Below are 57,671 nucleotides of genomic sequence, written 5' to 3' on the forward strand. Positions count from 1 at the left end.
GACGCAGCACCACGGGGATGCCGTCAAGCAGGCCCGGCCACAACTCGTGGTCCGGATCGCCGTATGGCGACATCGCCGATTCATGGTCAAAAACCCGGATGAACGCGCCATCGGCGGTGAACACGACGGCCCACTCGTCGCCGCTGCCGTTGCTCATCAGCGCCGCCTCGTCCGTGCCCCATGTCGAGGTGTAGGCGTAGTACGCGTCCCCACCGTCGATGATGCGTTCCAGCACGGCCAATGCCTTGCAGCGCCGCCGCAGCCGGTCGATGGAAGGCAGCCTGGCGGCGATGTCGTACGCGGTCACTGGGTGACCCTACTTCGGGGCCGCAGCGGTTCGACGACCCAACCTGACTGGGCGCTGGTGGCGCCTACGCGCCCTCCTTCACCGCGCACTTTCACGCCACAGAGCAGGCGCGGCGGCCGGTCGCGCACGGGTCACACAGCGTCGCGGCGCACGGCTGGCACGCGGCGTCCGACCATGCCGAGAAGAGCGTCAGTGAAGATCCATCAATGGCTTGCGTTGCAGGCGTTCGGTCGATACGGTCTGGCCCGATGACATCCCTGACTCCACGACGAGTTCTTGCCGTCGTCCTGCTGCTGATCGCGTTCATCACTCTGGCTGCGTCGCGTGCCTTCCCGATCCTGGACGATGTCTCCGGCGTGGCGAAGTCGGCGATTGCGGTCGCAGGCGCGGCGTGCGTCCTGGTGGGCGTGTGGCTCTGGGTTCGCAAGACGCCGGACCAGCCGTAGGCGTAAGCGAACGGCTGTGGACTTCGCCGAAGGCCAGATTCGCATTCCTCATGCCAGCCACCCATGAAATCTACGCATCTTCCGCGCCGAGCGGGCGTGCCGGACACCAGCGGTCCCGTCACTTTCCGTACTCGTCGTTCAACTTGTCGGTCGCATGTCGCTGCCATGTCGAATGCCGCACCGGATCGTCGTCAGCGCCGGTGCCGGGTGTGGCCAGCGCCGGAGGTGACCACCGGTGTCCGTATCCGGGTGCGGCAGTGGCGCTCGGGTGATTAGTCTGCACGGTCCAGCGTGACGGTGCTGCGCTGGGGGGTGCTCGCCCACAGTGCTTGCAGAGTGGGGTAGTGCTGTAGTTCCCACTCCGCTTCACCGATCGCGTGGTCGCGGTCGGGGCCGGGTGGACTGAAGTCGAACCCGGTGTTCTGGACGCTGAGTTGGTCGAGATCGGCGAGCGCGGGCGCGTCGGGGAATATCAGGTCCAGGCTCACCTGCCAGTATTCTGGCTGGTACCAGTCGGTCTCGGTCCAGGTGTCCCGCACGTCGACGGCGAACTGTCGGGTGAAGCTCAGGCTTGGGAGCTGGTCGTGCCAGCTGTGCCGGCCCCACTGAACAATGAAGCCGTCGACGTCGCTGTCCGGCCCCGGCTCCAGGCCATCGACCGGCTGCGCAAGAAACTCGCGGAACGCCTTCCACGCGGCCTCGACGTTGTCCACCCGGTCCGGAGTCAGACCGTGTCGGTGTAGTAGCCCGGCCAGCTCCTTCGGCGAATCACGCCACCCGATACCCACCGTTCGCCCTCCCCGCTCGGGACCCGGCCGTCCGCTCGATGTCGACATGCACACGCGCATGACCGCCGCAGTGTGAAGCGTCATCCTTCCGCCGATGGCGGGGCCGGGTCCAGCCGGGTACTGGGACGTGGTCGGGCTGACCGGATGTCCGGTCGAGGCGGGCTGCTTGCAACGATCGACACCGGTGCCCAAACCGGCCGTGAGAGTGCGGCGTCAGTGCCATCCCGGGCCGGTGGGGCCGCTCGCCGCGATGGACGTCCGCCGTGGCCGCTTCTTCGCGCGCCGCTCGGACGTATCCGGATCTGCCGCAAACCGTGCGCGCCACCCTCAGCCGGACCCGGTTACGCGTCGTGACCCGTCGTTGACCGTGCACGTCCGGAACTGTCGAGAAGGGTGCGTCTACCGGGGGCTCGCGTATGGTCGCGTGCCCGAGTCGTAGGATCACGCGGCAACTGGGCACCGCCCTGGTCATCGTGGTGGAAAGGCGAGCTGGCGTGGGCACCGATATCGCAGGTGGGGTAGAAATCCGCCCGCACGGTCCGGGTTCACCGTGGCTCCTGGCCGACGTCAGTCTGGATGCCTTACCGCGCCACTATGATGCCTTCGGGCTGCTGTTCGGTGTGCAGAACTACGCCGGGTTCGAACCCGTTGCGCCCGGCCGTGGCCTACCGGAAGACGCCAGCCCGGACCTGCTTGGTCTCCAACTCGTAGACAGCGAACACGGTCACACCTGGGTGGCATGGACGCAGTTGGCTCGCATCGATTGGAGTGTACAAGCGTCTCGCGTTGACGACCGGATCCACGAGTACAAGTTGACAAGCGAAGGCCCGCGGTTCGTCGGCAAGTCTGGCCACCATGGGCGTGCCTGGCGGGCAGTGGCCGGCGAGCATGCCGATCCCAAGGGCAGCAGCTACCCTGAGGGAACTGAATGGCGCGCCGACGATCGGATGTGGCGGGTCGAGAGGCTCCTTCAGGGAGACGTGTTGCGTGTCGACCCGCAGTTGCGCGCGCTGTTCGACGCCATGCGCAATCTCGCCGAACGGCATGGCGACAACAACGTGCGGCTAGTTGTTTGGTTCGACAGCTGAGCAACTGGCGGCCGGGCCCTTGACAATGAACCATTTTCAACCTGAGTCGCGCGGCGCTCACACACCGCGTCCGACCTCGCGCTCCCACGGACCGCAAGGGGAGGTTGAAGAAGATTCACTGTCACCATCCCATGATCACATCCACTGCTCTCCGTGCAGCGGCGGGCGCACGAACCCGCTGTGGAGTACGCGCCGCGACAGGTCGCCTACGAGCTAGGCAGGGTGCCGGTTTCGGCTGGCGTGTGGCGCACGGTCATGCTCGACCAGGTACGTGATCTTGGTCGAGTGGCCGGGTCGACCTAGCCTGGGCCGTCTCCCGAGAATGTCAGGCGACCTGATTAGGGGCTTGTATCTCAAGCCGCTTGAGATCGCATAGTGAGCACCGTGGACATGAACGAGCTGTACGCCATCGGGGATGTCGCCCGGCGGACCGGCCTGAGCGTCAGCGCCGTCCGATACTACGCGGACGCCGGTGTCGTCACGCCGGCCGCCAGCACCCCGGCCGGCCACCGCCTGTACGACGTGTCGGCCATCGCCCGGCTGGAACTGGTCAGGACGCTACGGGAACTCGACGCCAGCCTGGACGAGATCAGGCGGATGCTCGCCGGCGAGGCGACGCTGCGCGAGTTGGCCACCACCCACCTGGCCCTGCTGGACCGACACGAGGCACGGCTGCGCAGCCGTCGCGCGGTGCTGTCGGCCATCCTGCGGCAGGACTCCAAGGCCGAGCAGGTCACGCTGATGCACAAGCTGGCCGGCATGCCGGACGAGGAGCGCGACCGGCTGATCGACGAGTTCTGGACCGAGGTCTCCACCGGCTGGGAGCCGCCGCAGCGGATGGTCGAGTGGTGGCGGGCAGCCCGGCCGGAGCTGCCCGAACATCCCACCGCGGCCCAGTTGGAGGCGTGGATCGAGCTGGCCGAGCTGGTCCGGGACACCGAGGTCCGACAGGCCCTGCGCCGTGAGCTGTACGAGGTGTGCACCACCGGGGCCGGGCCGCTGATGACCTCGTCGCCGATGCTGGACGCTCTGGAGGCGGCCACGCCGATCGGCCAGGCGGTGATGGACGCGGCGCGGGAGCGGGTGCCGCCGGACTCGCCGCGGGGGCGGGAGATCGCCGACCGGTGGATCGGGTGGCTGACCGGCATCTTCGCGACACCGGACAGACCCGGGATGCCGGACACGCCCGAGTTCCGGATCCAGGCGGCCGACCACATGCTGGCGGGCGCGGAGTGGGACCGCACCCCGCCCGAGCCGCAGGGACCGTTCGACCGGTACATGGCGCTGGTCACCGCCGTGAACAATGTGCCGCCGGAGCGGTTCCCGTTCGAGTGGCTGGCCGCGGCACTACGCGCGTCCGCCCTACCAGCTCCCTGATCAACGATACGCGGCTCGGCCGCTGGCCTACGGACACTCCACCGCAGAGTCGGACCCCAGCCACCGAGCCAGGCGTCCGCAACTGCCGCCGACCGTGCGCGCCGCCCCGGCCGGGACCGTCATGCCTGGTGGCCGGCACACCGTGCCGGTCGATGACCGCGACTGCCGAGAAGTGGACACCTCATCAATCCCTTCAGACATCCGGACCTGCCGCGATGAGCGGGTCCCTCGTGGCAGGACATGCTTCTGCTGTTACGCCGGTGTCGGGCGCCCGCAGATGATCTGCGGACCGTGGCCGCCAAGAGGATCGGGCGTCTGTCATCATGGCCGAATGTTCGAACCGGGGTCGCGGTCCAAGCAGGTGAGCACCTTCATGCTGCCCGCGGACGAGGCGGCGTTCGACGATGCGCTGGCGCCTGCGGTCGCCGACCTCGGGCAATGGGAGACCCACGACCAGCGAGCCCGGACCATCAAGCTGCACGACTCGTTGCCGGCTGCGCTGCACCACGACCGCACACAGGCGTTCCTGCGGCTGCTCAACCGTGACGGCGGCACCACAGGGCCTCTCATCCAGTACTTGCACACCTCGGTGGTGACCACGGACGAGGCTGTGCTCGCCGCTACCGGCGGTCGGTACCGGGCGACGGCTGAGCGGCCTGAATCGATGTCGCCGGGCCGGCTGGCATTCAAGTGGTTCCCTGAGGATGAAGCCGACTGTGTGCAGCGGGACTTCGTCGTCCTGGTCGACGCGGCCTGGAAGGCATTGCAGGCGGTCACGTCGCCGCACGTCGAAACCGCCGAGGGCAGGCCCTTAAGGCGGTACCGGATCGGGCCGGCGGCGAAGGCGTGGGCACTCGATCGACCGGACCCCCTTCTGCACGACCACGCGTTACGCCTGAGGATCCGCCTCGTCCGCCGCGTCCCTGACGTCGTGAGCGCCGGCTGATCCGCTTGCGGGCCCCGATCCGGTCCAGCACCGGCCGGATCCCGTTCGATCCAAGATCAGGTGTACGGATTTGACCGCCGACCGGGCGCCAGCGGCGCAATCGCGCTCAGGCCGGTGCGCCGCCATGTCACACACCAGGAACGATGTCGCTCTGTCTCTCCTTGCCGGTATCGACGAACCTCGTCAGGTAGGCCGGCCGCTCCAGCTCGCTCGCCCGAGCCGTTGAGGAGACCTCTGCCCGGTGCCCCGGATCATCGAACAACCGATACGCCTGGGCAAGTCCCACAAAGTCCATGCCGGCTTGTTCGGCCGCGTACCCGAGACCGGACGGCGCGGTGCAGACGAGCCAGAACCAGGACCACCGTGTGACCACCACCGGTGCCAGCCCCGGGGCGGCCACATCCAGGAAGACGGCAAGAAGGACAGTCCCAGCCCGGCGACGACCAGCCCCAGAGGACGGATTAGGATCCGGCCCGCCTGGTTCCAGCGCCGAGGGCGCGGTCGCGGAAGGAGTACCTCGATGGGAACTCGCCGGCATGCCTCTGTGGCGCTGGCGGCGGTCGTTGTCTCACTCGCCCTAGCCCTCAACGGCTGCGGGCTCTCGGGCAGGGCCGACGGGCGACCCATGCCCGTCGAGACCACCTCGAGGCAGCTCACCGCACTGGAGAAGCTGGCGGAGTCGGCGGCGCGGATGAACGCTACGACGATCGGGGTCTCGATGCGTGCGCCCGGAATGACTTCGGAGGCCAGGCTGGATCCAGTCGGACGGAAGGGCACCATGCGGATGGAGCTGGACCAGAGCGACGGCAAGACCCTGGTGGTCGAGCTGATCCGGGCGGAACAGGACCACTACATGCGGTTGTCCGGCTCGCCGGGACTGCCGCGGAAGTGGCTGCGGATCCCGGCTGGGGGCGTCGCGAAGGGTGGTGCGCTGGATTTCATGCCGGAGGACGACCCGAGCGGTGCCGTCACCCTGGTGAAGAGCATCGTCAACGCGAAGCGGGACGGCGGGCACACCTTTCTCGGCACCATCGACCTGACCAGGTCGGGACGTGCCGGCGGGCGGGCGCTCAATGAGTTCTCCGAGCGGTTGACCGCGGTTCCGTTCGAGGTCTTCACCGAACCTCAGGGCCGATGGAGCTGGATCGAGATCGACGTGCCGAGCGTTGTGCCGGAGCTGGCCATGGTCAGGTTCAGCTACCACAGTTGGGGAGAGCCGGTGACCGTCCAAGCGCCGCAGCCCGGGGAGGTCGACGACGCCCCACCAGCGCTTATCGAGGACCTTGTCGAGGCGTGACCTCGCCCGCCGCTGCCGGTCGACGCGCATCGCCGTGGCGGCCTCGGGTGTCAGCAGCCGGGAGGAAAGGCCGGTGTCCGCGTCGACTCCCGTTCGAGCAACAGGCCTATTTCGACAGTCGGGCGTCGGGTAGTGCGGTGAGCCGGCGCCGGCTGGCGACCAGGACAATCTGGGGCTCGTGAACCGGGACCAGGGCTGTGACGTGCAGTTTGTACGACGCAAACCAACCAGCGGCGGCAACGAGCCGGATGTACGGCTGTTTCGTTTTCGAGTCTGGCTGTGATCCACATCGCTACTTTCGCGGAATACTGATCGTTCTGGGAGACCCAAACACACTGACCGCACTCAATTCGACACGTCCGGGTTTTGGTGGCCGCGAAGCACCCTACGGTGCGTGATGCACCCGGCCGCCGCGGCGTACGGTCGGCGGCAGAACTATGCAGTTGATCCTGGATGGAATCCGAGGATCGCCAGGTTTCTCGACCGGCGCCATCTACGCCATCAGCGGCGGCCGCGCTAACGGCACTGGCAGGTAGACGATGGCGAGGCCGGTACCCTCCGCCGCGAAGGCCGCTGCGGTCGCGGCAGTTGTCGCGGCGTCAGCCGGGCAACATGGGCGCCGGCGGCCCCGGTCCCTACAAGCTGTGGGGAGACCACGAGGCGTGACGGCTCCGACTGGGGGCGGGGCGCCCGGGCGGCGGCAAAATGCGGGTGTGGTCGGCGGTTCGCACTGGACGTGGCGATTGGTGTTGCTCGTGCCCGGCGTCGACCGGCGCGCGGAAGCGACCCACCGGGTGTGGCACACAACGTGGGGCCGGCACGGTCCGGTTGGGATGTCGAGGCTCTGCGCCAGGAGGTGATCGCTTCCGGGATCGGATCGTGGCCGTGGTGGCAGCTGTGGGGGGCCAGCTTGGACTCCTCCTGCTCGGATGGCATGGAAGCGGCAATTTCCGGTATAACGAATCGTCCGCTGTTCCGCTGGTTGGCGATCCTCGTGGAGTGGCCCTATGACGACACGGTTGCATGACCGCCTTGACGAAATGGTCGAAGGTGGCCAGGTCGGTGGTCTGCACGGCGTCGTGGCGGTTCGCGGTGGCCAACCCTTGCTGGAGTACTACGGGGCGGGTGAGGATTTCGCCTGGAACGCCTCGCTGGGCGTCCTCGAGTTCGGGCCTGAGACGCTGCACGACATCCGGTCGGTCACCAAGAGCGTGACCGCGTTGTTGTACGGCGTCGCGCTCGGCGAAGGGCTGGTCCCGCCGCCGACGGAGCCGCTCCTGCGGCAGTTCCCGCAGTATCCCGACCTGGCGGCCGATCCCCAGCGTGCCCGGCTCACCGTCGAGCACGCGCTGACAATGTCGTTGGGCTTGGAATGGCGCGAAGACGCTCCCTACGACAGCCCAGCCAATGCCGAGATCGCGATGGAGCTGGCGCCGGACCGGTACCGGTACATCCTGGAGCGGCCGATCCTCGGGCCGCCGGGCGCCCGATGGACCTACTGCGGCGGCGCAACGGCCCTGCTCGGCCGGCTGATCTCCGACGGCACAGGGCGGTCGCTGCCGCAGTACGGGCAGGCCGTGCTGTTTGCGCCGCTGGGTATCGACGGCGTCGAATGGATGACTGGCGCGGACGGAGTGGCCTCAGCCGCGTCCGGGTTGCGACTTTCGCCCCGCGACCTGGCCAGGATCGGCGAGCTCGTGCTGGCAGAGGGAGCCTGGGACGGTCAGCGGATCGTCCCCGCCGACTGGATTCACGCCATGCTCCAGCCACGCCTACAGACCGGTTGGGGCGAACAGTACGGCTACCAGTGGTACATCGGCTCTCTCCAACATCATCGGCTGGCGACCGGCATGGGCAATGGCGGCCAGCGCCTGTTCGTCCTGCCCGACCTGGACCTCACCGTGGCCATCACCGCGGGCAACTACGACGACCCTGACCAGGGGCGGACCCCGCTCACGATGCTGGAGCGGATCATCCTCCCCGCAATGGCCTGACGGCGCCGCGCCGTCGGTCAAGCCAAGTCGGCAGGGCACGCGGCCGGGCCAGATCGTCGGGGAGGGCATCTTCTCCGTTCGCCGGAAACGCACCCGTGTCACGGCACCCGTTCGACATCCGGTCCTCAGCAGGACAGCACGCCCGCTCGACTCAGAGGCAGCTACCAAGCGTGATCGCCCTGCCGGGCGAGCATGCCTGGATTGCGGCATGATCGGACGCCGCGCATCAGCCGTATGCTGCCACGCTCTCTGACCCGTGCGTAGCCCACCGCCGCGGGTGCTCTGCGGCAGTTGCGGATGCCTCGTGTGATCGTCACGCCCTGCGACGGGCTTCCGCCAGGCACTTGATGTGTGCTGCCCGCCGCTTCAACAGGCGTCGTAAGTACGGCGCGATCAGTGTCCGGATCGCCACCGCGCCCAACGGTCCCAAGGGGGCGCTGATGGTCCTGCCGTCGGTCATCTGCGTTCCGAAGCCATTGCCGTCCTCGAAGTGGTGCTCGTGGTGTAGGGCGCGGAAGGGACCCCGTGTCTGTAGCCCCGAGTGAGGTTGCTGGTCATCTGCTCATCGGCACGACAGAACGCGACGGCCGCGTGGCGTCGGTACCATGCGGTGATGGCCGGGTAGGCGGGCAACGCGCGCACTGCGGCGGATCCGGATGGCAGTCATACTCGGATCACGGTAGAAGCCCGCCGATGTTCGCCCGGTGCCGTCTCGCGGGAGGTTCGGCTACTGACGGGTGGGTGTGGAGTGAGCAAGACAGTACCGATCGGGTTTGGTGGGCGGTGGATCTGGGCCTACGACGTCAGCCTCGGAGTCTTGCTCCTGGAAGCCATTCAGGTGGCCGGGGAGACGCCACCCGGGCAGCGGTCACCATGGACGGATCCGGTGTTGGAGGAGCTGCGAACTCACGTGCAGGTCGGCGCCAGCTTCGCCTTCCTACTCGACGCCGGCAACTGGGACAACGAGCAACAGGACTACGTCCGCGCGATCATCGCGGAGGCGGGACGCCGGCTGCGCGGGTACGGAGTCGTCACGTCGGTGCAGGCTGCTCATCGCTACGTGATCGAGGGTGAGCCCCTCTTCCTGCGTGGACATGAGCAGATCAACGGCGAGGTGGTCGCCGACCTCGCCGAGGCGATCGAATGCTTGATCCAGGACCAACTGCCGCCGGTGCCCGTGACCGACCGGCATTGGTTCTTCGGCCTAGAGGGTGGCCCGCGCACACTGTGAGGGCAGGCAGCCGAGCGTGCCTGGCACGGGACACCAACACTCCAACGAATTGCCATCGGCTAGTACTCCAGCCGTACCTACTGTATTCGGAGTCGTCTTCGCTGGTAGTGGCTTACTTTTGCCCGGTACTGGCGGCGACGGCGCCACCATGGCCATCGATAGACGTGATCAAGTGTGCCAGGAGACGGCGGACCTCGCCCAAGGTGAGTGGGATGAGCCCCTGTCGGTCGGGTTCGGATCCCCCTTTTCGGGGTGTGCGGCGGTGACGGCGAGATGGGCGTGGGCGGACATAACCACAACTACGTCGTTTCCGCACCAGGGCCGGCGCGTGGGCGGCGAGGAAATCGGCGCGGGCACTACCCGAATCGGTGGGCACCTTCTGACTGCACGGGTTGAGCCGGCGGGAGACGTGGCACTGACCGTCGCGGCCGTCGCGCTGGTCGGGGTGTGGAGCGCGGTGTATGTATGGTGGCTGCTGCGCCGGACCGGCCTCATCGGCATGCTGTTCATCCCGATCTGGCTGCTGCTGCCGGGGGAGCGGATCAGTTGGCGTTGTCCCGCGGGTCGGCAGAAGGCGCCTCGGAGCCAATCGCGGCTTCCACGGCCGGCGGCTTGCCACGCGGAGGCGACGGCTCGCGGGAAGCGGGCAGCGCCGGAGCGACCGGCGGTCGAACCGCCACCGTCGCCGACGGGAAGGCCATCAGCTGGACAACGACCACTATGCCAGGCAGCATGACCGACAGGAGAGCGGCGGCTATGAATACGCCTGGCGAGACCCCGTCCGCCCAGTAGCTCCGGTCGACAGTGGTCAACAGGCCGAAGATGACGGCACAGCTGAGGACGTAGGCAATCCCGAGGTAGGCCGCGTGGGTCACCGCCCGATGCGCCCCGTAACGAAGTCGGGGAGCAAACGCGTGCCCGACGACGACCAGCGCGACCAGCGCCGACCACGCCCGGACCAGCCAGTCGAGCCAGAGATACATCCCCTCCGGCCGGACATCCCTCAGATAGTCGTGCGCGGTCACCGCCAACTGTCCGACTATCACCAAGGACAGACCGTAGGCGGTCACCCGGATCAACCGGAGGGGGGACTCGAACTCGCTGCGCCCGGCGATCAGCCAGGCTAAGCCGGTGAACAGGGTGAGCGAGCCAACCCCAAGCATCCCAGCCGCCACCGTCGTCTGCGTCCAGGCCCGGGGGCAGGTCTGTTCACCGGCGATGACGCCAAAGAAAAAGCTGTCCAGAGCGAACGTGACCAGGCCGGCGATGAACATGGTCAACGCCTTGGCCGATGGACGTCTCGGCGTCCCTCTATCGATCAGCATGACTATGCCAGCGAAGACGAGGCCAGCGACCACGCCGGCCAGCTGGGAGTGTGCCCCGGCCGAGCCAAGCGGATTCCAATCTACCGACTCACACGCTTCGCCCACCGGCACCTCGCCCAAGTCCTTGACAGTCGGACCACACCGTCGACGCTATCGGTGCGGGTGTCACTGTAGTGAGCGAAGGCAAAATTTCCGGACACATCACCGCCCGTACAGGGGTATGACAGTAGCCCGGTCGAAGGAATTCGGGCCACGCAAACCCCAGGAAAAACGGCGCTATTCGGCCGACACCCTCGGGCGAACGTGGAGTCGCGGCGGCGGTGGGAATCAGGGCCGACGGGCAGGAACGGTCCGGCGGACGCAGCAGCCGTGCGATCCTCACCCCTGGTGCCAGGGAGTTGGGTCCAGCCAGGTCGATGTGGTTGCAGTGCCGGCCCAGTTGGGCCGTCCTGGGAAGGGTTCAGGTCACGGTGGGTCTGGCTGGTCGTGGAGCAGGCCCACGTCCGTGTCCGCGCCTGCGGCGTTGGCCACGGTCAGGGCGAGTCGTTCCTTGTGGAGCAACATGTCGTCCGCGCATTCCTCCGGTAGGCTGCGGCCCCAGCGTTCCATGAAGGAGTTCGCCCTCGGGGTGCGTGGCGGAGTCTTGACTACCGTGATGCCTTCGGCGGTGAACACCGCGTCGACGGCGGCTGTGTTCCCAGCGTCGGGGTCGCGGACGAGGAACCGGAATCCGTTGGCGCTCCGTACGCCGTCGTTCGACTTGTCGGACGCACGCTCGTGCCGATGTGGGCGTGCCCGATCACCCCGGCGGTGCCGACAAAGGTGTCTGCGGGCCGTGGGCCAACCCCGGTCGCCGGCTCGCCCTCTCGTCGTTGTCTCCGTGGCATCATGCTGGGCCATGGATCATCAGGGGCAGTTTCGTCGGGCAGCGCTCGAGTCGGGCATCCCGGACGACGAGACCAGCGGGTTCACCAAGTACCTCCGTTTGTCGATCGGGTTGAGCGGGGGTTCCGGAGGTGTTCCGGTCGGGCAGTTCGGTGGATTGCCCCGGCTGCCGGTGGGCATGGACTGGCCGTTCGCCGGGGTCACTCCGTTGCCGTTCATCTTCTCCGTCGACTGTGCGGCGCTGCCGAGAGTCGACGGCTTCGGCCTGTCGGTAGACGGCTCGCTGCTCTTCTTCCTGGACCACGAGGAGGACTACCTGGCCAGAGCCACCGGGGAGCGGAGGTACGCGCGAGTCGTGTACGTACCGGCTGGCACCGATACCGAGGTGGCGGAAGAACCCACCAACTATGAGTTCGTCGGCAAGCAGTACGACGTCGGCGCCACGCTCCTCGCGCAGCTGCCCAATTGGTTCGGCACGGACGAGGACGAGGACGACCCGTCGCCCTTCCAGCAGCAGTTGGCCCGTGACCTGGAGCGTGACCTGCCGCACCTGGACGAACTCTCTGCTCTGGCCTACGACCTCTGGCCGCCCGACGAAGGGCTCCCCAGCGCCTATATCGGCGGGTATGCCGACGACGAGGTGATCACGAGTATTGCGGAGCAGATCCTCGTGGGGCGCGAGAAGGCCGGCGAAATCGTCATCCCGGTGGCAAAGTGGTATTCCCATGTGGAAAAGGAGAAGCACCGGCTGACGAGCGATTGGGTGTCGCTCGCCCGCTTTTCCTTGGCCGACGAGTTCTACTACGGGAGTTTTGTGATCCGCCACGACGACCTGGTCGCCGGTCGGCTGGACAAGGCGTTTTCCGTGACCGAGTTCAGCGAGTAGAACACCGGCGGCGCCGAGTGCGGCTGCGGATCTGCGTTGCCTGCGATCGTCGACGTCAGGTGCTGGGCATCCGTTCATGTCCCGGAGCACACGTGGCGGCCGGGTGTGCACGGGTCACAGAGCGTGGCGGCGTACGGCAGGCGCGCGGCGTCCGACCATGCCGAGATCGGGCACAGGACCGTGGTCCTGGGGGAGGATCCTATCTTCAGTGAATTCAAAGGTCAGGATGCGGTGACAGACGAGCCTCGTCCCCGATTCGGCTGCTTGTCGACCGGCGTCGCCACAATCGCCACCGGGCCGGCGACAACAGCCGAACCCTGGTCTCCGCGGACTCGCCCAGCCGGGTCGTAGGATACGCCGATGATCAATTTCCGCTATCACATGGTCTCTCTCGCCGCGGTGTTCCTCGCCCTGGCAGTCGGTGCGGTATTCGGCACCGCCGCGGCGAACGGACTGGCCTCCGACGTACTGAGCGACTCGCTCAGCGCGGCGCACAAGGCCAACAAGCAGCTCCGTCAGACGGCCGACGATCTCCAGGCGGAGGCGAGCCACAAGGACGACTACATTAACGAGACAGCGCCGGCTGTACTCCGCAGCACACTGGTCGGCCGCCGGGTCGTGGTGGTGACGACGCCATCCGGACGCGACCACGCCGACGGCGTAATCGAGAAACTCGAACTGGCTGGCGCCGCCGTCACGGGTCCGATTGACATCCAGGAGGCATTCTTCAACCCGAAGGACAAGCTGGACCTGCTCGCCCTGACACGCCGTAGCGCGCCGTCCAGCACGCTGCCGGCCAACAGCGACGGAGTCGAGACCGCCAGCGCGCTCCTGGCCAAGGTTCTGCTCACGCCCGACCCGCCCGGAGCACCGCTCGTCGCCAGCCGCTCGGTGGTGCTGTCCGCATACGCCGACGCTGGATACCTCACCGGGCCGAAGCGGATCGACCGTCCCGCGGACGCGGCCGTCCTGGTGACCGGGGCAGCCTACGTGGAACAGGACTCGGCCGACCGGAACCGCGCGATCGTGACCATGGCCGCACAGCTCGGCACGGCCGGGCGGATCGTCCTAGCCGGCACGGCTGCCGGTGACGGCAGCGCCATCGAGGCGGTTCGCGGCGACGAGGCACTCACCGGGCGCATCTCGACGGTCGACGGGGTAGCCGGCGCGCAGGGCCACGTCGTCACGGCGCTCGCACTGGCCGAGCGGATCGCCGCCGACCGGGTGGGCAGCTATGGCACCGCCGAGGGCGCCGACGCCCTCACCCCAAGACAGCGGTGACCCGTCCGGCACGGCACGGAGGTGGTCGGCTGAGGAAAGCGGGTACCCGATCATGGAAGGTGGGTCGGTCGACCTCGGCTGAGCGTGCGCCCGTCGCCGGCTTTGCTGGCGTCGGTTCCCGGGTTGCCGCCCAAGGGCTCGTTCGGCTGAGGCAGGAAAGACCTGTCCCGGTCTACATGCGGGTCGTGACGCGCCTGCCGGCTAAGGCCGGTGCGTGCCGATCCCTCTGGAGTGGCGCTTGCTCGACGAAAAGACCCGCCGACTGCACGGACATCGACGGGCTCTTCGTCGACCGGGTGTTTCCGCCCGAGCCGTTGTACGAGCGGTACACCCTGGTGAGCTGCACGCCGTCCGGACCGCTGCTCGCCGCGAGGACGACAACAATCGTGGCGGCACTGTCCACCCGCCGTCCTCGGACATCGGCTGATCGCGTACGCCGCGACGCCCCGGCCGCCGAACGAGTACGGCTCCTCAACCGGCTCCACGTCCTCTTCCGCGACCTGATCCCCGGCGGCGCGGTACTCAACCTCACCGCGAACAAGCCGCCGCACTGCTGCGCGGCGACCCGCTCATGCAGCACGCCGGGGTCGAGGGAGCCGTTGGCGGCGGTCGGCGCGGCGAGCAGGCCGACATCCGCCGGCGCCCGGCCGAGCTGCGTGCCGAGTTCGGCGAGGCGCAGCCGGAGCAGCCAGTGCGGCGGCGCCACGCGCGGATCCGGGGGGCCCGCCTGGCGGAGTGCGGCGAGCAGGCCGGCCCAGCGGGCCCGCAGCGCGGCGGCGTCGGGGGCCTCGACCGCTGCCCGCAGCAACCCGGCCAGCTGACCGTGCAGACAGCACGGATCCCAGGGGTGCTCCAACCTCCGGTTCGGGAGCCGGTCCACCACCGCTCTCAGGCTCCGGGCGAGTCGGGGCTGGTCAGCACCGACCAGCCGGGCCAGGCCGTCGAGCACCCGCTCCAACGGCAGTATGGCCAACTCGCCGCCGAGCAGGATGGCGGCCTCCTCGACCAACTCGTCCGGTTCGGTGATCGGCGAAGGGGCGGCGGCCAGGACCGGCGGTGCCGGCAGCTCGTCGCCCCGGTGCTCAACCGCCGTCGGCGCCGGTGCCGGCACCGCCCCGTGCTTGGTCGCCAGCGTGGCGGCCCGGTCCCGTAGGTCGGCCGCGGGATGCCCAGCGCCCTCTCCGAGTACGGCGGCGATCTCCGCGGCGCGGTCCGGCCGTTGCCGGGCGAGCTGGTCGAGCCAGTTGAGTTGGGCACGGACCAGCCCCTTGTCCGGCCGGGCCAGCACCGTCCGGGACGCGTCGAGCAGGGCCTCCACCTCGACCTCTGGCAGTCCGTGCAACGCCCGCTGCGCCATCGACGCCACCGGACCGGGGCCGTCGGCGAGCAGGCGCAGGTAGTCGGCGACGTGTTCGGCGGACTCGGCCGGAGTCGGCGCGAGCAGGTCGTGCAGGGCGACGAACGGGCGCAACGCGGCGGCCCGGTCGCCTCGGACCAGCCGGTCGAAGCAGCTCCGCAGCAGCACCTTCCGGTCCAGCCGGCCCTCGGCGGCGAGCCGGGCGAGCGCGGACGGCAGAGCAAGGTTCTCCCCGGCCTTGAAGTCGTCGAACCCCAGCCGGGTGCCGAGGCCGTCCACCTCGAACAGCCGGGGCAGCAGCGTATCGAGGAACGGGTCGATGCGGAGCCGGTCGAGCAGCGGAACTTCGCGCTCCCGTCGAGGCGGCCACGACAACATGCGGACCCAGCCCGTGACGAACCGCTCGTCGGTGGGGGGCGCGGCCCGGTCCGCCACGAGCAGGTAGGCGATGAAACGCGTGGCGATCCACGGATCCGTCCGGGGCAGCCGGTCTGCCAGCCGGTGAGCGAGCTCGGGCAGCCAGTCGACGCCCCGGTGCCGCGCCATCCGGACCACCGGCGGCCCGTCCTCCTCGTCGAGCGAGACCGATCGCCGGCCGAGCAACTCGGCCACCTTCGCCGCGCTCGGCAGAGCGCCGACCGCGGCGACGGCCAGCGCCGTCGCCTTCCGGCCGGCCCACCGGTTGTCCCGGAGCTTGCGGACGTACGCCACCAGTTCGGTGTCGATCTGGCGCCGTCGCGACTCGTCGAGGCCGGTGAGCGCCACCGTGATCTCGTCAACCGCGCCTTCGTGGATGAGGTCGAACAGGTCACTGGTCACGCTGGGACCTCCGCCCGGCCGACGAGCATCGTGACCGCGAGGGCGTGTTTGCTGGGACCGCGCTGCCCGCGATGTCCGGTCCCTCACGGGCGGGCCACCAGCGGCGGCCCGGGGCTTGCTCAGGAAACCGGGGAAGAACCGCGGGTAAGCCGGCGGACCGCCACGGGTCTGCAGGGCGAGCCCGTCGGGACGCCGGACGGCAGGCCGGAAATACCGGTACGTGGCAACGGCGGTCACGACGCGGGATGTTATCCGCCACGACCGACACGCGCGTACTGTCCCGGCGTTACCGTCACCATCGCCGTTACCTGCCCGGTGCTGGACGAGATCCTGGCCTGGTCTCCGGTCTGCCGGCCGGAAGTCCCGAAGGTGCCGTTGCGTTATCCGACCGTGAGACGCGTCAGGCTCGGGTCGGTGATCGCGATGATCTTACCGGCCGCGCTGGTGGGACGAGTTTCGTACTACGGTCAGACCGCGACCTGACCCGGATCACTGCCGCACGGCATCCGCTCCTGCCGCCGATCGTGCCCCCTGGGGGGCCTCGGCACATCGGTCACGCTGCGTCGGTCAGTCTCGGTGCGGTTCCCTTGCGGACATGGCTCCGGTTACTTCTTCGCCCCTCGTGGAGAGGTGCAGGCCGGCGGTCCCGGCATGACCTATGGCTCCTGCCTTGACGACCTCAGCGGTGGTGTCACCGGGACCGCAGGGCGTTCGTGACCGCTGACAGGGATCTGGTCCGCGCGTGCGGAGGCCTTCGTAACGTGGCTGCCAACGCGTCGTCCAAGGCTTGGCCTGCTCTCGCGGCAAGGAGAGCGATCGTTGTCCAAACCCGGTACCGCGCAGCCCGGCGAGCGTCAGGGGTTCGAGGTGTTCTGCGGCGTTGACGTCCGCCCGGGAGACGCACCACGCCATCGTGCTGGATCAGCAGGCGGCTGGTCGACCGTCCGCTACCCAACGACGAGGGCGCTCTGCGCACGCTGTTCACCGAGCTGACCGGGCATAGCCAAGTCCTGGTGGTGCCCCACCGACGTCGTGCAGGCAGCTACCGTCCATGGGCGCCCGGGTGGAGACGGTGGTCTGCGCCATCGACCGCGAGCAGGGCGGTCGTGAGAATCTGGCGACGGAGGCGCTACAACTCCGCGCCGCTCTTGCCCGCCGCGACCTGGAAGCTTCCCCGATGGCGTGACAGCTGGTGCCGCTCGACCAGCGGCAGATCCGTGCACGTGATTTGTGTCAGCGCGGCCGGGATCGCGGCCACCAGAGGTCGTCGCTGGGAGCTCCGGCGTTGGCCGACTCGCCGTAAATGTCGGTGGGTCCGGGCATGATGCCGCGCATGTTCAGCGGGATTCGCGATGTCGACTGGGCGTCGATGCGTCATGCCTACGGTTCAGCCGAAGAGGTGCCAGCGCTTCTGGAAGCACTGCGCTCTCCGGATGCCAAGGAACGGGGCCAGGCGCTCAGCGACTTCTACGGCAAGGTTCATCACCAAGGTGACGTCTACGCCAGCACCACGGCGAGCCTGCCGTTCCTGCTCGAGCTTGCCGCTGATCCGGTCACACCAGACCGTGACAGGATCGTCGCGCTGCTGGTCAGCATCGGCGAGGAGGCGGTCGAGCGATGCGAGATCGACTACGTCGACGCGGACTTCGCAGGCGCTGCGGCGTTCCTGCGGGCACACGGGGAGGCGTTCGTTGACCTTGCCGGGGATGCCACCTGCCGGGTGCGCCAGGCCGCCATGCCCGGTCTTGGCCTGTTCCTCGACGACGCCAGCCGGGCCTTCGACCTGCTTCGAGACCGGTCGGCGATGGAATTCTGCCTGCTCGAACGCCTTCTGGTGACGCAGACGACGGTGACGTTGGCCCAACGGCTTCCGGTGATCATTCCGGCCGCGAGAGCGTGGCTCGCCGGCCTGGCTGCGGATCCGGCCAATGAACCAGAGTTCCGGCTCGCCGCGTTGATCCACCAGGCCCGGTGTGCTCCGGATGCGATCAGCGACGATCTCGTACCGGCTGTAGTCGGGCTGTTGCGCGAGATCGCCGACGCCGCACCGCCGGAGCAGCCGTGGCCAGAGCCGCCGCCCGTCACGCCGCCGGCCGAGGATGTGCCGCCGTTCGTCACCGCCGCGTTCGAGGAGCTGGACCGCATCAACCGGCGGCACGCACTGACCACAGACCTGTTGCGAACGCTGCACGCACTGCTGAATGCCCGGGTTCCACAGCGCACCGACCTGCTGGTCGAGCAACTGCGCAGTCCTGATTCCGGCGTCCGGCTCGACGCGATCCGGATGGCAGGCGATCTCGTCGGAGCCTGGCGTGGTGACCACAGCGCCCTGATCCGGCTGGTCGCCGCCCAACTCGGCGGAAGCAACCTGGAAGTCGCTGCCGAAGCGGCAAGGCTGCTGGAGAAGCACTACGCAATCGCGGAGCCAGCCCGGGAAACCATGGCCGCCCTACTCACCGGCCACGGGCCGGACGGGTGGGCCACTCAGCGACGGCATTTGCGCCGGCTGCACCAGAAGACGGCCGTGGCTTTGGCCCGACTCGGGGACGTACGGGCACTCCCCAGCCTGCTGATGGCGCTGGACAGCGACGTCGACGCCTGGCTCGCCGTCCAAGTGGCGGGAGCGCTGCCGCAGGCCGCGGATCAGTTGGTACCCCGCCTGCGTGACCGGCTGAGCAGCGCAGACCTGCCCAAGGAGTGGCCGTCCAACCCAGGTGGCGTCCTGTCCGCTCTAGCCAAGCTCGGCGACCCCAGCGCACTGCCGACCATCACCGAGACGCTCACCGCCGCCGCCGAGCGGCAGAACTGGGACGTGGTGAAAGCCGCTCTGACGGCGCTGCGGGCATTCGGTCCGGCGGCGGCACCCGCGCTCGCCACGATCAGATCGTTGGTCGCCGTCGACGATACGTGGACCAGGTCCGAGGCTGTCAGCACGCTCTGGGCGGTCGGCGACGACCGCGACGAGGTCCTGCCGCTTGCTCTTGCGCTGCTCGACACCTTCGCGCTTCGGGAGGCGGCCGAGGTGCTCGGCCAGATCGGTCCGCCTGCCGTGGCTGCGCTTCCCCGCCTGCGCGAACGGTTGGCGGACAGGTACGAATGGAACCGCGTGCACGTCGCCGCAGCGATCTGGGACATCAATGGCGAGCCGGAAACCCCGGTCGTGCTGAGCACCCTGCTACAGGCATGGCGGCAGAACCCAGCGACGGGCAACCATGTCGCGGCCTGCCTGAAACGGATGGGCTCGGCCGCTGCACCGGCATTGCCACATGTCCGCGCTGAGCTCGCCCGCCCCGGGCGGGGCGGCCGGTTCGGAGGTGTCGACAACGACCAGCAGATGTTGCGGGATCTCGCCGAGGTACTGCTCATCGATTGACGTCAGCGGCCCAACAAGCTTCAGCCGCAGCAGATCAATGCCCTCTGCTGAGAGCAACAGATCCCGAAAACACTACTGTGCGGAGTTGAGAAACCGGTTAACGAGTGAGATGAGTAGTTGCTCCAGGGGCTGCTCTGCCGGTGCCCTTTCAGTAACCCACCGGCGTCCTGGCGCAGCCGCACGGCAGGCCCTGTGCCGACGCCGCTGACCCCGATGGCGCTGCCGCCGGTGACGTTTGAGCCGACCTCGATGCGTAACCGGGTCCTGACTGCGCACAACACCAGTGAACCGCAACCGGATCGGGAGCATCATCACCGAGAGCGGGGCGAAGATCCAGATCACCTACAAACGGCCCGAATGCACCGGACGGGAAGGGGTCAACAGGTCGAAGTTCGGTGGGTATTGGCCGACAAGCAGCGCCCCGGCCTCGTCGACCAGCAGCGCATGGATCCCGGCGACTGGAGAGCGACCGTGGTCCGTGGCTACGTCCGCACGCACCGACAGCAGATGGACTCAGCCGCACCCGTGCCGAGGACACACGCTCGCGGCCTATGCCACCACCACACTCGACATCCTGTCGATGACAACGACGCGTCCTCGACCAGACCGCACACCGGCTGACACCCACCCGCAACGCCGCCGACAACGCGGGAAATCGTCGCAGTCTGGCCATGACCGGTAGGCCCAGAGTCCCGCCACCGCCCTACGCACGTCGCCAACGGCCCGCACCGCCACGCTTCGTGACCGCTCATCATTCCGTAGAACCCGGGAGGCCCGGCCGGACCCGCCCGGACGAGCTCCTCAGTGTGGGGCCGTGGAGTGTCGATGCCTTCGGTCGTTACGGTCGGTGAAGGCGTCGCGGAAGGCCGGGTAGTACTCGCACAGCAGCGATTCGCAGCGTGGCGGGGCCGCATCATCCGGAGAGCTACGGCGATCGCAGGGGCGCGAGCTGCACCGTCCACGTCCGGGCTGTCCCGACGACCGTAATGGCCCGGCAGAGAAGGTCGCAGCCCAGCTGCGGACTTCCTTCTGCGAAGCCGCGGTTGATGAAGCTGATCGCTCTCGGGTGGTCACCCGCTTCAAGAGCATCCTCCAGCCCGGCGGCCAAGACCGCGGCGAGCACGGCGTGAAAACTGTCTGCCCCTTTTTCGCGGAGGGTCTTGGCGGGCTGGTGCGATGGTGACGGAGAGACCGTGGGCGGGGCTAACACAAAAGTCATGTCCTTCTCCTGTGGTGTGGGCGTTGCTCGGTCAGGCCTGTCGGACTGGTGCCCGCCCGCCGCAGCCGTGCCGCAACGGCCTCCTCGTACCGCGCGGGGCGCGATTCGCTGATTGTTGCCGGCGAAGTAGCGGCTGATGACCCGGGCAAGATCGTTGACGGGACGGCAATGAGTCGTTGTGCCTGGGCAGACGTTTCCCAAGGGTCGCCTGAAGGGGATGACCGGCCACTGGGCGCCAGCCAGGCCCCCGATCATGGCGGTTTGCCTCACGGCGTCGCTGGTCGTTGGCTGTAACGGACGCGGCGCCGCCCGTCAGCACACTGAAATGTCGATAGTGATCGGTCTGGCAACGTCGGCCCTCAAACTGGAAGTTGTCCTCTCGACACTGCCGAGACCTGGGCAGCACGCCCGGTAGGCGCTGGCCCGCCAACGATTGACGAACTGATCCACCACCCACTCTACGCGCACTACACGCAGCGGTGCCGCCGCCAGCTCAGCGGGCTGACTCCCGGCGACGGAGGTGGCTTCCTCCCGGCGAAGATCGACACGACCTCGTCTGGTGTCCATCGCCGTCACGCCCGCCCGGGTGCGGTCCATCGTCCGAGCCACGCCTGTGTTGGGAGACCTGCGACCTACAGTAGCGGTTGCACGTCGGTACATGTGGCGGTGCGAGTCGACCGAGGAGCCCGCGACAGCACCACTGCACCCCGGCATCCCCACTCAACTAGCCTCTACGACATGGCAACTACGGTGCTGCGCGTCCGGCTCATCGGCGGCGACCGCATGGACATCACATACGACAAACCGGACGTCTCCGACGAGCACGAGCTTGTGGAACACGTGATCTCGACGCTGGCGCAGGATTCGGGGGTGCTGCGCACCAAACACGGTGACCGGCTCGTCGTACTCTACGGCCGAGGCGTCGCAGCGATCGAAGTTGCGCCTCGCGGTGCAGTGCTCTGACGGAGGCCGCCCACGTGGAACTGGCGGCGAGCGGACGGATCCTGTGCTATGGTTACCCAGTTGCAGTTTTGATTTCCGTGGACGTTTCGGCGCCTGATGGGTTATCCAAAACCCACCCAGGCGCTTTTTTCGTTTCGTGTCGTTTCCGGCGCGGGTGATCAACGCGGCGGCGTGTGAGTCCGCACAGTGCGGTCTCCAACACCCTGCGAAGGAGCAGACATGGCTACAGGTACCGTGAAGTGGTTCAACGGCGACAAGGGCTTCGGCTTCATCAGCCAGGACGGCGGCGGCGCCGACGTTTTCGCCCATTTCTCGGCGATCTCGGCGAGCGGCTTCCGCAGCCTCGAGGAGAACCAGCGGGTGGAGTTCGACATCACCCAGGGCCCGAAGGGCCCGCAGGCGGCGAATATCCGCTCGCTCTGATCCACGCTTTGCCGCGGCGGCCTGACTGGTTCTGGGGGGCCGCCGTTCGGCGTTTCATCTACATCGTTTGTTCAGGTTCGTTCTTGCGATGTCCCGTGGCCTGCGGCCCGTGCCTTCCTTGCGACGTGCCGTTCGAGGAAGGCATCCACGACCATGATCACCACGTCATCCCGCACCTCCAACGCCCACCCGGTGGTGGTCCCTGGCGGATTCAGCCGCGACCGGCACCCGGGCGCCGGCGCTCCGATTCTCCGGAGCCTGACCCATGCTGCGGCCTGCGGTTGCATGGCACAGTTCCTTGCTCCGTCCACCGCGGAAGAAGAGATGCCCGCGCCTCGGGTATCCGACTGCGGTGAGGTGGCGATGCGTCGATTGCGCCACCCGTTCACCGTCGCAGCCGATACGACGCCACACCGAACGACAGTGAAGATGGCCGCCCAGATAGCGTGAGTCTATGAAACAACCAGCTGGCGATACCCGCAGTTGGTTGCCTACCTGCCACCACGGGTGGCCCATCAGGTAGGTGGCTCTGTTGCGTTCGGCGGAGGCGTGGTCGACTGCCGGTCTTCGCCGGTGTGCTCAGCTGAGCCCGTGAGGTCGCCAGCTCCTTCCGGTCTTGGTCTCCACCGCCGTCGGCGTTCGCCGGGTTCCGGGTTCCTTCCGAGGTGATCATCGTCGCGGTCCGCTGGTACCTGCGTTCCAACCTCTCGTACCGCGACGTCCAGGAACTGCTGGTCGAACGTGAGTTCGAGGTCGATAACGTCACCGGCTACCGGTGGGATATCGACGAGACGTACGTCAAGGGCAACGGTGTCTGACGATGCGTGTACCGCGCGGGGCGACCGGCACGGCCACATCGTCGACGTACTCGTCTCGGCACGCAGGGACGCCTTGGCCAGGATTTCCCGCGGGATCGCGGTGTAGAGCACGAACAGGATGCCGCAGAATACGGTGCGGTTGTCGAGGGGCTTGCGGCCGGGGTACCGGCCCGGGCGTGGCGGTCGGGGCGGCAGCAGTGGTTCGATCTCGGCCGACAACTCGTCCGAGACGATCCACGGCGGTTGCTCGCCGCTCCTCACATCCAGGCCAGGCAGAACGATCCTCACACCTACCGGTCTGTGAGGAGTTCTAACCAACCGGAAACACCGTTGGCGAGACAGGCGCTCGTTCGCGCCGCACAGAGCGGCTGTGATGGGACACGCCGCCGTCGACGCGCTAATCCTGCTCGACGTGCCGGACCGGTGGTGAGCTGCTGCCGTTTGTCGTGCCGGACTGGCGCGAGTTGGACACCGCTTGGGCGGGGTCGGTGTCGGCCCGGCCCGCGGCGTCCGCCAAGCGGCTGTTGCCGATCAGCCGTTGGCCGACGTTGTCCGACAGCTTGCGAGGTCAGCCAGCCGATAGCAGAGAGTCGCTGTCATATTACGGGCAGTCATATTCGGGTAAGGTTGCCTCGCTCCTAGGCTCCGGTGCGTAATGGCTTGCCAACGCACAGGATTGGAGTTCCTATGTGGAAGAGGCGTCTGGCGGTGCTGGTCGGCGGAGTGTTGATCGGCTCCCTGGCTATGGGCGCATCGCCGGCCCGGGCCGGCATCGAGGGGGATCCGATCTGGGGTGACCTGAACGGAGACCGGCGGCTCGACCGAGTCACCCTGGGTATGTCCAGCAACCCCGACCGGTGCGCGGTCCATGTCCAGTGGAGCGGCACCGGCACAGCCGAGGAACATCTGTACGTTCCACCGGGCGCGACCTTGCCGGTCACCCACTGCCTGGGCATGGGGACCGCCGTCGACCTGGGTGGCGACGGAAGTGTCGAACTGGTTCTCGGATCGTTCTACGGCGAGCCGAACGGCGCCGACGGTTCGATGCTGGTCCTCCGGAACTTCGTCCCCGAGGTGCTGACCACCGCCGACATCCAGCTCAACGAGATCGGCACGGCGGACTTCAACGGCGACGGGCTGACCGACGTCTTCTGGTGGAGCAACCAGGGCGAGGGCTTCGGCACCTTTCTCAACACCGCTGCCGGGCAGCTCGTGCCCGGGCCGGTCAAGCAGGATGAAGGTGAGATCAACGACTATCAGCTGGCGGACTTCGACGGCAACGGGGCGACGGACGCCGTGATCGCCTTCCACACCGCACCGGGTACGCCAGGTAACGGCGTGGTCGTGGCCTTCGACGACGGGACGAAGGTGTGGCTGCGGCAGGGGGAGGACACCGGCTGGAACGTGGAGGTAGTCGACGTCAACGCCGACGGGCGGCCTGACGTGCGGACCGAGGCCCCGGGCGAGGTGATCACTTGGCTCAACCGAGGTGACCGTACCTTCGATACCGGTCCGATCGCCAACGACGACGTGGCGTACGCGTACCGGGGCGCACAGAAGGTGATCAAGGTCAGAGACAACGACGTGGCGAGTAGCGCCGCCGCGCTGTCCATCGTCGTCCCGCCCAGGTACGGGTTCCTGACCCGCCACGATCCGCGCTACGAGGTGGTCTACCAACGCACTGCGACGCACCAACTGCCGGACACCTTCGTCTACCGGCTCACCCAGGACGGTCTCGGCGACACCGCGACCGTCACCGTCAGGATGAAGGACTGAACGCCGGGCGGGGTGAACGGGGTACGCCACGCCGTCCCCACCCGGCGACCGGATCCTGCGGCGCTCCGGCGACGGCTGGTCCGGTCAGCTGTGGCCGAAGGGTTCCGGCACCGACTTCGGCGGCGGTGCCGTCAGTATCGGCGGGGTATCGACTCCGGAACGATCCGCCGCGGGGACGGTCCAGAGGGCGATTGGCATGCCTCGCGCCTACCAGGGGATTCGGACAAGGGCGAACTGTCCGCGGTGCACTGTCATCGGCTGGCTCGAAAATGTTGAGCGAGTGGGCAGGCGGCAGCATCGCGGCCTAGCCGCGATGGGTTGAGCTGGCCGTGTGACCTGATCGGCTGGTTAGTGGCGGGTTTCGTCTTGCCTGCGGGCTGGTTCGCGCGGGGTGCGAACCGGGTCAACCCCGGCGGCAACGGCAACTCCGGCCAGTCCCGCTGACGCCTCCCGAGTGCGGAAACAGGATCGTCTGAGCAGAACGAGGCGGCGCCCGGTCGGAAGCCGGACGCCGCCTCGGTCAACTCAGTTCCAACCGGGACCCAGGTTCAGGCTCGGCTGGGCCATCTCCGGTTCGCCGCCGGCCCCGGTCGGCGGGCCGGTGGGGATCGTCGGGATCGGCCCCTCCAACCCGTCCGGGATGTACGGGTCGCGGGGATCGACCGGAGCCACCGGATCGATGTCGCCGTACCCGCCGTCACCCGGGTCACCGCCGCCCGGGTCACCGCCACCGGGGTCGCCTCCGCCAGGCGGCGGCCCACCCGTGCCGGGGTTTCCTCCACCGGGGTTTCCCCCGCCGCCGGGACCACCTCCGCCGCCGGGGGGCGTGCCTCCACCGGGCGGTGTGCCGCCACCCGGTGGCGTACCTCCGCCGTTGCCACCCCCGCCGCTGCCACCCCCGCCGGAGCCGCCACCACCGGTCGTGGGCGGCGGCAGACCGGGCCGGCACGGCGAGCCCACGCCGCCGCTCGGACGGACTCCGGCCGGAGGTGCCTGCACACCGAGCTCGGTCGCCATCATCTTGGCGTAGTGCGCGGAGAGCGCCTGGGTGCCCTTGCGGTTCGGATGTGCGGTCTCCTGCAGCGCGTTGAACGCCGACGGTGCTGGCGACACGGTCACATCGTTCACCCAGGGGTCGTCGCTGCCGAGCGTGTGCCCGGCGAACGCGTTCCGGACGTCGAGCAGGTCGGCCTGGACGCCGTGGTTGACCAGGATCTGCTGGGCCCGGCGCATCGCGTCCGAGATCTGCGGAGCCAGTCTGGCCAGGACGTCGTACTCGTAGTTCATCAACAGCCAGCCCATCAGCCCGTCGATGCCCTGGTTGCGGCTGATGCCCTGCGGGTAGGTGACCATCATGACCCGGGAGTTCGGGCCCTGTGTGTGGATCGCCTTGATCACCTTGATGTACCTGCTGACCAGGCTGGTCGGCTGGGCCGAGTTGGCGTCGGCCCACTCGACCGCGTCGGTTCGGGGGTTCAGCATCGCCGTCCGCTGCGCCGCCAGGTTCTGCATGCCGGTCTTGTTGTCGAAGATCAGGGCGTACTCCACCAGCGGCCCGAAGCCGACGTCGTTGCCGCCCATCCCGACCACCACCAGGTTGGTCTGGGCGTTGATCCCGGCGAGCTGGGCGGGGTTGTTCCGGCGGTTGTCCGACTGCGCGTTCCAGTAGTGCTTGGTCTCCGCCCCGGAGGAGGCGTTGAAGACCACGTCGAACACCACGTTCGGGTTCGCCTTGCGCAGTTCGTCGACGGCGAGCAGCGCGGCGGCGTGCCGGGACCGGTGCCGCCAGTCCGTGTCGTAGTCGGCCATGGTGTAGCCGGGCGCCGGCACCGGTTCCGGGGCGCCCGGAAGGCGACTGTACGGCGGCGGGACGACGCCGCGCGCGTTCAGGTAGTCTCCGGCGCCCTCGCCGGACATGTACGAGTCCCCGGTGATGACGATCCGGACCACCCGCTGTTGCGGCTGCGGGGTCACCCCGGCGGTGCCCTGCCACGGGGCCACCGGGCCGTTGGCGGGACAGCGGTACCCGGGTGCGAGATCGAGGAGTTGGTCCAGGGTGCCGGGCGCCGGGATGTGCGGTGGCGGCAGCGGTGGTGGCGGTGGCGGTTCCTGTCCGATCGGAACATCGTCCTCCGGCGGGATTGCCAACCCCGGAGACGTGATCACCAGCGATCCGACCAGTCCGATCGCGACGGCCAGTACGACGGTCCGGGCCCGGCGGCGCCACCCGGGTCCCGGGAGTCGCTGGCCAGCGACGGGCGGCCGGAACGCGCCCCATCTTCTCGGCATGACGGCTCGATCCTCCTCAGGATATGTTGACTGGACGTCCATCCAGTACACGGGTCCCAAGGTTAGGAATCCAGATCGGATGGTGTCAATGGTTTCCGGGCGGCGAGGTGTCGTCGACACCAAACCCGGCCGCGCGAGCCACATCCCGGCCGCGCCCGGCCGACCAGCCTCGGCCGAGCGGCGCCCGGCCGACCAGCCTCAGCCGAGCGGCGCCCGCAACCGGCCCGACTCGGCGAAGACGTCCGCCGGCAGCGGCAACGGCGCGGGCTCGCCCAGGCCGTACAGGGCGAAGAGCCGGGAGCGGATCGCGTCCAACGGATAGCCCTGCTCGTAGACGGCGAGCTTGAACAGCACTCCTTCGAGCAGGCTGCGCAGCAGCGCCTCCTCGACCGCCGGGTCGGCGGCCCCCCGGGCCGCGAAGATGTCCCGCAGCCGGTCCTCGAACGCCCGCATCGCCTCCGCCCGGTCCCGTTCGACCTGGGCGTACACACCCCGGGTGCCCGGTTGCAGCATCAGGCAGAGCACCAGCCGTTGGGTGCCGAGCTGCGTACTCGCCCCGAGCAGCGCCCGGTCGATGACCGTCGCCAGCAGGTCGTTCGGCGGCCCGTCCGGCGCCAGATCGTCCAACATCGTCAACAGGCCGTCCAGCCACCGGCCGAGAATCGCCCGCAGCAGATCCTGTTTGGTGGCGAAGTAGTACGAGACCAGTCCCCGGGACACCCCGGCCCGCTCGGTGATCTGGGAGATCGTCGCGTTCTCGTACCCCTGCTCGGCGAAGACCTCCAGCGCGGCGGTCAGGATGCGCTCCTGGGAGCTGCGCCGGAGTTCGCGGTTGGTCTGCTCGGAACGGGGTGACACCGTATGTCTCCAGGTGACGGGCCGGCCGACGTCGGACGGATGGACGCCGCTCGTCAGGGAACTAGAGGATAGTCCACGCTGCTCAGCAGGCCGGCCAACCGCTCCTCCGGGATACCGGTGGCCTTGGCCCTGGCGCTCTCGACCCGGCCGCTCGGTAGAAGGCTACTTCGAAGGGACTCATTGGGACTCGTCGGCGGCATTGGCCTGCTCGGGACAGTTTGTCGGCGGTTGCTGAACCACGGCCGCGGCCGGCGTCGCCGGGGCGGACACTTCGGGGGAGGTGGGCGTCCCGCCGCTCTTCGCGGCCTGCCGCTCGGACAGCGCCCGGAAGGCCGCCAGCTCCGGGGCGCCCTCGACCACTCCGGTCTCGGCGTCGACCTCACGGTCCTGGTACCACCAGAATCCGATGCCATTTGCACCGGAGCGCTCCAGCTCCGCGAACACCCCGGCCCACCAGTGGGCGCGACCGGGCGGATCCACATTGAACTCCGCCAGGTAGAACGGCTTGCCGAGCACGTTGTGGGAGTCGTGGACCATTCCGCGCATCAGGGCTTTCATCTGTGTCAGCGTCATCTTCGTCGCGTCGCCCATCGGATAGACGTGCGTCGAGGTGAAGTCGATGTACGGCGACCGGTAGATCTCGATGAAGGGATTGCCGTGCCCACAGCCGAACCCGTATCGCGGGTCGTTGCCCTCCAGCCCGATGGTCACCATGTGATTGTGATCGATGGACTTGACGAAGGCGCCCATCTCGTCGACCCAAGAACGGATCACGGCTCCCGACTCGCCCGGCTCCTCGTCCTCGTAGCGCGGTTCGTTCATCAGGTCCCAGCCGAGGATGACGGGGTCATCGCGGTAGGCAACCCCGGTATAGGTGTTCACCCGGGTGAGCGCGTGTTGTACGTACGCCTTGTACTGGGCGGAGCATCCGGAGCACCGGGTTGCGTCGAAGAAGGCGCCGCGGTGTTCGTCACCGCCGGGCAGGCCCTCCCAACGCAGGCGGGCGTCGATGCCGCCGTACGCCGTCCAGTAGTTTTCCAGCACCGGAAGCAGCCGTATCCCGTGCCGTCCGGCGGACGCGATGATGTAGTCGAAAAGGACGAACTGGGACTCGTTGAAGACACCCTTGGCCGGCTCGAAGCCGTGCCACGCCTCGTGGCTGAACATCCACAGCCGCAGCACGGAGACGCCGTCCCGCTGAAGGCGCGCGAAGTGCCCGTCGATCCGCTTCGTGTCAATGGAACGCGCGTCGATGTCATCGGACCAGGTTCCGAAGGTGAACATGTCATACGTGTTGGATCCGGCGAAGTAGAACGTCTTCCCGTCGACGCAGAACTGGGTGCCGCACCGGCCGACGAAGCCCTTCACCACGGAACCCGGCGCGGGTTCCGGTGCGGAGGTGCACGCCGCACCGGCGGTCATGATCGCGACGGACGCGAGCAGGACAGAAAGCCCGTGCCTCATCCGGGACCACACCGCGCTACCCACTGTGCACCAGCCCGGACTCGTCTCTCGGGCGGCTGGCCTCTGCCACCGGCTCAAAGGTCGGCGCGGTCGGGCGGATGACGGACTGCTCCTGACTCTGATCATGCCCATGCGGCGTCTTCTCCCAGGTCGATCGTGCGGTCAGCAGCCGCCAGGCCGCCCGGTAGGCAGGCAGGCTGGTGAATGCCCACCAGAGGAACGTCAACGACAGATACTTCGCGAGCCCGGCGTCCCGATCGCTGGTCGCGTAGAGCGTCGTCACGATGGACTGGATACCCAACGCCACGTTTCCGGCGACCATGGCGATCAGCCCCACATAGTGCACCGGCGTGGGAAACATGTCGTCGATGAATGTCGCGATGACCGGCCAGCCACTGATCCGCGCCAGCACGTACGTTGCCGAGAGGGCCCAGATGATCGGATTGAGCAGCGCGGATATCGGGGTCCAGAGCATCATCATGATGAAGACGAGGTAGCGCATCGCCCCCATACTTCTCATGGACCGCAGCGGCCGGCGCGACTGCACGAGACCTGTGACGAGGTAGCCCTGCAACCACCGGGTGCGCTGGCGCAGCGCGACCGACAGCCGGTGCGGCGCCTCCTCATAGGTCCGTGCCGGGCACATCGCCACCCGGTAGTCCAGGCGCGCCAGCCGGGCGGCCAGGTCGGCGTCCTCGGTGACGTTGTAGGAGTCCCAGACGCTCGGCACGGTGACGGCCCGGTCGCCGCGGCCGAACGTCAGCGTGCCGTACTCCTCGGCCACGTGGCGAAGGGCTTCGGTCCGGAAGTGGTTGCTGCTGCCGCACAGCGGCGGGATCAGGCCGAGGCGGCACAGCCCCACGAGCATCCAGTGGAAGTGCGCCACATACTCCGCCCAGTAGAAGACGCTGGGTATGCCACTGCGCGGGTTCCAGAAGCTGAGGATCCCCTGCACGCAGATCACCCGGGGATCGGACCGGCGCTCCGCCCACATCGCGGCGACGGCCTTGAGCAGGTGGTCGGGTTCCGGCCGGTCCTCGGCGTCGAAGATGACGGTGAACTCACCCGTCGCCACCGTCATCGCGTAGTTGCAGGCCTTCGGCTTCGTGCGAGGACCCGCGTCGGGGACGATGACGGCGGTGACGTAGGAGGGAAGCGCGGTGCGGCGCACGGTTTCGATCGTCTCGTCATCGCCGGTCTCCAGCAGCAGCAGGACCTGCATCCGTTCGGTCGGATAGCGGATCCGGGTGATCGCGGTGATGAGTCCGGGCAGGACCGCTGCCTCCTGGTAGAGCGGCACCAGGACGGTGTAGGTGGGCAGCGCGGGATCGTCGAGTGACGGCAGCGGCCGGTCGGGAATCGCCCGCCGCGCCCCGGCGAACCAGGCGATCAGCTTGAAGACCGTGAAGGAGACGTAGGTGGCGATTATCAGTGTCATCAGCGTCCGCAGCAGGCCGTAGACGCCGGCTACGGTGAGCACGACCGCGGCGAGGACCCCGGTCGCGGCCAGCACCGCAAACTGACCGCGAGAGAGCAGCACGGCGGCACTCATCCGCCGTTGCTTCGCATTGCCGGACATATCGCTCAGCTCCGAATCCGGTAGATCTGGTAGCTCGATTCGTCGTCCATCCGGTGCATCAACCGGTAGCCGTCCAGCGCCTGCGGCCGCTCGGCGAAGGCGGTGCACACGTTGTCCGATCGACGGGCGCCCTCCGCATAGTCCGGCCCATCGCCGCACCGCATCACGATCCATCGCACCTGGGCCGCGGCCGGGTCGGACAGCGCCCGCAGCCACCGGGTGTTGTCGGTGAGGTTCTCGTCGATCAGTGACCGTCGCGGCACGGCCAACAGGGCGAGGCGCTCGTTGCCGGAGGTCGCCATCAGAACATCGCCGTCGTCGTAGAGCGAGACGAAGATTTTGGACAGCCGTTGCTGATCGGCCGCGGAGTCCGACGTCTCCCGGGGTACGGCAGCCGGATCCGGAGCCCAGGTCACGGCACCGGCAACCGCAGCCACCAGCAGGACGGAACCCGCGCCGGTCCGGACCCGCGGTACGAATGCGGCCAGCCGCGCCGCAAGGTACGCGACAAGGATCGCGACGAGCGGCACCGCCATCACCGCGGCTCGCGCGCTGTGCACGGACGCCGGTACCGGCCCGGTGTGGACCAGTCGAGGTTCGTCGTCTATGGCATAGACGCACCACGCGCCGGCGGCGATGATGGCGAACACCATCGCCACCTCCAGTAGCCGGCGGGTGCGCCGGACGGATGCCGCGAGCGCCACCGCGCCGGGCACCGCCGCCACGGCCAGGGCGATCGGCACCGACGCCACGACCGCGAGGCCGAGGGAGACCGGCCCGCCCTCGGCGTTCCAGGTCACCGGCTCGACCGCGGGCAACAGCCGGTCGGGTTCGCCGTTCGCGCCGGACCAGAAGGTCAGCGGGCCGCCGGACAGGAGCCAGTTCCAGCTCAACCAGGCCACGACGCCCATGACGGCGACGAGCCCGAAGACCAGAATGTTGTCCTCGATACGACGCCGACGTACCGAGAGCGGCTTCCCCCTCTCCCGGTGCGCAACCCTCAGGACGACGAGAACGGCAGCGATGGGCAGCAGCACCCAGAACGCGTATCCGGTCAGGGTGCCCAGCGCCAGGCATAGTCCGGCCCGGACCAGGTGGCCGTAACGGTGCGGTGCCTGTGCCCACAGCTGAAGGCTGTGCGCCGCGCCCAGCAGCACGGCGCAGACCGCCATATCGGCCATCGGCGTGCTCTGCAGGTAGAGGATGTTCGGGTTGAGGGCGAACACCGTCGTACCGGACACCGCACCGATGGTGGACACCGCCGCGCTCTCCGCCCGCAGCAGTCTGCGGACGATGCGGTACACCAGCACGTTGCAGATCACGTAGCAGGCCATGGACACGACGGCCCCGGCGATGCCGCTGTCGGCCAGTGGATCGAAGGTGGCCAGCGGCATCATGGCCAGCAGGGGGAACGGCATGAGGACGGCGCCCAGGTGCGAGAGTCCGTCGGCGAGCCGCTCCGCGACCAGCATGGTGACGACGGCATCGTCGTAGGACAACACCTCACCCGCTCGGAACACCTGGACGACCGATGCCACCGAGAGCACCACAGTGGTCAGTGCGATGCCGATGGCGAACCTGTCGCGGTGTTCTCGGCCCTTGTCCGTGACTGGCGAGGACAAGGCCTCGGGCGCGGGGTCGCCGGCCCGGCCGGGTGCCGGACCACGCCGTACCGCTGTCGATGCGATCTTGTCGGGTGGCAACAGGGGATCCCTTCCGTCCGCCGTTGTCAGGCGGGCAGTTCGCAGACGGCGCGTCGGCCGCCGGTGGACAGCAGGTCGCGGGTCAGGACCGAGCCGAAGTGGTTCTGGTAGAGCCACACGCCTGTCGCTCTCCGGTGGAAGCTCGGCTCGCCACCGATCGCCGCGCTGGGCCGCAGGCCAGCGCCGAGCCCGTACAAGGTGAACTGCGGATATGTCGTACCGTCGATGGCGACCAGATGTCCCAGGTCGTTGACGACGGTTCCTCCGTTCGCGTGCAGCGGCACGATGTCCTGAGCGTGAGGGTTGCGGAGCCTCGGAAGCCGGGCGCGGTGACCGGTGGCCAGCACCACAGCGCCGGCCCGATGCAACTCCTCCCGGAGGGTGTCCGCCGAGGTCTGCCGCAGCGGCACGATCCGCACCGGCGACGGTTCGCCGGTGAGGCCGAGGGTGGCGCGGGCGAGGTCGCGGGCCGGCCCGCGCAGTCCTCCGTACCGGTTGACCCGACCGCTGAGCGGGCAGATGTCCGAGTCCGCGAAGGGGTATGCCTCGCTCCGTGCCTCGCCGGCCGAACCGTAGAGGAGGCGGATGTCGCTTCGGGCGAGCATGCAGATGTCGGCGCCCCGGGTGTCGCCGCCGAGTTCGTTCCGGTACAGCATGTGTGCCACCGACCATGCGCTGTGCGACGAACCGACGATCACCAGACGGCCGGTCTGCTCGATGCGCCGGAGCAGCCATGTGAGCGGCCTCCGGGTGTGATCGATGAGGTGGTCGGCGTGCACCGTCCGATCGCGGATCGGGCCGAGCAGGGTGTCGAGGGGCTGGTCCAGGCGCCTGAGCTCGTCGTCCGGGTCGGCGCCCATCGCGATCAGCGCTCGCGCCGCGGTCACGGTCTGCACCGGTTCGGAGGATTCGGGGACCGCCCGAATCGCGACGCCACCTCCGGGCAGGCAGTCGATCTCCTCGACGGCCGTTCCGGTGAGGACCGTGCACCGGGGATGCGCGCGGAGCACGCCGGCTACAGCCTCGCCGACGCGATCCAGGAACGGTCCGACCAGTGACAGGGGCGGATGCTGGTGTGCATAGGCGCGGAGCTGTCGTGCCTCGGGGCACTCCGCCAGCCAGCCCAGCGGGCCGCCGGCGATGCCGTCGACCCCCTCGAGGAATGCGTTGCCGAGCGAGTTCGCGTGGATTCGGTAGTGACCGATTCCGCCTGAGCCGGGCGTACGGCGTTCGATCATGACGACTCCGAGATCGAGCAACTCGTCGAGCCGGCCGTCGCGCGCCGCCGCGACGAAGGGCCCGGTGCCCGCCGGCCCCGCGCCGCAGACGGCCAGCCCGTAGCCGACCGAGCCGGGCCCCGCTGTACGGTCGGCCCGGCGGCCGCCAGGATTCTCATCCGACACCGATGGTCTCCCGTCCCTGCCAGGCGAGTGCGAGTGCCGCAGCACCGGCCGGCTGTGTCTTCGACTCGCCGGCCCGCCGGCCGACCTCGGTGGCGTTCAGCGGGAACCAGACGCCCGAGCCGTGTCTCGCCAGGGTTCCCTCGCCATTGGTCTCGGTGAGGCCGCCGAAGAGCTCGTCGAACGTCCGGCTCTCGAACACGACGACGGTCAGCAGGTCGGTCGCGAGCATGAGCGGGTCCACTCCCAATCCGAGGCAGTAGGCTCGGGCCTGGCCGCCGTCCCGGGCGGCATCCATGGCGTCCCGGAAGGCCGCCGTACGGTTGTCGGGAGCTGCCTGTTCCGGGTGTCCCAGCAGCTCCTCGGCGTACTCCCGGGTGATCAGTTGCCACAGCTCGAAGTCGTGATCGGCAACGGCGGGGCGTCCGGCCGGTGGCTGGAAGAGGCCGACCGGGATGACGTGATGCTGTCCGCCTCCGGTGGTGACGTGTTCGGCGTCACGCAGATGCAGCAGGAAGGTCGCCTCTCCGGTCACCGTGTCCAGGCGAATGGTCAGAACGCTGACGCCGAGCAGCGCCGGGCGCTGTGCCACCAGCGTCGGGTCACCGACGTGCGTCCGCAGCGACAGCGAATCGCCGCCGTGGAGGTTCGCGTCGGCCAGCTCGTGCGCGCATGCCTCGCCGATGTCAACCGCCGCGAAGTAGCTGCCGGCCGTGAACTCAAGGATCATCGCGCCATCCGCCGGCAGCACGGCGAGCAGTCGATAGCTCGGGCGGTCGTCGAACAACCGGGGCCGATCCAGTGCCTGCATCGTCATCGTGTACGACCCGAACCGCTCCTGCGCGGTCTGTAGCGCCCGAACTCCACGGGACGCCTCCTCCAAGGCGCCGGCACGGGTACCGGGCGCCGGCGCGTCGCGCCAGCGCAGCGCGACGCGGTCGAGCGGGATCGGCGCCTCGGGCACCCATCCAGGCCGGGTCAGCAGACCGGAGGTGCCGACGGTCGGCAGGCCGGGGTACAGCGTCGCCGCCAGGCGGGTCAAGTCGCCCCGGTGGCCGTTGAGGTGGCGGCGTACCTGCCGCCACCTGCGATGGCTCTGCTCCGCAGGATTCACGGTGTCGTCCCGGGCAGGGGATAGCCGTTGATACATGCCGTCTCCGCCGCGGCCTCAGGCGGCGTTCGTGAAGTCGGCGATCCGGGCGCCGCTGCGCCAGCGCGCCAGGATCGCGGACAGGCAGCGGTGTGCGGCCTTGCCGTCGCCGTAGACCAGCGACGTCCGGTCGTGCTTCGAGGCCGCCACGGCCGCGCTGAAGGCTGCGTGCAGCGCCTGTGCGAGTCGCTGGGGATCCCGTCCTACCACGTGCAGGAAGCCTTCGTCGGCGCCCTCGGGACGCTCGGTGTTGTCGCGGAGCACGAGCACCGTCTTGCCCAGCGTGGTGGCCTCCTCCTGGATGCCGCCGCTGTCGGTCACCACGAGGGCCGCTTGCTTCAACACGTGGACGAACTCGGTGTACGGGAGCGGCTCGCAGACGATGGCGGTCGGCAGGTCTCCCAGCCCGGCGTCCATCGCCGACCGTACGGCCGGGCTCGGGTGCACGGGAACCATTAGCGTGGCGTCCGGCCGGCTCAGGCAGAATTCTCGGACTGAGGCCGCGAGCTGCGCCATCCGATCGCCCCAGGACTCCCGCCGGTGCATCGTGAAGAGGACGATCGGCGTCGAACTCTCGAACGCGTGTGCGATACGCGGATCGGTGAAGTGAGGTTCCCGGCCGAGTACCTCGAAGAGCGCGTCGACGACCAGATTGCCGGTGACCGCGATGTCGCCCGGCGGAATGCCTTCGGCCAGAAGGTTAGCCATGGCGCTCGCGGTCGGCGCCAGGTGGAGTTCGGCGATCCGCGAGATCAGTCGTCGGTTCATCTCCTCGGGGAACGGCGAGTACCGGTCCACGGTGCGAAGGCCTGCCTCGACGTGTACGACCGGCCGCTGCTGGAAGTAGGCGGCGAGCGCCCCGGCCAAGGCGGTTGTCGTGTCGCCGTGCACGGCGACGACATCCGGCCTGATCAGCTCGACGGCTTCGGCGGCCACCCGTAGGGCGCTCTGGGTGAGGCTCGTGACCGACTGGACCGGCCGGCAGATCGAGAACTCGACCGACGGGGGCGGTGTCATCGGGACGTTGGTCGACCGCAACAGTGACTGGTGCTGGCCGGTGGAGACGATGACGGGCTCGCACGCGGGATCGTCCTGCAGCGCGCGGGTGAGGGGCGCGAGCTTGATGGCCTCGGGGCGAGTGCCGTAGAGCACCATGACCTTCAACGGTGGCGGCACAATCTACTCCTGTTCCCTGTCCCTGGCGGCTGGACGATGCGGGTCGGGCTAGACGAGATCGGGCCAGTCGATCCGGTGACCGGCAATTTCGTGGAGGTCGAGCGCCTGCGCGGCGAACATGCTGGCCCAGGTGTTGAGATGCCGTGCCGCCGAGCCGGGCGAGTAGACGATGCCGATGCCCTCGCCATCCACGGCGGCGCTTGCAGTCAGTGCGTCGACCGCTCTGTCGAGGCCATCGACCTGTGCCTGGGTGAGGTGCGCGAGCCGGATGGCCTGGGCGAGCACGTCGGACTGCGGACCGCCTGCCGGGCTCCCATCACGGCGGATGAAGCCGGGGAAGCCGCCGCCGGCCAGCTGATGACCCCAGACCCATCGAGTTATCCGACGGGCGAGCACCGCGCTCTCGGTGTCGTCCGCCCCGGTGCCGAATGCCCATAGACCCTCGGCCGCGTAGCAGGCCGCGTGCAGGCTCACGACGTCGGCGCCGGGACACGTGATCACCTCGGGCGTCCGATCCGGCGCGAAGGGCGTCCCCACGGCGGTGATGAGCCGGTGAGCCGCCGGCAGCGACGCCTCGTCGCCGAGCCGTGCCGCCGTCAGCAAAGGCAGCAGCAGCTTCAACAGGTGCGCGGTGCCGGCCGTGGACCAGGTGGGAGGCAGCCGGTGCGCGCCGATGATGGGGGCGAGCGGCTCTCCACCGTGCGGGAGTGCCTGCCGGATCGCCTGCACCAGCTTCAGGCCGCTCTCGATGAGCTCCGCGTCCTCGCGGTACGTGCCGTACCGTAGCAGGCCCTGAGCGATCATCCCGAGGTCGAACAGGTACACCGCGGGAGTGGGTTTGTCCGGCCGGCAGTCGATCCGGCCGTCGGCGAGTATCGATGTCAGCCACCTGGACGCGCATTCGGGCTCGCTCACCTCCGCCGGCTGCCACCGGCAATAGCTCGCAAAAGTGAGCATGTACCCGGTGATTTCCGGGTAGGGAAATGAATGATCCCCTGTCGCGGCGTCCCGCCAGCCGCAATATGCTCCCTCCGCCGCGCGGGGAGCCGACCGTGCCAGCCACGCCCGCAGCAATAGCCCGTAACGTGCGCTGTCCATCGTGGGGCTTGCTGCGGTCGCAGAATTGGGGTCAGCCATTTCGTCACCTTTCCTGGACGATGTGCCACGTGGCACACGGACGGTTTGTGATGAGAAATGGAACCGACTGGGACGGCGCCTATTTGTCAAAGAGCGCGTGTGGGTACCCCGGGGACGACGGCAAACTAGCGCGGGCTTCGTCCGACTGTCAATCGAGTCGATGTACCGGTCCGGGGGCCGCCGCAATGCGGGGCCGTGAGGTGGGCCGATAGCATCGGCAAATGTCAATGAGTACTGTGGTGCGGCGGCGGGGATTCACTTGCACGCTGTTGCCGCTGGGAGTGGCGGCGCTCGCCGTCGGCGTGTCGTCGGCCGTCACCGTGCCGTTCCTCGCTCTGTTCCTGGGCACCGAGGTCCAAGCGGACCCAGCCAGGGTCTCCCTGTTCCTGATCGTCTCGCCGCTGGCCGGTGTGCTGGTGTCGACACTGGTCGGATGGCTCTCCGATCGACGGCCGATGCGCAAGACGCTGGTGATCGTCACGGCGGCCGCCGGCGGGGCCGGCATGTGCTTGACCGCGTTCGTGCGGGACTACTGGATCCTGCTCGCGCTGGCGGCAACCCTGTCGGCGCTGGCCGGGGCGTTGTTTCCCCAGTTGTTCGCCTACGCCCGCGAGGCGCTGACCCGCGACGATCCCGGCCGGGCCGCCATGGGCACCAGCACGCTGCGGACGATCTTTGCGCTGGCCTGGGTCGCTGGACCGCCGTTCGGGGCGCTCCTGCTGGACGCGGGCGGATTTCCGTACGTCTACGGTGCCGCAGCGGTGCTGTTCGGGCTGGCGGCGGTGGTGGTGGCGAGCGCCGGTCCGGAGGACCTTCGCGCGCCCGCAGCTGCGATGTCCGCCGACTCGGTCGGTTCTGCCGTCTCCGGGCGGGTAGCTGCGCGGTGGACGCTGGTGCTGACCACGGCGGCGTTCACGATGCTGCAATGCCCGCTCACGCTGGGTCTGCAGGCCCTGTCGTTGTTCATCGACGCTGAGCTCGACGGCGATGCCAGCGACGCCGGGTTCATCCTCGGGCTCTGCGCCGCACTGGAGATACCGCTGATGCTCGGTCTGGGATTGCTGACGACGCGCGTGCCCGTACGCACCCTGGTGCTGGCCGGGGCGGCGTGCGGCGTCGGGTACTACGCGGTGGTCACCGTGGCGTCGAGCGTCTGGGTGCTGGCCCTTGCGCAGTGCCTCAACGCGGCCTTCATCGCAGCGGTGGCGAGTGTGGGCATCTCCTACATGCAGGAGATGCTGCCCCGGCATCCTGGACAGGCCACCACGCTGTTCGCCAACTCGTACACGCTCGGCGCCGTTCTCTCCGGGCCGCTGCTCGGGATCTCCCAACAGTTCGGCTACCGGTTCGCATACGCCTCCGGGATGGTCCTCTGCCTGCTTGGCCTGCTCTTCCTGCTCTGGGCGAGGCCGTCGGGAGAGCCGCCGGCCGGGGAGGCGCAACCGCCCAGATTGAGCGGTTGAACACCGCTGTCGCGGGGCCGCTGCCGGATGACCAGGGCGGGAATCGTGTGGGGCGGCAACAGTCTGTTCACCCAGTCAACATCCGCGTCCCGCTCTGCTATAGTTGTCGATGGCTCATCGAATGATCTTGAAATGGTCGGAGGGATCCGGGGAACCCAGGCCGTGACCGAGAATCCGTGGCCGGAAATGTCTACGGGTGCATGGTGATGCACTTCTGCTTGCTCGGACCGTTGCGCTTGCATGACGGTCAGCAGGCGCTCATGGTCGGCGGAACCACGTAGGGGGAGTGCTGTCGCTACTGGCCGTCCGCGTCAACACGACGGTTTCCGTCGATGAATTCGTCGCAGAATTGTGGGCGCCCCGCCGGTGTACTTGCGTGAATGCCGTTGTTAGCCATGATCGTGAATATTACGTCAGCCAGGACAACGTCGGGGCGCAGGCGGCCGGTGTCCTTGACGCGGCGAATCAGTTCGGCCGCGGGTGACGGTGGTGGAAACTGCGGGTCAGGTTCCACCGCGTGGCCGGGGTAGGGGACACGCGCGTGGCGGGGTACGGGGACGCGGGCGATTCAGGCATGCAGGGTGGGCCGGTAGATGAGTTCCTGGGTGCGACCGTCGAGCGTCCGACTCTCGATCAGCTCAAGGTCGAAGTCGGCCGCCTGCTGGAAGATCGGTTCCGTCCCGGTCTGACCGGTGATCACGGGGAAGAGGGTCACCTGGACGCGGTCGACCAGGCCGGCCGCCATCAGCGCCCGGTTCAACGACAGGCTGCCGTGCGAGCGCAACGGCACCTCGGACTCCTCCTTGAGCCGGGCGACGACGTCGACGGCGTCGCCGCGCACGACGGTCGCGTCCGGCCAGTCGAGGGATCCTTCCAGGGCGCTCGACACCACCGTTGCCGGCAGGTTCCTCATCCGGGTGACCCATGGGTCACGCACCTCGGACTCCTCGGTGCTCGCGGCCAGCATCCGGGCGAACGCCCGGTACGTGTTGGCGCCGAAGACCATCCGCTGCTTCTCGCTGTACACGGCGAGGCGGTGGTCGAGCAGTTCGGGGCCTTGCTTGCCCCAGTAGCCGCCCCAGTTGCCGCTGTTGGTGCCGAAGCCGTCGAGGCTGGAGAAGACGTCGAAGGTGTAGGTGACGGTCATGATGCTCTCCTTGCGGGTGTGAGTTCGGTACGGCGGGTCTGCAGGAAGGCACGTTCGGTCTCGTTGGTGGCCAGTGCGATGGCCTGGTCGTAGGCGGCTCGGGCCTCGGCGTCGCGTCCGAGCCGGGCCAGCAGTTCGGCCCGGGTGGCCGGCAGCCGGTGGTAGCCCGGGAGATCGACGTCCTCCAACGCGGCGAGGGCCACCGCCGGTCCGTGCACCTCGGCGACGGCGACCGCACGGTTGAGCGTGACGATCGGGGTCGGCGCGAGCGCGAGGAGTTGGTCGTAGAGTGCCAGGACCTGCGGCCAGTCGGTGGCGGCGCCGTCGGTGTGCACCGCGCTGATCGCGGCCTGGATCTGGTACGGGCCGGGCCGGTTGCGCCGCAGGCAACGGCGGACCAGGTCGTGGCCCTCGGCGATTAGTGTCCGATTCCACAACGACCGATCCTGGTCGGCGAGCAGCACCAGTTTGCCGGTCGGGTCGAGCCGGGCCGGACGGCGCGCCTCGGTCAGCAGCAGCAGGGCGAGCAGGCCGAGGACCTCGGGCTCGTCGGGCATCAACGCGGCGAGTTCACGGGCGAGCCGGATTGCCTCGGTGGACAGGTCCGTTCTGATCAACGGTCCGGCGGTGGACGCGTAGCCCTCGTTGAACATCAGGTAGAGCACGGTGAGCACCGGCGGCAGCCGGTCCGGCAGCTCATGTTCGGCGGGTACCCGGTAAGGGATGCCGGCGTCGCGGATCTTCTTCTTGGCGCGCACGATCCGCTGCGCGACGGTCGCCTCCTGGACCAGGTAGGCGCGGGCGATCTCCGGTACTTCGAGGCCGCCGAGCAGGCGGAGCGTGAGGGCGGTCCGCGCGTCAGGAGCGAGCGCCGGATGGCAGCAGGTGAAGATGAGTCGTAGCTGGTCGTCTTTCACCGGTCCCACCTCCTGGGGCTGGTCCTGTTGGTGCAGCAGTAGGGCCTGGGCGTGCCGGGCCTCGCGGGTCGAGTCCCGGCGGAGCCGGTCGACGGCCCGGTTGCGTGCGGTGGTCACGATCCAGGCGCCCGGGTTCGGCGGCGGGGTCTGCCACTTCTGCAACGCTGTGGTGAAGGCGTCCTGGACCGCCTCCTCGGCGAGGTTGATGTCACCGAGGAGGCGGGCCAGGGTGGCGACGCAGCGGCCGTACTCCGCGCGGTAGATGCTCGCCAGGTCCATGTCGGGTGACCGGCTCCTGTTCAGGCTTGGGACAGGTCGTCGAAGGGGCGCACCTCGACCGGCCCGCAGGCCGCCGCGCACTTCTCGGCCCAGGCCAGCGCCTGGTCCAGGTCCGCGCACTTGATGACCCAGAATCCGGCGATGTGCTCCTTCGTCTCGGCGAACGGCCCATCGCTCATGGTGGTGGTGCCGTTCTCGTTTCGGACGACGGTGGCGCTGTCCGGCGACAGGAGTCCGCCGCCGAAGACCCAGGCACCGGCGGCCCGCAACTCGTCGTTTATCCGATCGGTCTCCCTGAACATGGTCTGCATCTCCTCGTCAGACGGCGCCGGCGCGCCCTCGACGAAGTGCACGGAAAGCAGGTACTGCCTCATGACGGTCCTCCGGTAGCTCGACGTTGGGATGGCGACAGGTCAGGCGGCCAGGCGGCGCGCGACAGCGGGGATCACGATCACGGCCGCGACCAGGTGGGTGAGCATCAGCAGCGCCTTGGTGGCCGTCCCGGCGTCGGCGATCACGTCCGGCACCAGCGACAGGACGGTCAGCGCCACCGTCGTGCGGACGAACGTGCGGCGCGGACGCCGGGCGAACCGGGCCAGCAGCGCGGCGATGACCACGCCGATCAACGAGAAAACAGCGGTCAGCATGCCGAAGCCCGCGACCGGAATCGGGGCGCCGGCCAGATCGAGGCTGATCCCTGCGGCGCGACCGGCGGCGGCGACGGCCATGGTGGCGGCACTCGCGGCAACCGCGGCGACGACACCGGTCCGGATCAGCGCACCGATGGTCGAAGTGGTGGCGCGGGTCGTGTTCACAGCGGTGGTCATGGTGCCCTCCAGCGGGGGTATGGACCGGCTTGGTGCCGGGCTCTCACCAGGGCTACGAAAACGATCAGCCCCAATCGACAAGCACGCCCAGATTTTTTCGAAGATGTTCGACGCCGGTGTACCTCGATGCAGTTGCCGGGCATAGCGGACGAAGCCGACGGTACGCCCACCAGGGGCGGCGAAGCGTCAACCGGAAGAGGACCAATGAGCTACGTCGTTCCGGTCACCGACGCGCCCTACCGCGCCCGCGTCGCCGACAGCCCGACACCGGTCCTGCTGGTGTTCATGCCCGATGGCGGCGACGTTCGGCGGGCTTTCGCGCCCGTGCTCGCCGCCGATGAGCCGGCACCTGGTCTTCGCGGGCCCGCCCGGCAGCGGCAAGACGACGGTCGCGCGGCTCTACGGCGCCGTCCTGGCCAAGCTGGGCATCCTCGCCAAGGGCACATGATCGAGGCGGCCCGGGCGGGCCTTGTCGGCCAGTACACCGGCTCGGCGGCGATCCGGCAGCGGTACGACGGATGCGTCGGGGCGTGCTCACGCCAGCGTTCCTCCGCGCCGATCACGGGTCGGCCCGGGTGTGACGTGAACCGTGCTCGGACGGCATCGTCGTACCCACGAACAGGCGTTGGTCGACGGTGACTCAGTGCTTGCCTATGCGGTGTAACCATTCGCCGAGCAGCATGCGTTCTCCGTCGGTGAGGACGGTCGCCTCGTCGAGGTGGGCCTGTAGCGAGACGGCGGCGTTGAGCAGACCAGTGGAGGCGGCCGCGGTGACGGTGTCGGTGGTGATGGCGGCCAGGATCGACTCGCGGGCGATCGTGGAAAGAGCCAGGTCGCGTTTCTCCGGTGGCGTGGCGATGAGCGTGAGCGTCACGCCTTTGCCGGTGGAGTGAACGAGCTGGGCGGCGCGTTCCTCGGTGATGCGAAGCCGGCCGGCCTGGGCGATGCGGTTGACCCGGTGGGCGAGGATGGCGGCGGCTTGTCCCGCGGCCGGGGATTCGTGGCCGGGACGCACGTCGCCGAAGATGAGGGTGTAGAACGCCGGCTGAGCGAGGCCGAATTCGACGTGGAGATCCCATCCGGCGCGCAGATCCTCGACGGGATCGTCGCTGTCCTCGATCGCGGTCTTCTGGGCCAGGTAGGTGGCGAGACCGAAGCTGCCGGCGGCGTCGAGCAGGCCTTGCATGTCGCCGAACAGCCGGTAGATGGCTGGCGCTTGCACTCGGGCCGCCGCGCAGACGGTGCGCGTGGAGACGGCGTCGCGGCCACCTTCGGAAAGTAGGGCCGCCGTGGCCTCGATGATGCGTTCGCGGGGGGCCTTGGCGGGCATGGCCGTAATGTACATCGGCCGTTACCTCCTCATGCCGACGAGCTGCGGAGCGTCGCCGGGATCGTGGTGTACCACACAGATGGTGACTGGTTCGTCACCAACCGATACCGCTGGTCCTGTGGGCTGAGTACGCGCGCTCAGCGTGGTTGCACCTCGACGCGCAGGATGCGATCGTCACCCGGACGCGGATCGGTTCCGCCCCAGGTGGCGCGGTCGGTGTTGGAGGTGACCAGCCAAAGCGCCCCGTCGGGGGCGACCTCGACGGTACGGATCCGTCCGTGTTCGCCCTCGAAGTGCTCGACGGCGTCCCCGGTCGCGGCGTTGCCGGCGACCGGTAGTTGCCACAGACGTTGACCGCCGAGCGCGCCGATCCAGAGTGATCCGGCGGCGTAGGCGACACCCGAGGGCGAGGCGTCATCGGGGTGCACGGTGAAGATCGGCGACACTCCGGTGCTGCCCTGCACACCCTCGGTTTCCGGCCAGCCGTAGTCCTGCCCCGGCCGGAGCACGTTGACCTCGTCCCAGGTGCGGTGGCCCAGTTCGGAACCGTATGCCGTGCCGTCGGGCCCGAAGGCGATCCCCTGGACGTTGCGGTGCCCGGAGGAGTAGATCGGAGAGTCGGGCGAGGGGTTGTCTCGCGGGATGGAGCCGTCCGGGCGGATCCGCAGGACCTTGCCGTTGAGCGCGGCCTCGTCGGCAGCGTTCTCCGGCTCGAACGCGTCGCCGGTGCCGATCCAGAGGTTGCCGTCCGGGCCGATCACGATGCGCCCGCCGTGGTGGCGGTCGGCGGTCTGGATGCCGTCGAGTAGTACTCGGTCCTGCCGCAGCGATCGGAAGTCGTCGGCGACGCGTAGGGCGACGATGGTGTTCTCCTGCGCACCGGAGACCGAGGCGTAGACCGTGCGATCGGTGGCGAAGTCGCGTGAGGCGGCGATGCCGAGCAGGCCGCCCTCGGAACTGGCCACCACACCGGGTACCGCACCGACTGTCTGCGGCGTGCCACCACCGGCCGGGACTCGGACGATGTCACCGCTGATCCGCTGCGACACCAGCGCGGATCCGTCGGGAAGGAAGGTCAACCCCCACGGCGCGTCGAGGCCGTTGGCGATCTCGGTGGGTTCGCCGAGCGTCGCGACCGGGCCGTCACTGCGGGTGGTGCTCGGCTGCTCGTTGCCGGGGTTGGTCATCGGCTGATGATCGGGCGAGCAGGCCGTCAGGGCGAGCGCGGTGATCAGGCTCGGGCCCGTCGCGGCGCGTCGAAACGGTCGATGGGACATGAATTTGCCTCCTTGGAAAGGGTCTTGTCGGCCGACTCCGCAAAAGGGGTCCTGTCGGCCGGCTCGCCGCGCGAGCGGCAGCGCGGCTCATCGCCAGATCACGCACCTGACCCTGCACTCTTGGCCGGTCGTAGCTGTTGTGGTGGGCGATCGAGCCGGCACCGCGGCACACCGAGCCGGGTTGCCGCCGGCCCGTCGAACTGCGGTGCCGGCTCTTCCGCGCCACTCAGGCGCCGAATCGCTGCTGCAGGCGCTGGCAGGCGTAGCCGGCGCCCGCGCCGACGGTGCTGGCCGCGATCAACGTGAACAGCCCGGTCAGCATGTTCTCGGGGTGCAGAGCGAAGAACGCGACGAGGCCGACGAACCAGGCGAGCATGTTGTCGAGCACGGGTGTGGTACGCATGCCGACGGCGACGCAGGCGAGCACGAACACCGCGACGGGCAGCGCCGCCACCCCGATCGACGGGGACAGGAAGGCGACGATGAGGTGCCCGGCCACGGCCAGCAGCATTCCCGCCCACAGACTGATGACGGCGTGCACACCGTGCAGAGCCGAGGCCGGGCGGGTGAACCAGGCCACCCAGCCGACGAACATCGCCCAGGCGGGTAGCCCGACTGCCTCGCTGAGGAACGCCGCGGCCGCAGCGATGACGGCTGCGATAAGAGTGAAGCGTACGAATTGGCCAGAGGATGACGCTGTGGCGCGCGCCGCAGGCGTGGCCGGCGTCGGTGCGGTTGCGGAGCCGTGGATCTGCTGAGCCATCTGTCTTCTCCTCCTCGTGCCGCCGAGGGCGGCTAGCTGAGTGGTCCGCGGTTCGTCAGGCAGCGCCGCCGTTGACGAAGATGGTCTGCCCGTTGATCCATCGCCCGTGGCCGGCGAGCAGGGACACCACTTCGGCGATGTCGTCCGGGCGGCCGAGCCGTTCCATCGGGTTCTGCTTCGCGATGCTCTGGATGAGGTCGTCGCTCTTGCCCTCGAGGAACAGCGCGGTCGCCGTGGGGCCAGGAGCCACGGCGTTGACGGTGATGTCCCGGCCGCGCAGCTCCTTGGCCAGGATCGGGCTGAGGGCCCCCACGGCTGCCTTGCTCGCGGCGTACGCGGCGTAGCTGGGCAGGTTGAGCCGGGTGACCGAGGTGGAGAGGTTGATGATCGCGCCGCCCGCGCGCAGACGACTGGTCGCTTCGCGGGCGACGACGAAGGCGCCGCGCAGGTTGGTGCGGTGCATCCGGTCGAACTCGTCGAGGTCCAACTGGGCTACCGGTTTGAGGATCATCACGCCAGCCGCGTTCACGACAACGTCCACCCCGCCGAACGACCGCTCGGCGGTGTCGAACAGTGCCGTGACCCCGTTCTCGTCGGCCACGTCCACCTGGACCGCTACGGCGCGACCCCCGGTGGTCTCGATCGCCGCGACCGTGGATTTCGCCTCGGTCTCGTTATCGGCGTAGCCGACGACCACGTCCTGACCGTCGGCGGCGAGCCTCAGCGCGACGGCCCGGCCGATCCCGCGGGATCCTCCGGTCACGACGGCAACCCGGCTCTGCTTGGAGGGCACAATGTTCTCCTTCTCTGGTTTCGGTAGGTCAGGAACGGGCCGGGGCGAGCAACTCGGGGCAACCCAACCGCCGAACGAAGTCGGCGCGGGTCTGGTACGCGACCTCGTTGACGTGTTCCACGCCGGCGTGGGCGTCGTCGATCACGGTCCGAAACGGCTTGTCGCCGAAGGGCAGGTCCAGGACGCGGACGATTTCCGCGGCGACGCCGGCAGCGCCCATCAGCGGGTGCTTGAGCAGCGCGGCGGTGGCGCGTTCATTGCGTTCGACGAGCTGGTCGAGCCCGGCGTAGGCCGCCGTGACGTCCTGGTCGCTCGCCCGGCTCGCGTTCGGGAAATGTTCGGTGCCCTCGGTGATGGCGCCCGGCATGACGATGACGGTCTCGATGCCGAACGCGTTGGCCTCGTAGGCGGTCGTCACGGCGAGCGCGTCCATGGCGGCCTTGCTCACCACGTACGGGCCGAGAAACGGCGGGGTCGTGACGGGGATGGTGCTGCCCACGTACATCAGCACCCCGGCCCGCCGCCGCCGGAAGTGCGGCAGGACCGCACGGTTGACACGGTGCGCGCCGACGGCATTGACGTCGATCAGACGCGTGACGTCCTGGTCGGTGAACGCCTCGACGTAGCCGACGTACAGGTGCCCGGCGTTGTTGATCACCACGTCGAGGCCGCCGTGTCCTTCGATGACGCTGCGCACGGCGGCGTCGGCGGAGTCCTGCGATGTGACGTCCAGTTCGACGACGTGCAGGTCGGTGCCGGACTCCCGGGCGTGTGCCCGCATCGCGGCCGCATGCGCGGCATTACCACCGCAGACATCCCGCATGCTCGCGTAGACGGTGTGGCCGGCGCCGGCCAGGGCGCGGGCGGTCAGGTTGCCGATCCCGGTGGCGGCTCCGGTGATGAGGACGACAGACATCGGATAATGCTCCCTCGCATCGTGGTAGCAGTGATACCAAGCTATTGCGTAAAGGTGATGTCGTCAAGGTGCTATCCAAATAGTGTTACTTGCGCTACCGCACGAGTCGCTGCCAGGGACGGCGGGCCGGACTCATCGATGGCGGACGGCCTGCCGCCGGTGAGCGCGGCGAAGGCCGTCTCCGGCACGTCGGGCGTGGACGCGCCCGCGAGGGAGATCGCTGATCCGGCCGGCCATTACAGTTACCGCCGAGGGCGGGAGGGGCGGCTGTGGAATTCGGGGTACTGGGCTCGCTGGCGGTGTGGCGGGCGGGTGTACCGCTGGATCTGGGCACGCCGAAAGCACGGGTACTCCTGGCGGTGTTGCTGTGCCGGTCGGGCCGGCCGGTCGCCGCAGCCGCGCTCGCGGAAGCGATCTGGGGCGAGGAGCAGCCGAAGAGCGCCGCCAAGAACGTGCAGACGTATGTTCACCGGCTCCGGCAGTGCCTGGGGGATCCGGGGCGTATCACCCGGGAGGGCTCCGGCTATCTGTTGCGTGCGGGCCGGCACGAACTGGACGCGGCACGTTTCGAGGATCTGGCGGTCATGGCCCGAACGGCGCTGGCGGCCGGGGACCTTGAGCAGTCGCGCCGCCTCTTCGATGAGGCCTTGCGTTTCTGGCGGGGGCCCGCGTTCGCCGGGCTCGCCGACATCTCCGCGCTGGTCGCGGAGGCTGCACGCCTGGACGAACTACGGCTCTGCGTACTTGAAGAGCGGATCGAGGTCGACCTTCGGCTCGCCCGGCACGGCGAACTTCTGGGCGAGCTGACCGCGCTGACGAAGGAACACCCGTTCCGCGAGCGGATGTGGGCCCAGCTCATGCTCGCGCTGTATCGCTGTGGCAGGCGGGCGGAAGCGCTGGGGGTCTATCTCCAGGCCCGTGACGTCCTGGTCGAGGAGACCGGGTTGGACCCCGGGCAGCAGTTGCGGAACCTGCACCAGGCCATCCTCGGCGAGGACCCCGCACTGGATCCGGCGGCCGCGACCGGCGCGCGGGAAGTTCAGAGTGCCAACGGCGCCGACGCTGCCAGGCCCCGGATGCTGCCTCCGGCGCTCGGCGACTTCACTGGACAGCGGGTCGAGTTGGCGGAGATCGATGCGGTGCTCCGCGAGGCTCGCGCCTGCGACGAGCCGGCTGCGGTGGTGACGATTTCGGGCCCGGGTGGGACCGGCAAGACCGCGCTCGCGGTGAAGGCCGCGCATCGCCTCAGGTCCGTCTATGCCGACGGGCAGCTCTTCGCGGTGCTGGCCGGCACGCGTGCCGAGCCGGTCGACCCGGCCATCGTGCTCGGCCGCTTCCTGCGGGCGCTGGGTGTCCCCGCCACCGCGGTGCCGGATGATCCGGAGGAGCGTGCGGAGCGCTACCGGAGTCTGCTCGCGGAACGCCGGATCCTGGTGGTACTCGACGACGCGCTCGACGAGGCGCAGTTGGCGCCCTTGATACCGGCGAGCGGGACGTGTGGGGTGATCGTCACCGGCCGGGTACGGTTCGGCGGTCTCGGTGGTGCGCGCCGGGTCGAGCTCGGCGAGATGTCCGAGGCCGACAGCCTGGCCCTGCTGCGCAACAGCACGGACGACCGACTGGCCTCGGCGGGCCAACCGGAGCTTTCCGCCCTGGTACGGCTGTGCGCACGGCTGCCGCTCGCTCTGCGGATCGTCGGCTCGCTCCTGGCGTCGCGACCGCATTGGCGCCTCCCGGACCTCGTGTCGCGGTTGGCCGACGAACAGCATCGGCTGGACGCGCTCCGCTACCGCGATCTCGAAGTACGGGCCAGCTTCGGGCTGAGCTACGAAGGGCTCCGACCCGAGGCGCGACAGCTGTTCCGGCTCCTCGGGCTCCTGGAGGCACCCGACTTCCCACTCTGGGCGGCGGCGGCCGTACTCGACGCCGAACTGCGCGCCGCCCAGGAACTTCTCGACGAGCTGGTCGACGTCCACCTGCTCGACGTCACCGGAACACCGAATGGCCAGGCGCGCTACGGCTTCCACGACCTGATCCGCGCGTACGCCAGGGAGCGCGCGGAGGACGAGGAGTCGACGGCGACCCGGCACGCGGCCATCGAGCGCGCCCTCAGCGCCCTCGTTGCCCTCACGGACATCGCAGACCGCGACCACATGGGCCAGAACATGTTCCAGCGGGACGCTCCGCGCTGGCAGCCGGAGCGGGTGGCGGCAAGCCTGCCGCCTTCCGTCCCGCCCATGTCGTCGCTGGACTCGGAGCGGATCGCGCTGGTAGCCGGCGTGCGGCAGGCTGCGGCGCTCGGCAGGGACGAGCTCTGCTGGGAGCTGGCCGTGGGCGCGCACGCGCTGTTCGAGACGGAGCGGTACTTCGACGACTGGCAGGAGTGCTACGAAACGGCGATGGCGCTGGCCAAGGCTGTGGGAAACCTGCGGGGCCAGGCCAGGCTACTGATCTCGATGGCCGGACTGCGTTACACCCGGCGCCGGTACGGCCCGGCGGAGGAGTCCAATACCGAGGCCATGCGCCTGTTCGAGCGGATCGGCGACCAGCGGGGCTACCTGGAGGCCCTGAGCAACGCCCCGTTCTTCCTCGTGCCCAACGGACGTTTGACGGAGGCGATCGCGGCCGGTGGCGAGGCGTACGAACGACTCAACGCCAGCGGGCAGGCAGCGGCGGCACTGCACGCGTACTCGCAGGTCGGCCTCGCTCACCTGCAGGCGGGGAGGCCCGACGTCGCGGTGGAGGTCTTCACCGAGATCCTTGGCGGAGCGAGGGAACAGAGAATCCGGACCTTGATCGCGCGGGACACGTACTGGCTCGGCCAGGCGCAGCTCGCACTCGGTCGCCGTGCCGAGGCGGAGGAGACCTTCACCGAGCTGTCCACCTGTGCCGGCGACGTCGGGACCTCCGGTGGGTTTTATGTGGCCCATGCCTGGGGCTGTCTCCACCTGGCCCGAGGCGAGCATGTCGATGCGCGCCAGCGGCTCCTCGAAGGCGTGGAGATCGCGCGAGCGCTCCATGACCCCATGTTCGAGACCCGCGTTCTCGTCGACCTGCTCGAATCCGCCCTGCACGACGAGGACCTTCCCGCCGCGATCAGGCAGGGAGAACACGCCGTCGAGGTGGCCCGCAGTATCAACTACCCGTACCTGCTGGCCAGTGTGCTGGACAAACTCGCCCGGCTGTACGCCGCCGCAGGCGATGACGCCGCCGCCGATCGTCTGGCCCGCGAGGCGGCCACCGTGGGTGCCAAGATCCACTGATCCGTGCTGCCGAAAGTCCCCCATTAGCCTCGTATTCTCGGCGTGTGCCAGTTATGTACCGGCATACGTCATTCTGGGACCAGAGCGGCTTGTAGCACCCGTTTTGTTGCTGCCGCGTCGGGTTGGACCTCCACGTCGTTGGACCTCCACGTCGGCTTCTCGGCGACGCGCGTGGGGCCAAGCCGCCACTGAGGTGTCTGGCTGTGTTGCCGGTCATTTCTCGAGTCAATCGAACGTTCGAGGCTGTCGTAGCGGACAGCTCTGGTTACCGGTGAGGTAAAAGTGCACAAGGGACGTACCGTGATCGCGGCTGTTCTGGCCACCATCGGGCTCGGGCTCTCGGCCTGTGGTGGCGACGGGGAGGGGCCAGCGGTGCAGGACTCGCCGCCGGCGGCCCCAGTCCCGTCCGGGCCGAGCAGCGCGAGTGCGGCCGCTGGCGGCGGTGACGACAGTGCCGTTCCCGTCAAGGGTGACGTCACTGCGCCGGGCACAAAACTCAAGATCGGCGGCAGGGCTGTCCTGCCGTTCGAGTACACGAGCAAGAAGAAGGGCACCATCGCCGTGACCGTCACGGCGATCGAGAAGGGCGCCACGGCCGACATGGCCGCCTTCGGCGCGAAGGCAAAGGGTATGACGCCCTACTTCATCAAGATGAAGGTGGAGAACGTCGGCGGCACCGACCTGTCGTACACGTCGCTGAAGCTGGACGGTGTGCTGGACGGTGGCGCCGGCACTGGCGTCGTGCTGATCGGTGAGATCCCAGGCAAGTGCGACCGGGAGAGCGCGCCCAAGGACTTCACCACCAAGGGTGCGTCGTACGAGACCTGCTCGCTCAGCGCCACGCCCGGCACGCCTGTCACGGCCGCGAAGTTCGACGAAGGCGACGAGTACCGCGACGGCCCGGTCATCTGGACCAACTGAAGCGACCCGAGGCACGTCGCCGGGCTTGGGGCGGCACCTGGCGGCGCTGCTCGGCCGGCCGGACAGCGACAGCGACCGGCGCGGTGCCGGGTGAACCCGCAACCCGCCGCATCGGGCACGCGGGCTTGGTCATAACAGGCAAACCGGCGCGGTTACCCATGACACGGCGCAAGAGGGCTGCCACCTGTGAGTCTGTTCTCGCGCGCCGTGTCATGGGTGCTGCTGATCAGCATTGTCCCGGTGGCGATGCTCGTCGGCATGGGCGCATCGGCCTTGTTCAACGTCCACGCGTTCACGGAGTCCCCCATCACCGCCGTGAAGATCGCGATCGGCGTTGTGTCGACCGTGCTGGTGCTCGGCCGCGGGCTGTGGGTGCTCGCCTCGAAAATCGACAACCCGGCGCGGGGTGCCGGTGTGCGAGCACGAGCAGCCGGAGCTGTGGGCGCTGGTCCGCCAGTTGGGCACCGACGCGTCCGGCAGGCCGTGGGAAGACTACGGTGACCACCCGATCGACGTCTTCGACAGCTTCCGAAGGCGTGCCTGCGCAGCCGCACGCACCGCCTGACTCCTACCACCGTGACCGTCGAGGTTCCAGCAGCCACGGCGATCCAGCCACGAGAAAGGACCGCCATGGGCAGGGGCAACCCCACGAACATGATCGGGTACAAGGTCCTCGGCAAGGGCCGCAAACTGGGGGGCGGTACGGGACGGCCCAACGCCCTCTGGTGGATCGTCCTTCTGCTGTGCGTGCTCTTCTTCCTGGCAACGCTGCTTCCCGGGGGACTCACGCTGGTGTCCTGGCACACCGAGCAGGAGCAGGCCGACGTTTCGGACGGGCTGCTGGGCGTGATCAACAACCCGTTCGTGTTCGCCTGGGTCGGGATGCTCCTGATGTGCGCGATGTGGATGCTGGAGTACACCCGGCGGGGATCGATCGGGGTGTCGAAACAGCAACGGGGCAGGAAGGCTCCCGCGGGGAGTTTCGAGTCGGAGATCCGTCTCCTGTCCACGCCGTTGCACCTGGCGTGGTTCATCGGGCTCTCGGCGCTGACCGTCGCACTGCTCGTCCTTCCCTGGACCCTGGACTGGGACTTTGAGATCTTCTTCGTCTGGTTCCTCTGGGGCGCGATCATCGCGCCGGTGAACGGCGCCGTTCTCGGCTCGCTGGTCAAGAAGACCTCCTACGCCCGCTGGTACCGGCGGCAGGCGGCCAGGAACCCGGACGGTCGTGTCGTGCGCAGGGTGCAGCCGTTCTGGCGCTCGTTCTCCTACCGGTGGCGGTTCGACCTGTGGATCTGCGGGGTCGCGATGCTGATGATCGTGGCGGGCGCGCTGATCTGGTGGAACCTGGCGTACCTCCCGGCCGACGACTTCGGCGATGCCGACGACATCCAGGAGGCCACCGTCACCACGATCGTGCTGCTGTCGATCGGCGTAACGGCGATGGTGTTCGGCCTCTGGGCATGCACGCAGTTCTGGCGCAGCGGCGAGGACATCAGGACGGGCGAGTCGGCCACCTGACCGGCGTCGGCGGTGCCGACGATCGCGGCCGACCGTGACATCCTGCACAGGCAGGGCCTGACGGCGGCGGCAGGTGCCGTGCCCAAACTCGTCCAACGACAGTGAACTGGCATTTCGAAGATCGCGTCAGGCCTGCCCCGGTGGTACTTCTGGATCATCGGATGCCGTCGCCGACGGGTGGCCGGCCCGGCTTGTGGATAGCGGGATACTTGCGGACGTGCTGGTTGTCGATGTTGTCCTGGAAACCTACGACGTGCTGGAGTTCGCCGCCTGGCCGATCGCCGAGCCCTCCAGCGACCGCCTTCTGATGCTCTCTGGCCAGATGTCGCCGGCCGAAGTCGGCACGGCGATAGCAGTTATTGTCAGCTACAACCAAATCTCGGTCGACTCTATCCGGGACCTGACAGCGGATCTCTTGAACGAGCACCTGGCCGAAGCCGAAGCCCTGATCGCTCCGGGCGGACTACGCTTCCGCGACACCACCACCGACGTCCAGGTCGCACCCGGTTGCTGTTTCGGCCTGGAGAACTGGCGCGACTGGTGGGACGTGGCCCGTGGGCAAGACCTCTGGCTCGGGCACGATCCGACGCCCCAGCTCGAATTCCATGATCAGGCCATCTGGCTCCGGCAAAGTGACCAGGACAGTTCCCAGTTCATCGAGATCCCTCTCAATGAACTGCCGAGCCTGCTCATCTCGGCCCAACAGCAGCTCAGTACCTTCCTCACGCTCGTACAGCGGTGGACCACCAACACCGCGCCCAGCCTGACCAACAGGCTTGTCGCGGCCCTCGACGAACACCTGAGAATCAACCAGTAACCCGCATGCGGGCAGCTATGAGCGGGCAACTGACCGTGGCTGGCGCGTGGCCCAAGACACCGGCGGCTCGGCATCGCCAACGGCTGGCTTCACAGCCTGTAGGAGTGGGGACCTCCCAGCCGCCGGCTCAGGTACTCGGACTGAATCTCGCCGGTCAACAGGCCGACCAGGGCTGCGGAGAAGCTCACCTGGTACTGCTCCCAGTACGGCCCTTCCTCCTTGAACACCACTGGCCAGTCGTCGGCTGCCACACCAGGCTTGACGTGCCAGAAGAGAAAGTCGCCGCTGCCGGTGTATCCCCACGAGATGAGGTTGTCACCGGGCTCGAACCAGGGAGGGACCTCGGTACGGCCCGGCTCCCACTGCGACGCGTCACCCAGGTGCCAGCGATCGACAAGGTTGTCCAGTCCTCCGAAGTCCAGGCGAACGCACTCCTGAGCCCAGATGTTGTGCCGCACCAGATCTACCCCGTCGTGCGGCCCGTCGGCGGCGCACACGGTGATGTGATCGTCAATGCGGCCGGCACCATGAGCGTTGATGAAACGCTTGTAGTCGTTGGGAAGTGCGGCACCCAGCGCGGTCTCGGCAGGCCGCCAGTCGGATCCAACCCCGGCCACGTCGAGCGCGGGTAACCCCAGAGTCCGGGCCAGGCTCTCCGTCATGTCGGTCCGGTACCGCAGTCCTCCGCCAGCCCGGTCGTCATGTTCCACCCGCCGTTGTCCGGAGAGGACGTCGTCGGGCCGGATCTTGTCACCGCCGGAACCGGTGACGACGGCGTAGGACTTGTTGAGCTCGACCACCACCAGGTTCACGTCCCGCTCTTCCCCGCCATGCTCGCGGCAGACACGGTCGAAACGGTCCCCGGGACGAGCCCGATGCCGCGGGTGATACCCCGGCTCGCCCTCCAGGCACCAACCTTCAGGGACGGCCCGGACAGACTCGACGAAGAAACTCAGACGCTCGACTCGCACCAGCCGTATTGTTCACGGCCTCCCACTGCACGCCGACATCGGGCAGCACGTCTACTCGTTGCCGTGGTGCCGCTCATCGGCAGGCCGGCCTGCGGTTCTTGCAACGTCGTCCGAGGCACCGCCGCGCGGAACCCGTTCCGGCCGGTTGCCTCCACCTCGGCGGGTGGACCGGTCACGTGGCGCGGCGGCATCGCCCGCCCGCTCGCGTCCGGAGCGCCGGTCAGTCCGCCACCGAGCGACCGGCCGAGGGCGAGCGCGAACGGGGTGCGTCGCGAGCCGGCCCAGCCGGGGCGGCCCCGGTGGGTCCCGGTCGGTCGACCGCTGGGCGCAGGTCGACGCCGGCCGCCGTACTCGTCCAGGTCCGGCGTGACCATCACGACCGCAGGACGGCTTGACTCGAATCGAGGCCAGCCTATCCACGATGCGGGTCGCCGCTGCGATTCACCGAACTCGCCCGAGCGAGCTGACCTGGCGGGTAACCGTACCGGCCGGCCGGTCGCCAGACGTAACCTTCCGGCGCGCCGGTTCCTGATAGCATCCGTCGATGCTCTGGACAGCCCGGCGCCGCGGCACCCCACCGACCGCGAGTCGACGCCGGGCCCGGTTCGAGGAAATCGACGCCGAACTGGCCGGACGGCCGAGCCCGGAGCACAACGAGGCCGGCGCCGTGGGCTGGGGCAGCTCCTGGCGGATGCAGAGCTACCTGGTGATGGCCGAGATCACCGGCGATCCCGAGTACGTCCACCGGCTCGCCCGGACCGTCGACCTCGTGCTGGGCGTCCGGGACTCGGTCCGGGGTGTCCCGGACTTCCGTGGGCGTGTCCTGCCGGTCTGGGGGTCGTCGGGCAGGTTCACCGTGGCCACCGCCACCGTGCCGGATCTGCGGGGTGCTCCCGCGCTGGAGGTGCGGATCTGCCCGCCGCACGCGTTCCGGGCCACCGTCACCGTCACGCCCGACGTCGAGGACACCTTCACCCTCGCCGTACGCCGAGCCGAGCCGGGCCGCCCGGAGACCGTACTGACCGGGCTCGACCTGGATCCCGCCGGTGCGCGACGGGCCGACCGGATCGCCTACCAGCAGTACACCTGGCAGGACGGCACGACGGTGCGGCTGTTGCCCGGACCGGAGCCGGCCGGTGCCGCCGACCCCGCCCGCCGGCTCCGCCCCGGCAGCTATCGGGTCCAGCCGGCCCGGGTGGGGCTGGCGGCCCAGACCGGGATGATCACCTTTCCGATAGCCGGGCTCGCCCGGCTGGCCCGCGAACGGCCGGACCTCGTTCCGGCCGGGGTCGCCGCCCGGGTCGACGATTACCTGGCCGCCGTGCACGAGGCGCTCGACGTGCACGACGAGCAGTGGCGGCTCTCCGCCGAGGGCGAGGGTTACTACACCTGGCTGCCGGACGAGCCCGTGTCGTTCGCCGGTGCCGAACTGCCCACCAATGAGTTCCTCGCGGTCGGCCGTACGCTGATCCAGCTCGCGGCCGTGACCGGGGACCGGGGGTACGTCGACCGGGCCGCCGCCGTGGCCCGGACTCTGCGCCGGCAACTGCGGGCCGAGGACGGCGCGTTCAGTTGGCCGTACTGGCCGTCGTTCGGGCACGTCCACCGGGGCTGGCAGCCGACTGGTGATCCGGAGACCGACGTGTCGCGCTACCGGCCCGGGTACCGGGCGGTGCCCCGGCCGGAGGACGTCACCCACGCGCTCATCGACATCGACTTCGCCCGCCTCTACCATGCGACCCCGGCGTTGCCCCGGGTCTTCACCGACGACGACATGCGGCTGCTGGCCGGCACCTTCGTCCGGAACGTCTACCGGCGGCGCTGGGGCCGCCCGGAGCTGCGCCGCGATGTCAGCGGTATCGGCCCGACCGGCGACGCCCGGCACCAGTCGCATGCCGGGGGCTGGATCTTCCTCCGGCAGTGGGCCGACCCGGTGGCCGGCGCGGTGGCCGAGGTGGAACGCGTCCGTACCCCGGTCGCCCCGCAGGACGTCAACGCCTACTGCGCCGCCCTGCTGGCCCGCTGGGGCTGAATCCCGCCGCGAGGAGTGGTGTGGCGGCGGTGCGAGGCGATTGAAAGGGATCTGTAAGTAGCACTGTGATCTAGTTGCCCTGCGGAGCCGCCAAGGATCGAACCCCGGGGACCGCTTCCGCACCACTCGTCAGCGCGGAGCGAACATGCATCTTGGTAAGAGTCGCGGATGGGTGAGTTTGGGTGTTGCCATGGCCGCCGTCCTGGCCGTGGTGGCAACTCCTGCGCTTGCCTCCGACAACCGGACCGGAAGTCAGGCCAGCGTCCAGGTCCAAACGAGGACCTGGACGTTCAAGAAAACATTCAAGGTCGACGACGTCGCAAGCAAGATCCCCGTCCGGGGAGGCGCGGCACCCCAACAGGTCGCGGCCGATCCGCCTGGCGGCGGCTGTGCAGGCGACACTGTTTACCACGTAACCGCTTACCACGTGGAAAACATCCTCACGGATTCGGTCACGGACCACACTCCGAGGTCTATTGCACACCTCCGACGTACTCCTGATGCACAGACGAGGGCGTGCCGCCGGTCCTCCGGCGACATGCCCTCGGGCGGGTTCGGGTGAGCAATCAGCGGACGGTGGCGCGACGGCCGACGGTACGTCGAGGATGAGCAGGTCGCCTCGATCGCGCAGGAACGCGCGGGCCAGTGCGGCCCGCTGCCGCTGACCGCCGGAGCATCACACCGGTCTCCGGGGTCCTGGAAGTCGGCGGTGAGCCGGTTGCGTATCTGGGCTGGGTCGGCCGCGCGGATGTCGAACCCGTCCCACGTGATGCTGCCGTGGGTCGGGTCGTTGTCAGATGTGACAGTCGCGGCGGTGCCGGGACGGGTGGGACTTGTCACCGATGACGAAGACAGCTACGTCCATGCCTGGCAACCTTTGCCCGGCGGGCGACCTCCGCCCGCCGGGCATTGGAAAGGAGGTGTCGCCATGCGTGCGAAGCTGGTGCGGGCAGTCGTGGCGGGCGCCGTCGCGGTCGCCGTCGGCGTCGCCGGGGCGGCCCGGCCGGCGGCCGCGGAGACCCCGCGGACGACCGGCGGTGACGTGAGCATCATGGCCTTCGACTGGGTCGGCGCGATCA

At 68.7% G+C, this 57,671-nt stretch carries 46 protein-coding genes and 2 pseudogenes (2 of these 48 cut by a window edge); 24 read left to right on the forward strand and 24 right to left on the reverse strand.

The genetic code is table 11. The features are described from left to right. Positions 1–307 carry the 5' end (the start) of a hypothetical protein gene (locus R6Y94_RS31505; protein WP_318399526.1) on the reverse strand. Its footprint begins 374 nt before the window's first position, so only the first 307 of its 681 coding nucleotides appear in the window; the start codon lies at positions 305–307; its stop codon lies off the left edge, out of view. A 248-nt stretch (positions 308–555) separates the two neighbouring features. On the opposite strand from R6Y94_RS31505, the gene R6Y94_RS31510 reads away from it, so the two are divergent. Beyond that, positions 556–753, forward strand: a complete 198-nt coding sequence (locus tag R6Y94_RS31510; protein WP_318399528.1) for a hypothetical protein — start codon at positions 556–558, stop codon at positions 751–753. Between the two features lie 272 nt (positions 754–1,025). On the opposite strand, the gene R6Y94_RS31515 is transcribed toward R6Y94_RS31510, so the two are convergent. Further along, complete coding sequence (locus R6Y94_RS31515) at positions 1,026–1,466, reverse strand: hypothetical protein (RefSeq protein ID WP_318399530.1); 441 nt, start codon at positions 1,464–1,466, stop codon at positions 1,026–1,028. Between the two features lie 569 nt (positions 1,467–2,035). Between R6Y94_RS31515 and R6Y94_RS31520 the strand changes: the two genes are divergently transcribed. From R6Y94_RS31520 to R6Y94_RS31530, 3 genes are all read left to right on the forward strand, one after another. Next, positions 2,036–2,629 carry a hypothetical protein gene (locus R6Y94_RS31520; protein WP_318399531.1) on the forward strand — a complete coding sequence of 198 codons (594 nt, stop codon included), beginning with the start codon at positions 2,036–2,038 and terminating at the stop codon, positions 2,627–2,629. Between the two features lie 384 nt (positions 2,630–3,013). Continuing rightward, on the forward strand, positions 3,014–4,006 hold the full coding sequence (locus R6Y94_RS31525) for a MerR family transcriptional regulator (protein WP_318399743.1): 993 nt from the start codon (positions 3,014–3,016) through the stop codon (positions 4,004–4,006). 331 nt (positions 4,007–4,337) lie between these two features. Next, positions 4,338–4,952, forward strand: a complete 615-nt coding sequence (locus R6Y94_RS31530) for a hypothetical protein (protein WP_318399533.1) — start codon at positions 4,338–4,340, stop codon at positions 4,950–4,952. 127 nt (positions 4,953–5,079) lie between these two features. Here R6Y94_RS31530 and R6Y94_RS31535 read toward each other — a convergent pair whose 3' ends face one another. Continuing rightward, on the reverse strand, positions 5,080–5,328 hold the full coding sequence (locus tag R6Y94_RS31535) for a hypothetical protein (RefSeq protein WP_318399534.1): 249 nt from the start codon (positions 5,326–5,328) through the stop codon (positions 5,080–5,082). Between the two features lie 144 nt (positions 5,329–5,472). Here R6Y94_RS31535 and R6Y94_RS31540 point away from each other — a divergent pair, with 144 nt between their 5' ends. From R6Y94_RS31540 to R6Y94_RS31550, 3 genes are all read left to right on the forward strand, one after another. Then, a complete protein-coding gene (locus R6Y94_RS31540; protein WP_318399536.1) occupies positions 5,473–6,249 on the forward strand; it encodes a hypothetical protein in 777 nt (258 codons plus the stop codon). 1,007 nt (positions 6,250–7,256) lie between these two features. After that, complete coding sequence (locus R6Y94_RS31545; protein WP_318399538.1) at positions 7,257–8,243, forward strand: serine hydrolase; 987 nt, start codon at positions 7,257–7,259, stop codon at positions 8,241–8,243. A gap of 817 nt (positions 8,244–9,060) precedes the next feature. Next, entirely contained in the window at positions 9,061–9,474 is a 414-nt protein-coding gene (locus R6Y94_RS31550) for a hypothetical protein (protein WP_318399540.1), read from the forward strand. Positions 9,475–10,016: 542 nt separating this feature from the next. Here the strand turns inward: R6Y94_RS31550 and R6Y94_RS31555 are convergent. Further along, the gene (locus R6Y94_RS31555) at positions 10,017–10,919 is read right to left on the reverse strand and encodes a hypothetical protein (protein ID WP_318399542.1); all 903 of its coding nucleotides are present in this window, start codon (positions 10,917–10,919) and stop codon (positions 10,017–10,019) included. A 778-nt stretch (positions 10,920–11,697) separates the two neighbouring features. Here R6Y94_RS31555 and R6Y94_RS31560 point away from each other — a divergent pair. Both R6Y94_RS31560 and R6Y94_RS31565 read left to right on the forward strand, forming a co-directional pair. Continuing rightward, positions 11,698–12,570: a DUF1963 domain-containing protein gene (locus R6Y94_RS31560; protein ID WP_318399544.1), complete on the forward strand. Its 873-nt coding sequence runs from the start codon at positions 11,698–11,700 to the stop codon at positions 12,568–12,570. 360 nt (positions 12,571–12,930) lie between these two features. Continuing rightward, positions 12,931–13,851, forward strand: a complete 921-nt coding sequence (locus tag R6Y94_RS31565) for a copper transporter (RefSeq protein ID WP_318399545.1) — start codon at positions 12,931–12,933, stop codon at positions 13,849–13,851. Positions 13,852–14,023: 172 nt separating this feature from the next. Here R6Y94_RS31565 and R6Y94_RS31570 read toward each other — a convergent pair whose 3' ends face one another. Continuing rightward, positions 14,024–16,027, reverse strand: coding sequence for a DUF6493 family protein (locus R6Y94_RS31570; protein WP_318399547.1), 2,004 nt, complete (start codon positions 16,025–16,027; stop codon positions 14,024–14,026). 1,333 nt (positions 16,028–17,360) lie between these two features. On the opposite strand from R6Y94_RS31570, the gene R6Y94_RS31575 reads away from it, so the two are divergent. The 5 genes and pseudogenes from R6Y94_RS31575 to R6Y94_RS31600 all read left to right on the forward strand — a co-directional run bounded on the left by R6Y94_RS31575 (position 17,361) and on the right by R6Y94_RS31600 (position 24,599). Next, a complete protein-coding gene (locus tag R6Y94_RS31575; protein WP_318399549.1) occupies positions 17,361–19,400 on the forward strand; it encodes a hypothetical protein in 2,040 nt (679 codons plus the stop codon). A 1,957-nt stretch (positions 19,401–21,357) separates the two neighbouring features. Next, positions 21,358–21,582 carry a hypothetical protein gene (locus R6Y94_RS31580; protein WP_318399550.1) on the forward strand — a complete coding sequence of 75 codons (225 nt, stop codon included), beginning with the start codon at positions 21,358–21,360 and terminating at the stop codon, positions 21,580–21,582. A 219-nt stretch (positions 21,583–21,801) separates the two neighbouring features. Next, positions 21,802–22,005: a cold-shock protein gene (locus tag R6Y94_RS31585; RefSeq protein ID WP_318399552.1), complete on the forward strand. Its 204-nt coding sequence runs from the start codon at positions 21,802–21,804 to the stop codon at positions 22,003–22,005. Positions 22,006–22,670: 665 nt separating this feature from the next. Next, positions 22,671–22,902, forward strand: a pseudogene (locus R6Y94_RS45375) (DDE-type integrase/transposase/recombinase); the annotation flags it as partial. A gap of 608 nt (positions 22,903–23,510) precedes the next feature. Continuing rightward, positions 23,511–24,599: a VCBS repeat-containing protein gene (locus R6Y94_RS31600; protein WP_318399553.1), complete on the forward strand. Its 1,089-nt coding sequence runs from the start codon at positions 23,511–23,513 to the stop codon at positions 24,597–24,599. Between the two features lie 525 nt (positions 24,600–25,124). On the opposite strand, the gene R6Y94_RS31605 is transcribed toward R6Y94_RS31600, so the two are convergent. From R6Y94_RS31605 to R6Y94_RS31645, 9 genes are all read right to left on the reverse strand, one after another. Beyond that, on the reverse strand, positions 25,125–26,888 hold the full coding sequence (locus R6Y94_RS31605) for a GDSL-type esterase/lipase family protein (RefSeq protein WP_318399555.1): 1,764 nt from the start codon (positions 26,886–26,888) through the stop codon (positions 25,125–25,127). A 198-nt stretch (positions 26,889–27,086) separates the two neighbouring features. Continuing rightward, positions 27,087–27,746, reverse strand: a complete 660-nt coding sequence (locus tag R6Y94_RS31610; protein ID WP_318399557.1) for a TetR/AcrR family transcriptional regulator — start codon at positions 27,744–27,746, stop codon at positions 27,087–27,089. Positions 27,747–27,923: 177 nt separating this feature from the next. Next, positions 27,924–29,210 (reverse strand): cellulase family glycosylhydrolase, encoded by a 1,287-nt coding sequence (locus R6Y94_RS31615; RefSeq protein ID WP_318399558.1) that lies wholly within the window; start codon positions 29,208–29,210, stop codon positions 27,924–27,926. 16 nt (positions 29,211–29,226) lie between these two features. Further along, the gene (locus R6Y94_RS31620; RefSeq protein ID WP_318399561.1) at positions 29,227–30,762 is read right to left on the reverse strand and encodes a glycosyltransferase; all 1,536 of its coding nucleotides are present in this window, start codon (positions 30,760–30,762) and stop codon (positions 29,227–29,229) included. Between the two features lie 32 nt (positions 30,763–30,794). Beyond that, positions 30,795–32,327, reverse strand: a complete 1,533-nt coding sequence (locus R6Y94_RS31625) for a hypothetical protein (RefSeq protein WP_318399562.1) — start codon at positions 32,325–32,327, stop codon at positions 30,795–30,797. Between the two features lie 191 nt (positions 32,328–32,518). Further along, positions 32,519–33,895 (reverse strand): hypothetical protein, encoded by a 1,377-nt coding sequence (locus R6Y94_RS31630; RefSeq protein ID WP_318399564.1) that lies wholly within the window; start codon positions 33,893–33,895, stop codon positions 32,519–32,521. After that, positions 33,885–35,042: a hypothetical protein gene (locus tag R6Y94_RS31635; protein WP_318399566.1), complete on the reverse strand. Its 1,158-nt coding sequence runs from the start codon at positions 35,040–35,042 to the stop codon at positions 33,885–33,887. The genes R6Y94_RS31630 and R6Y94_RS31635 overlap by 11 nt, the downstream gene beginning before the upstream one ends. A gap of 18 nt (positions 35,043–35,060) precedes the next feature. Next, positions 35,061–36,218, reverse strand: a complete 1,158-nt coding sequence (gene wecB, locus R6Y94_RS31640) for a non-hydrolyzing UDP-N-acetylglucosamine 2-epimerase (protein WP_318399568.1) — start codon at positions 36,216–36,218, stop codon at positions 35,061–35,063. Positions 36,219–36,266: 48 nt separating this feature from the next. Further along, a complete protein-coding gene (locus R6Y94_RS31645; RefSeq protein WP_318399569.1) occupies positions 36,267–37,355 on the reverse strand; it encodes a hypothetical protein in 1,089 nt (362 codons plus the stop codon). 221 nt (positions 37,356–37,576) lie between these two features. Here R6Y94_RS31645 and R6Y94_RS31650 point away from each other — a divergent pair, with 221 nt between their 5' ends. After that, positions 37,577–38,818 carry a sugar efflux transporter gene (locus tag R6Y94_RS31650; RefSeq protein ID WP_318399571.1) on the forward strand — a complete coding sequence of 414 codons (1,242 nt, stop codon included), beginning with the start codon at positions 37,577–37,579 and terminating at the stop codon, positions 38,816–38,818. 286 nt (positions 38,819–39,104) lie between these two features. After that, the gene (locus tag R6Y94_RS31655) at positions 39,105–39,302 is read left to right on the forward strand and encodes a hypothetical protein (RefSeq protein ID WP_318399573.1); all 198 of its coding nucleotides are present in this window, start codon (positions 39,105–39,107) and stop codon (positions 39,300–39,302) included. Between the two features lie 84 nt (positions 39,303–39,386). On the opposite strand, the gene R6Y94_RS31660 is transcribed toward R6Y94_RS31655, so the two are convergent. Genes R6Y94_RS31660 through R6Y94_RS31675 form a run of 4 tightly spaced genes read right to left on the reverse strand, consistent with a single transcriptional unit; the run spans position 39,387 to position 41,988 of the window. After that, on the reverse strand, positions 39,387–39,965 hold the full coding sequence (locus tag R6Y94_RS31660) for a dihydrofolate reductase family protein (RefSeq protein ID WP_318399574.1): 579 nt from the start codon (positions 39,963–39,965) through the stop codon (positions 39,387–39,389). After that, entirely contained in the window at positions 39,962–41,161 is a 1,200-nt protein-coding gene (locus R6Y94_RS31665) for an RNA polymerase sigma factor (protein ID WP_318399576.1), read from the reverse strand. The genes R6Y94_RS31660 and R6Y94_RS31665 overlap by 4 nt, the downstream gene beginning before the upstream one ends. A 20-nt stretch (positions 41,162–41,181) precedes the next feature. Further along, complete coding sequence (locus tag R6Y94_RS31670) at positions 41,182–41,535, reverse strand: YciI family protein (protein ID WP_318399578.1); 354 nt, start codon at positions 41,533–41,535, stop codon at positions 41,182–41,184. A gap of 39 nt (positions 41,536–41,574) precedes the next feature. Beyond that, positions 41,575–41,988 carry a DUF6069 family protein gene (locus R6Y94_RS31675; RefSeq protein WP_318399579.1) on the reverse strand — a complete coding sequence of 138 codons (414 nt, stop codon included), beginning with the start codon at positions 41,986–41,988 and terminating at the stop codon, positions 41,575–41,577. A 331-nt stretch (positions 41,989–42,319) separates the two neighbouring features. On the opposite strand from R6Y94_RS31675, the pseudogene R6Y94_RS31680 reads away from it, so the two are divergent. Next, positions 42,320–42,492, forward strand: a pseudogene (locus tag R6Y94_RS31680) (ATP-binding protein); the annotation flags it as partial. 136 nt (positions 42,493–42,628) lie between these two features. Here R6Y94_RS31680 and R6Y94_RS31685 read toward each other — a convergent pair. The 5 genes from R6Y94_RS31685 to R6Y94_RS31705 form a co-directional block, all read right to left on the reverse strand. Further along, the gene (locus R6Y94_RS31685) at positions 42,629–43,318 is read right to left on the reverse strand and encodes a TetR/AcrR family transcriptional regulator (RefSeq protein WP_318399581.1); all 690 of its coding nucleotides are present in this window, start codon (positions 43,316–43,318) and stop codon (positions 42,629–42,631) included. A gap of 137 nt (positions 43,319–43,455) precedes the next feature. Then, the gene (locus R6Y94_RS31690) at positions 43,456–44,595 is read right to left on the reverse strand and encodes a PQQ-dependent sugar dehydrogenase (RefSeq protein WP_318399582.1); all 1,140 of its coding nucleotides are present in this window, start codon (positions 44,593–44,595) and stop codon (positions 43,456–43,458) included. 226 nt (positions 44,596–44,821) lie between these two features. Then, on the reverse strand, positions 44,822–45,358 hold the full coding sequence (locus R6Y94_RS31695) for a DUF1097 domain-containing protein (RefSeq protein ID WP_318399584.1): 537 nt from the start codon (positions 45,356–45,358) through the stop codon (positions 44,822–44,824). Positions 45,359–45,413: 55 nt separating this feature from the next. After that, complete coding sequence (locus R6Y94_RS31700) at positions 45,414–46,151, reverse strand: SDR family oxidoreductase (protein ID WP_318399585.1); 738 nt, start codon at positions 46,149–46,151, stop codon at positions 45,414–45,416. A 28-nt stretch (positions 46,152–46,179) separates the two neighbouring features. Further along, positions 46,180–47,067, reverse strand: a complete 888-nt coding sequence (locus R6Y94_RS31705) for an SDR family NAD(P)-dependent oxidoreductase (protein ID WP_318399587.1) — start codon at positions 47,065–47,067, stop codon at positions 46,180–46,182. 269 nt (positions 47,068–47,336) lie between these two features. Between R6Y94_RS31705 and R6Y94_RS31710 the strand changes: the two genes are divergently transcribed. The 5 genes from R6Y94_RS31710 (at position 47,337) to R6Y94_RS31730 (ending at position 53,589) form a co-directional block, all read left to right on the forward strand. Next, entirely contained in the window at positions 47,337–50,330 is a 2,994-nt protein-coding gene (locus tag R6Y94_RS31710) for an AfsR/SARP family transcriptional regulator (protein WP_318399588.1), read from the forward strand. Positions 50,331–50,630: 300 nt separating this feature from the next. Continuing rightward, on the forward strand, positions 50,631–51,251 hold the full coding sequence (locus tag R6Y94_RS31715; protein ID WP_318399590.1) for a hypothetical protein: 621 nt from the start codon (positions 50,631–50,633) through the stop codon (positions 51,249–51,251). A 216-nt stretch (positions 51,252–51,467) separates the two neighbouring features. Continuing rightward, complete coding sequence (locus R6Y94_RS31720; RefSeq protein WP_318399592.1) at positions 51,468–51,752, forward strand: hypothetical protein; 285 nt, start codon at positions 51,468–51,470, stop codon at positions 51,750–51,752. A gap of 129 nt (positions 51,753–51,881) precedes the next feature. Continuing rightward, positions 51,882–52,772, forward strand: a complete 891-nt coding sequence (locus R6Y94_RS31725) for a hypothetical protein (protein ID WP_318399593.1) — start codon at positions 51,882–51,884, stop codon at positions 52,770–52,772. A 217-nt stretch (positions 52,773–52,989) separates the two neighbouring features. After that, positions 52,990–53,589: a hypothetical protein gene (locus R6Y94_RS31730; RefSeq protein ID WP_318399595.1), complete on the forward strand. Its 600-nt coding sequence runs from the start codon at positions 52,990–52,992 to the stop codon at positions 53,587–53,589. Positions 53,590–53,678: 89 nt separating this feature from the next. On the opposite strand, the gene R6Y94_RS31735 is transcribed toward R6Y94_RS31730, so the two are convergent. Next, entirely contained in the window at positions 53,679–54,401 is a 723-nt protein-coding gene (locus tag R6Y94_RS31735; protein WP_318399596.1) for an SMI1/KNR4 family protein, read from the reverse strand. Positions 54,402–55,104: 703 nt separating this feature from the next. Here R6Y94_RS31735 and R6Y94_RS31740 point away from each other — a divergent pair. Both R6Y94_RS31740 and R6Y94_RS31745 read left to right on the forward strand, forming a co-directional pair. Further along, positions 55,105–56,592 carry a hypothetical protein gene (locus R6Y94_RS31740; protein ID WP_318399598.1) on the forward strand — a complete coding sequence of 496 codons (1,488 nt, stop codon included), beginning with the start codon at positions 55,105–55,107 and terminating at the stop codon, positions 56,590–56,592. 928 nt (positions 56,593–57,520) lie between these two features. Next, positions 57,521–57,671, forward strand: the beginning of a protein-coding gene (locus R6Y94_RS31745) for a hypothetical protein (protein ID WP_318399600.1). Its footprint extends 662 nt past the window's final position; only the first 151 of its 813 coding nucleotides appear in the window; the start codon lies at positions 57,521–57,523; its stop codon lies off the right edge, out of view.

This window comes from Plantactinospora sp. KLBMP9567 (genome assembly GCF_033446045.1).
Taxonomy (GTDB): domain Bacteria; phylum Actinomycetota; class Actinomycetes; order Mycobacteriales; family Micromonosporaceae; genus Plantactinospora.

Coding starts and splice junctions, on each gene's coding strand:
- R6Y94_RS31510 (WP_318399528.1), top strand. CDS start 556: ATGACATCCCTGACTCCACGACGAGTTCTTGCCGTCGTCCTGCTGCTG.
- R6Y94_RS31530 (WP_318399533.1), top strand. CDS start 4,338: ATGTTCGAACCGGGGTCGCGGTCCAAGCAGGTGAGCACCTTCATGCTG.
- R6Y94_RS31540 (WP_318399536.1), top strand. CDS start 5,473: ATGGGAACTCGCCGGCATGCCTCTGTGGCGCTGGCGGCGGTCGTTGTC.
- R6Y94_RS31545 (WP_318399538.1), top strand. CDS start 7,257: ATGACGACACGGTTGCATGACCGCCTTGACGAAATGGTCGAAGGTGGC.
- R6Y94_RS31560 (WP_318399544.1), top strand. CDS start 11,698: ATGGATCATCAGGGGCAGTTTCGTCGGGCAGCGCTCGAGTCGGGCATC.
- R6Y94_RS31565 (WP_318399545.1), top strand. CDS start 12,931: ATGATCAATTTCCGCTATCACATGGTCTCTCTCGCCGCGGTGTTCCTC.
- R6Y94_RS31575 (WP_318399549.1), top strand. CDS start 17,361: ATGTTCAGCGGGATTCGCGATGTCGACTGGGCGTCGATGCGTCATGCC.
- R6Y94_RS31580 (WP_318399550.1), top strand. CDS start 21,358: ATGGCAACTACGGTGCTGCGCGTCCGGCTCATCGGCGGCGACCGCATG.
- R6Y94_RS31585 (WP_318399552.1), top strand. CDS start 21,802: ATGGCTACAGGTACCGTGAAGTGGTTCAACGGCGACAAGGGCTTCGGC.
- R6Y94_RS31600 (WP_318399553.1), top strand. CDS start 23,511: ATGTGGAAGAGGCGTCTGGCGGTGCTGGTCGGCGGAGTGTTGATCGGC.
- R6Y94_RS31605 (WP_318399555.1), bottom strand. CDS start 26,888: ATGCCGAGAAGATGGGGCGCGTTCCGGCCGCCCGTCGCTGGCCAGCGA.
- R6Y94_RS31615 (WP_318399558.1), bottom strand. CDS start 29,210: ATGAGGCACGGGCTTTCTGTCCTGCTCGCGTCCGTCGCGATCATGACC.
- R6Y94_RS31620 (WP_318399561.1), bottom strand. CDS start 30,762: ATGAGTGCCGCCGTGCTGCTCTCTCGCGGTCAGTTTGCGGTGCTGGCC.
- R6Y94_RS31635 (WP_318399566.1), bottom strand. CDS start 35,042: ATGTATCAACGGCTATCCCCTGCCCGGGACGACACCGTGAATCCTGCG.
- R6Y94_RS31645 (WP_318399569.1), bottom strand. CDS start 37,355: ATGGCTGACCCCAATTCTGCGACCGCAGCAAGCCCCACGATGGACAGC.
- R6Y94_RS31650 (WP_318399571.1), top strand. CDS start 37,577: ATGTCAATGAGTACTGTGGTGCGGCGGCGGGGATTCACTTGCACGCTG.
- R6Y94_RS31660 (WP_318399574.1), bottom strand. CDS start 39,965: ATGACCGTCACCTACACCTTCGACGTCTTCTCCAGCCTCGACGGCTTC.
- R6Y94_RS31665 (WP_318399576.1), bottom strand. CDS start 41,161: ATGGACCTGGCGAGCATCTACCGCGCGGAGTACGGCCGCTGCGTCGCC.
- R6Y94_RS31670 (WP_318399578.1), bottom strand. CDS start 41,535: ATGAGGCAGTACCTGCTTTCCGTGCACTTCGTCGAGGGCGCGCCGGCG.
- R6Y94_RS31675 (WP_318399579.1), bottom strand. CDS start 41,988: ATGACCACCGCTGTGAACACGACCCGCGCCACCACTTCGACCATCGGT.
- R6Y94_RS31685 (WP_318399581.1), bottom strand. CDS start 43,318: ATGCCCGCCAAGGCCCCCCGCGAACGCATCATCGAGGCCACGGCGGCC.
- R6Y94_RS31690 (WP_318399582.1), bottom strand. CDS start 44,595: ATGTCCCATCGACCGTTTCGACGCGCCGCGACGGGCCCGAGCCTGATC.
- R6Y94_RS31695 (WP_318399584.1), bottom strand. CDS start 45,358: ATGGCTCAGCAGATCCACGGCTCCGCAACCGCACCGACGCCGGCCACG.
- R6Y94_RS31705 (WP_318399587.1), bottom strand. CDS start 47,067: ATGTCTGTCGTCCTCATCACCGGAGCCGCCACCGGGATCGGCAACCTG.
- R6Y94_RS31725 (WP_318399593.1), top strand. CDS start 51,882: ATGGGCAGGGGCAACCCCACGAACATGATCGGGTACAAGGTCCTCGGC.
- R6Y94_RS31740 (WP_318399598.1), top strand. CDS start 55,105: ATGCTCTGGACAGCCCGGCGCCGCGGCACCCCACCGACCGCGAGTCGA.